The sequence below is a fragment of the Pararobbsia silviterrae genome, assembly GCF_003628125.1.
GTDB lineage: Bacteria > Pseudomonadota > Gammaproteobacteria > Burkholderiales > Burkholderiaceae > Pararobbsia > Pararobbsia silviterrae.
In genome coordinates this window covers 114198-171868 of sequence record NZ_RBZU01000001.1, presented here as the reverse complement: position 1 = coordinate 171868, position 57671 = coordinate 114198, and the positions used below count along the sequence as shown (strand labels likewise).

Sequence of the window (57671 nt, the reverse complement as noted above, 5' to 3'; positions counted from 1 at the left end):
GCGGCCATGATAACCCAACGCAAAGCCAGTAAACACGGGCGTTCGCGGGATTTTTACAAAATACAGGCATACGCGTCCAACCGAGGAACAGTTCGACACAATGCGCTGCAAGCCTTACCTACTAAGGCTTTTCGGCGCATCAACCGATTCGTTGAGGCGTAAAAACGCGGATTGACATGACACACGATCCAATGGCAATCGAGCGCTGGTCCAAATACTGGCGATCACGAGGCGTCTACACCGTGCTCGACCTGCGAAGTTCGATACGCGAGCACGTGCTGCGTCTCTGGAACGCCTGGCTTGCCGATGCGCCCGATAAGCGCTGCGCGAAACTCCAAGTCGTCGCCGTCATCGGCGAGGATGCAGACCTCCGCGCCGATCGGGGCGTTTCACGCCTGCTCGAACGCAGCATCGACGATGCGCACGCAATATTCGACGGCATCGCGCCATCCGATCCAAACGCAACACTGTCGGATACAGATCGACGCGCACGCGCACTCGACGCCGCATGGCCCGCTCGCGTAAGCGGTCTGCATCGGATCGAATTCGAGCGCGGTCAATTGACGCTCACGCTCGTACGCGAATCGATTGCCGGCGCGTTGTCGAATCTCTGGATGTGCGCGGACTGGATTGGCGTCGATCTTGAACGGATCGCGACAGTGGCGACATCGCCCGCGCATCGGGACGACGCCATCGATGCCGTGGGACTCGCAAAGGGCATCGCAAGACTCGCCGCGCATGGCGCCGTGCTTCACGTCGAAGCGTCGCACGCGGCATTTGAGAAAGCGCTGCGTCATTCGGGTTTCGAGCTCGCCGATACATCCGAAGCCCAACCCGCATGCCGACGATTTGCATTCGCGCCGAAATGGCGCGTTCGCCGGCATGAACCTCCATCGCCGGCGATCGAGCTTTTTCGTGAACACGTCCTTGAATCGGCCGAAGCAATTCGACCGATCGCGTCGACTTCATATGAAACTGACACGGTAACTTATTCGTCATTGGACTCGCCGCCCCGACACGCGACAAAGCATCGAGACCCCACGATGCACGATGTGTTGATCGTCGGCGCGGGTCTTGCGGGGTGCGCGGTCGCGGAACGTCTCGCCGCGCGCGGTTATCGTCTCGCGATCATCGACGCGGGCGAGGGTCCCGCGACCGGTGCATCGGGCAATCCGGCCGGCGTTTTTCACCCGATCGTCGCAAGTGACGACAGTCTCGCGTCGCGCGCGACACGTGCCGGATTTCTCTACGCGCTCGCATATTGGCGCGCGCTCGAACAACAGGGATTCACGTTCGACTGGCGCGCCGACGGACTCGTGCAGATCGCGACATCGCCCGAAGAAGAGACTTCGCTCAAGCACGCCGTCTCGATGCAGGATCTCCCAGACGATCTCGTTCGATATGTATCTGTTGATGATGCATATTCGATACTGGATGTCGAACCGGCTTATGGCGGTTTGTATTTCCCGCATGGCGGCATCGTCGATCCAATGTCGCTCTGTCGCGCGCAATTGCGAGCCGCGCATGCGCGAACGTCGCTGACGCAATGTTTCGGCCGCGAAGCGCATGCGCTCGAACGTCATGCCATGGGATGGCGCGTACTCGATGGCGCGGGGCGCTGTATTGCCGAGGCCGCGATCGCGATCGTCGCGAACGCGAATGACGCCACACGCCTCGCATCGCTCGACTACGCGCCGACACGACCGATTCGCGGGCAATTGTCGTGGATCGACGATGCGGGCCTCGCGACGCTTCGCCGTCCGTTGATCGGCGACGGCTACCTGTTACCGCGTCGGACTGACGCGACACACCAACTCACGGGTGCATCGTACGAACTCGATACATTCGATACCGCGCTTCGGTTATCGAGCCAGCGCGAAAACATCGATCGTCTTTCCAGACTCGTCCCATCGAGTGCACGGACGCTCGACGAATACGCGCAAGCCACGCACCTCACGGGACGTGCCGCGATCCGATGCGCGACGAGCGACCGCATGCCCATGATCGGCCAGCTCGCCGACGAGGACGCCGCGCGACGCGATGCCGCGCGGCTCGCCGGCGCATGGCCCCTCGATCTGCCGCGCGAGCAAGGCCTGTACGGCGCATACGGATACGGCTCGCGCGGACTCGTGTGGGCTGCGCTCGGCGCTGAAATCGTCGCTTCGCAGATCGCTGGCGAACCCTTGCCCGTGCCGCGTAGCCTCGCCGATGCATTCGACCCCGCGCGGTTTCTCATGCGCGCATTGCGCCAGCACGAAGTTCGCTGACGGCGTCCGGAATCGCCCGATGCCCGCCCGACGGCGCTTTGGGCGCTTATCCACACGAAGCTGTTTATAAACGGGGGATATCCCGGTCGGATTGCATGTGGATCGATTGGGTATAAGCCGGACACACCGAAAATCGTCGGCAAGGTTCTCCCGGGTTCGCCGTCGAACTCCACGATTCGCACACGCGGTTATTCGTTCTTCAAATCGCTGATAAGAAAAAGAAAAGATCGGTTATCCACAGATCGGACGGCCCTTTGTTAACTTCTACTATGTGTATACACACAAAGGCGTTAACAGAACTAAAGACCCTGTCGTCGGACCTCAATCGAGGCGGCGCGACGGCGGATTCGGGCTCTGCCCGATCCGAAATCCGAACGGCGAGCTATGGCACAATGCCCGAGCACACCCTCATGAAACGCCGGGGGCAATACCCGAACGTCCCGCTCCGACGTTCGTCCAATGGTCGGCATGCGCGCTAGATTGCTCGCGTATCCGGCATTCAGTTTTGCGATCTCGGTGTCCGGCGGATACCGCGATACGCAGCCCATGATCGAAACTGACGTCAGTCAGTGATGCATCGAACGACCAGGCATGCGGGATGCGAGTGGTGCGCATCGCGCAGATTCATGCCGGTCCGTTACCCGATAGGAGGAATGACTGCCGATGAAGTCCGCGTTCGCCTTTTTACCTGGCTGGCCATTGACCCTGGATCTTGCGTTCTGGGTCGGATTGACGCTTTTCGCAGCGGGCATTTGTGGCGAGTTGTGCTGGCGCGCTTGGCGCGTACCGAGACTCATCGGTTATGGCGTTATCGGTCTCGTGGCCGGACCCGCCGGACTCGGCGTCATCGATACCGTGCTCGCCGACGATGCGCGCTGGCTCATGGATATCGCGATCGGACTGCTGCTGTTCGAACTCGGCAGCCGTGTGAGTCTGCGATGGATTCGTCTGAATCCATGGCTCGTCGCAATGAGCGTCGGCGAAGCCGCGTTGACGTTTATCGCCGTCTGGTTCGTTCTGCATGTGCTGCACGTGCAGCCGATGACGGCCGCCGTCGCCGCGACGATTGCGATGGCGACGTCGCCCGCGATGATCATTCAACTGCGATCCGAGCTCAAAAGCGAAGGTCAGGTCACCGAACGCCTCATGACATTGAGCGCGTTGAACAGCATGTACGCGGTCGTGGTGCTCAAGCTGCTTTCCGGATGGATTCATCAGGAGTTTTACGGCAACGTCTGGGCGACGCTGATTCAACCGCCGTTTTTTATCGTGGGTTCATTGCTGCTCGCTTATGGGCTCGCGATCAGCTGCAATTTTCTGTTTCGCCGGATCAGCAGCGCCGACGAACATTCGTTTGTCGTGCTGTTTGGCCTGATTCTGCTCGCGATCGCGATTGCGCATACGCTCAAGCTGTCGACGATCATGGCCTTGCTGGCGGCGGGCATCATCTTCAAGAATCTCGATCCCCGGCCGCAGCTCTGGCCGACCCATTTCGGCACGGCCGGCTGGCTGCTGACCGTCGTGCTGTTCGGCGTGACGCTCGTCTCGTTCGAATGGAAATATATCGCGCTCGGCGGTATCGCCGCACTCGCGCTGGTCGGGGCGCGCTTCGTCGCGAAACTCGCGGGCGTACTGCTGTTCGCGCGATCCAGCGGACTGGGCTGGAAGCAGGGCGGCGCGCTCGGCGTTGCGCTGTCGCCGATGTCGGCGCTCGCGTTCTTGCTCGTCTCGGACACGTACACGCTCTATCCGAATTTCGATCCCGCACTTCGCGCGATCATCATGTGCTCGATCGCGCTGCTTCAGCTGGTCGCACCGTTGCTCATCTATCGCGCGCTTGCCGCGGTGAACGAACGCGGCCAATAAGGCCTCATGCATCGCGGTCGGTCGATGACCGACGAAAACACAGGACTCGCTCGTATGGCACTTGAAGCATTCAACCGATCCGAAGCGTTTACGTTCGGCGTCGAGCTCGAACTTCAGATCGTCAATCTGCACGATTATGATCTGACGAACGCGTCGTCCGATCTCATGAGATTGATTCGCGAGCGCAAGGTCGCCGGCGATATCAAACCCGAGATCACGGAAAGCATGATCGAGATCGCGACCGGCATTTGCACGACGTTTTCGCAGGCGCGCGATGAATTGCGGACGCTGCGCGATGCGCTGGTTTCAGCGGCCGACAAACTCAATGTCGGACTGTGCGGCGGCGGAACGCACACGTTCCAGCAATGGAACGAACGGCAGATTTTCGACGCGCCGCGCTTTCAATACCTGTCCGAACTCTACGGCTATCTCGCGAAGCAATTCACGGTATTCGGCCAGCATGTGCACATCGGGTGTCCCGAAGCGGACAGTGCGTTGTTTCTGCTTCATTCGCTGTCGCGCTATATCCCGCATTTCATTGCGTTGTCGGCGTCGTCGCCGTACGTGCAGGGTGTCGACACGGGATTTCATTCGGCACGTCTGAATTCGGTTTTTGCGTTTCCGATGTCCGGCCGCGCGCCCTACGTGCTGACCTGGGAAGGCTTCGAAGCGTATTTCTCGAAGATGATCCACACCGGCGTGATCGGCAGCATGAAGGACTTTTACTGGGATATCCGGCCCAAGCCCGAATTCGGCACGATCGAGGTTCGCGTGCTCGATACGCCGCTGTCGGTCGATCGCGCGGCTGCGCTGGCCGCCTACATTCAAACGCTCGCGCGGTACCTGTTGCTTGAACGTCCGCTGACGCTCAATGAGGACGATTATCTCGTCTACACGTTCAATCGCTTCGAAGCCTGCCGTTTCGGACTCGGCGGCACGCTTGTCGCACCCGGTACCGGCGAACGCCGGATGATCGCCGACGACGTGCTCGCGACGCTCGAACGACTGGGTCCGCATGCGGAGGCCTTGGGTTCGACCGAGGCGCTCGAGGAGATCGCGTCGATCGCGCGTAGTCAGATCAACGACGCGACGTGGTTGCGCGAGACCTATCTGCACGGCGAGTCGCTTCCCGAAGTCGTGCGTCAGCAATGCCTCCAGTGGCGCGCGTGAGGACGAATCCGATCGTCGACCGGTGACCTTGATTTTTTGTGTCAGTGGATTTCAATCGCATGCGAACTCATGCGCCGTGCGTAAGTGAGGCAGATCGGCAACCCGTTCTGATTAAGAAAAATTTCTTTTCAACGGTCGATCTGTTTGTTGGTTTAGATGTTTACGTATGTATACGTGGTAGTAGTTAACAAGCATCGGACGAAGCTGTGAGCAACACCGGTTTGCTCATTGAAATCAATGCGTTGTGTAATGGAGAACCTTAGGGATAACGACGCGGATCAGCGTGTGTAGCCGTGGAGAAATTTTCATGAAGCGGACACTGCTGTCATTTATGCAGAATCGGTACACATGGTTTACCGCTACTTATCCCGGACTTATACACAAGCATCGGTGGATAAAGTCACTGAAATGTTTTTTAGTCTCGCTTAGAATGTCGAAAAAATCAGAAGCGAGTTCGACGCGAAAATGACCAAAGCTGCGCAGACGAGTGAAGAGGCGGTAAACGGGGATCGGCCGGCGGACCGGATTACGCAGGGGTTGTTGCGCCTCAATACGGCGATGCGTAACCGGGCCTGGAACTGGGCCGAAGGCGCTGGGCTGACGCCGACGCAGGGCGAGATTCTGGTATTGCTGATGCAGCGCCGGACCGCGCTGCGTCTGAACGACATCGCACGGGAAACGGCATTGACCGCGGCGACGACGAGCGATGCGGTCAGCACGCTCGAGGAAAAAGGGCTTGTCGAAAAGCGGCGGGCCACCGACGACCGGCGCGCGCTGGCCGTCAAGCTCACGGCGCGCGGCCGTACGGCCGCCAAGCGCGCCGCGCAATGGCCGGGTTTTGTGTCGGGCGCGCTCGGTTCGCTGCGTGACGAGGAACAAACGGCGCTTTATAGCGGGTTGTTCAAGCTGATTCGCGAACTCGAGATCCAGGGCACGATGCCGGCGCACCGGATGTGCGGGACGTGCCGCTGGTTCGAAACGGGCGCCACGGCCGAAGCGGGCACGGCCCGCCGCGGCGCGCGTGCCGCGACCAAGGCCACGAAGGCGACGGCCGCGAGCCCCGCGTTCCGATGCACGACGCTGTCGCAACCGCTCGATCGCAGCTCGTTGCGTCTCGATTGCCTCGCCTACGAGGCGGCCGATGTCGCCACGCAGGCGCGTCATTGGAAGATCCTCAAGCAGGCCTGAGCATCAGGCTTGACTCTCCGGGCCGAGTATTCGGCTTGAGCACTCGGCCCGAGTATTGCGCTTGAGCTCATGCGCGATCGCGTTCAGAACGTCGCGAAACGCGCGGCATGTCGAAGCGGTCCTCCATCGGCATTCACGAATCTGGCGTGCTATTCTCGGCCGGCTCGTGAACCGGTTGCCGCTTCTGCAGCTGTTGCCTGATTGCTCTCCATGCATCGGTGCGTGCGCATGCGCATGACGATTTCGACGGTTGTCGATTTCCAAGCCGATTGAAACGGCGAGGCCACGACGGTACGATGCCGCTGCGTGTGTTCTTGCTCGGCACACCCATTCCCCATTAACGCGCTGTTTCGTAAGGATCCGTCGATGAGTTCACGCAGAGTTGTCGTGCGTCGCTCAGGTGTGCATGGCAAAGGCGTGTTTGCCGCTTCGCGCATCGCCGCTGGAGAGCAATTACTCGAATACAAGGGCGAGCGGATTTCGTGGAAGGAGGCATTGCGCCGCCATCCGCACGATCCCGATGATCCGCATCACACGTTCTATTTCGCGCTCGACAGCGGCGACGTGATCGACGGGAAATTCGGCGGCAACAGCGCGCGCTGGATCAATCACTCGTGCGCGCCGAATTGCGAGGCCGAGGAGGTCGACGGACACGTGTTCATTCACGCGCTACGTCCGATCAAGAAGGGTGAAGAACTCTTCTATGACTACGGCCTCGTCGTCAATGCGCGATATACGAAGAAGCTGCTGCGCGAATACGAATGCCGGTGCGGCGCGCCCGATTGTCGTCACACGATGCTCGCGCCCAAGGGCTGAGCCTGAGCGCGCAGGCTTGCGCTCAGGCGGCGGGCGCTGCGGCGAGCGGGAGCCGGACCACGAAGCGCGAGCCGCCGCCGGCCGAGTTCTCGTAGTGAATCGTCCCGCCGTGCAGCACGACGATATCCCGGACGATCGCGAGCCCAAGACCCGCGCCGCCTTCGAGTTCACCGTGGCCGTCGCCGCGGAAAAACCGTTTGAACAAATCCACGCGCAGGGGCGCCGGCACGCCCGGCCCGTTGTCTTCGACGACGAGTTCGGCAAGCGGCGCATCGACGGCCGTGCCGAACCGCGAGACCGAGATCGTGATGCGTCCGTCGTTGTAACGATGAGGCGGCACGTATTTGATCGCGTTGTCGATGAGGTTCGCGATCATTTCGCTGAGCAGGACCGGATTGCCGCTGACGATCAGCGGCTCGCCATGGTTGCGCTCGATCGGATCGCCATTGTCCGAGAACCCGAGGTCGACATGCCGTGCGATCGCGCGCGGCACCCATTCCGCGCCGGTTTCGAAGGCAAGCGCGGCGAGATCGACGCGCACGAAACGTTTGGTCTGCTCGCCGGGTTCCGCGCGCGCGAGCGATAACAACTGATTCGACAGACGCACGGCGCGATCGGCCGATGCGCGCAGCTCGTTGACCGCCGCGCGTTGTGCGATCTCGTCGCGGGCATGGACCGCCTGTTCGGCGTGAAGCTTGATTGCCGTCATCGGCGTGCGGAGTTGATGGGCCGCGTCGGCGATGAATTTACGCTGCGCGTCGAGCGCGAGCTTCAGCCGTTCGAGCAGGCCGTTGACCGCGCTCGTCAGCGGTCGGATTTCGACCGGCACGAAGGTTTCGTCGACTTGTTCGAGCGACGTGTGCGTTTGCTTGTTCAACGAGTCCGCGAGCGCGCCGAGCGGCCCCAACTGCTGATTCACGACGCGCCAGACGATGATCGATCCGACGAGCAGCAGGATGACCAGCGGCAGCATGATCGCCGAGAGGAATTCGGCGGCGAGCCGATAACGGCGTCCGAACCGCTGGCCGACTTCGATGACGAGCGGACGGCCGTTGACGCGCGGCGCGAGCACCTGGGCGACGCGTACGCTATTGCCTTCGAACGTGGCGTCGAACAAGGTCGCGCGATCCATGCGGCGTACGTCGATGCCTTCGAGCGGAAGATCGGGATCGCCGGCGAGTTCGATCTGACCGTCGGTCACGCGATAGACGAGTTGTTCGACGGGATCCGAGAACATCGCCTCGGCGAGCGACGGTACCGTTTCGTCGGCACGGTCGCCCGACACGTGGACTTCTTGTGCAATGGCAGTCGCGAGATCGGACAGCGAACGGTCGACGACGCGTTCGGTGTATTGAAGGGCGAGTCCGAACGCGATCAAGCCGCTCGCGATCGCGAGCAGCGAAAACGGTGCCGCGAGCCGGCGCAACAGCGACCGGCGCAGGCTCGGTGCCGCTCCCGTGCGCAACGGCATGCGGATCCTGACTTACGAAGCGGGACGGATTTCCTGGAGCAGATACCCGAAGCCGCGCACCGTGACGATTTCGACGCGGCAGTTCTCGAGCTTGCGGCGCACGCGGTGAACATAGACTTCGATCGCCGTGTCGCCGAGATCGCCGCCGAAGTGCGTGAGGTGATCCTGGAGCTGTGCCTTGCTGACGACGCGGCCATGACGCAACAGCAGCAGTTCGAGCACGGCGAATTCGCGCGGCGAGAGTTCGAGTGCCTTTTCGCCATTGAAGATCCGGCGATCGACGCCCGACAGACGCAGGCCGCCGAGCGTGACTTCGGGGCGCGGCACATCGTTGTGCGGACCGCTGCGGCGCATGACCGCACGGATCCGCGCTTCGAGTTCGGCGGGTTCGAACGGCTTGATCATGTAGTCGTCCGCGCCGACGTTGAGACCTTGGACGCGATCGTGAAGCTCGTCGCGCGCGGTCAGCACGATGACGGGCGTATGGCGGTTGCCCTGACGGAAACGCGTGAGCAAGGTCATGCCGTCGATGCCGGGCAAGCCGAGATCGAGAATCACGAGTTCATGCCGGTTCTGCGTGAGTGCCTGCTCGGCAAAAATACCGTCGTGAACCATGTCGACGGTGAATCCAGCCTGTTCGAGGCTGCTCTGGATGCCGCGTGCGATCGGGCGGTCGTCTTCAATCAGCAGGAGTCGCATGTCTTTCACTCAAGTACAATTTCCGGAATCATCCGGGGGCCCGCAGTCTCCCGATGGCGACCGCGACGACATCGCGAACGGCACATTCAGGGTATCTGCCGGACAGCGTCTGCGCGGCATTCATTTCGCGCTTGCCGGCCAAAGGCAGCGTTCTCGACATCGGACTCGCATGCCCGACATCTCCATCACCGAACTCGAAGCCGCAATCAATTTCTGGCGGAACCGCTCACCGTCGCATGGCGATGAAATGACGCTCGGTGCGGAAGCCAGCGCGCTAAGCAAACCTTATGCGCAAATGATTGTACAGCGCCGAAACTTCATTGACCTTACGGAGCTTGACAAGCAGGCACTCGATGCCTGGCAGGTGTTCATCGCCGTATCGTCGTCTCCCGAGGCGGGCAATGCAAGCTGATTCCCGCATCGGACGCCACCCGGTTAACCCGCAGGCGCGATGCCGTTAATGAATGCCGCAAGGTCGATATCACGTTGCGTGATCCCCTCGGCTTCATGCGTCGACAAGGTGATTTCGACGCGGTTATAGACGTTGAACCATTCCGGGTGGTGATTCATTTCCTGGGCTTTGATGGCGATACGCGTCATGAATCCGAACGCCGCGTTGAAATCCTCGAATCGAAAGGATTTTTGCAATGCGTCGCGACCGACCGCGGGTTCCCATCCCGGCAACGCGGACAGCTTTGATTTGCGCTCTTCCGCCGTGAGCTTCGTGATCATCTCGATGTCCTCCTGTAACTGGGTGCGCACGGACCGTTCCCGCATCGATACCGTCCGGACGGAATTGATGCACTGCAACGCAAACGAACCGTACGATATCGACTCGATTTAAGCGGAGCGGCGCCGATCGGTTCGCTATGCAAAGTGTATTCGCCGAATCGCACGAAATCGATCTGCCATGGCGCGTCCACATGGATGCCGATACCGGCTATGCGATACTGCCGCATCAAACCGGCGAACGATGCGGAGCGCAATCATGGTTGAACTCGATCATTTCGATCTGGCGTTGCTCGACGTCCTCCAGCGTTTCGGACGTGCGACGCATCAGCAGCTCGGCGAACAAGTCCCGCTTTCGGCTTCCCAGATCGGCCGTCGTTTGCAGCGCCTCGAATCGATCGGCGTCATCGACGGCTATCGCGTCGTGTTACGCCCCGAAATGCTTGGACTCAGCGTGACGGCCTTCACGAGTCTGCGACTCAAGCATCATGGCGATTCGATCATCGACCAGTTCCAGGAACAGATCGAACTGCTGCCCGAGGTGCTCGAATGTCATGCGGTGGTCGGGGATGCCGATTATCTGCTGCGCATCGTCGCGCCGGATCTCAATGCGCTGTCGGCCTTCGTCATGAAAAAGCTGATGCGCGTACCGGGCGTCGACAGCGTGCGCTCGAACATCGTGCTGACGACGTTCAAGCGCTCGGGACCGCTGCCGCTCGGGCACCTTTCCGATGGCAATCGCCTGGCCTTGCCGAAGTCCTGATTCGGCCGGCAAGACCGGATCAAGACTTCCGAACGGTTCGCGCGTTCAACGCGCGGGCGGCCAGGCGGCTTCGATCGCTTCGGCGGCGCCGTTTTCGCTCGGGCTTGGCGCGTAGTGCGGATCGAGCAGGTCGGCATACGACATCGGAACCAGATCGCGCTCGGACACGCCGAGCTTTTCGAACATCTCGCGCGCTTCGCGATAGCCCGCCTCTTCATCCTCGTCCTGCTTGAGCACGACCTCGAGTTCGAGGAACGCGCCGAGGTTGTCGACATTGTCGAGATGAATACGCGTGCGGCCGACCAGATAGACCGTCCGTTCCTTCTGGACGATCGTGCGAACCTTGAGGGCCGCCGCGAGCAGCGCGAGCATTGCGTCAGCGTCGCTGACCGGGCTCTTCTGGTAATACGACACCTTCGGGCCGTCGCGGTCGTCGCGTTGATAGAAGATCAGTTCCGCGCGCTGACCGTCGTCGAAGCGGCGCAGCTTCAGGCGTCCCGAACGGATTTCAAAAAACGTGTCTTCCTGGCGGTAATGCATCGGCGCCTGGTCGGCGAGGGCGGCCGCGCGTTCGCGCAAACCGTCGTAGTCACGGGCGTGTGCCTTGATCTCGATATTACGGGCCATGAAGTTCTCCAGTCGTCGAACAAAGAGTGTACCGACATGATTGTGACGGAACGGTGGTGCACGTCACGTTACACGAAACATGGGGCGTGTTTCAGCCGACGCGCGCTGAACAACTCCGGCAAGTCATGAGAAGCGCGCGGGCGGACAGTCGAGGCCGTGATCGACAGTCTCCGGAGAATCTCATGCCTGGTCCGTCTTCCGTATCGAAAGCCGCCGCGTCGAGTCCGCGTTCGCCTGGCGCGCACGTGCCGCGACGCTCGGCGCGCGGCGCAGACACCGTGTTGCGCGTCAGTGTCGCCGTCACGCCGTCGATAGTCAGCCTACCCGAACGCGATACCGCGGTGTCGCGCCCGCGGTGCGTATCGATGCCGCGACGTGCATTGAGCGTGCTGCCGCAACCGTCTCTGATCACGGCCCTGGACTTCTGGGGCGATGTGTTTGCCGACCCCCTCTCGAACCGCTGGCTGGTCGGCGATTCGCTCGTTCCGAATGTCGCGGCCTGCATCGCGGCCTGCATGACGATTCTGAGGCCGCCGTCCGACCTACGCGCCACCGCAACGCTTGAGCGTCTGCTCCGATCGCCATATCTGATGCAGGCCGTGATGCTCGTCATGCGTTGCGCGCGGGCGTGCGATCGGGTTTTCGCGCTCAATCTCAATACCGCATATCTGCACGTGCTGCGCGCGGCCTGTCTGGTGCGTTGCGTCGAACCGGGCTCGGTGCTCAATCTGCTGTTCGGCCGTAACGGATTTGCGCTCGAAAACGTGTATACGGTTTATGAGGTGCCGTCGTTTGCGCGACATCTCGAAACGATGGCCGAATGTCCGCGACATCTTGCGTTCGAGTTCGCGAGCGCTGCCGACGCCGCGTTGCGAGAGGGGCGCTGGCGTGTTTCCGAAGTCGAAGAACGCGCACGCAGACGCGGCGAGTTGCTCGTGGAGAAGGGGTATGGGTCGCGCGCGACGCAAAATTTCTATTCGGCGATCGCGCTCGGACGCGTTCAGAACACGGCACTCTTGCGCGCGCTCGATTTTCACGGCCTGCTTCCGACTTCCGCCGAATGCATGAGCAAGGGTTCGTATTGGCGCGGTCGAGCGCTCGATCGTGCATTGTTGCCGTGGAGAGGGACGTCGCTCCATGTCTTTTTCAATGCCGCGCGGACCGACGCGTGCGCGGTGCCGTGGACAGCGCACGACCGGGGTCGTTGGGTCGATTCGATGCTCAGAGGCCCGTTTGCGTGCGCATCGCTCGTGACGCTGCGCGAGCGGTATCGCGAGCGCGAAAGCGTGTCGGCCGACACGCGCATCGCGCACGGATTCGGATGACGATCGGCGGCGGTCGTAGAATGACCGCACAACAAGCCGATTCACGGATGCGTTGACCGATCGCGGTCATGGCGCGGCGAGTCGGTTCGAGCGCGGAGGAGACGGCCGTGGCGCATCAGGAAGGCGAGTTCGACTATGTGATCGTGGGGGCGGGCACGGCCGGATGCGTGCTCGCGAACCGATTGACCGAGGATCCGTCGGTCAGCGTGCTCTTGCTCGAAGCGGGCGGCAAGGACGACTATCACTGGATCCATATCCCCGTCGGCTATCTCTATTGCATCGACAATCCGCGCACGGACTGGCGCTACCGCACGCGCGGCGAGCCCGGACTGCACGGACGTTCGCTCGGCTATCCGCGCGGCAAGGTGCTCGGGGGATCGTCGTCGATCAACGGCATGATCTACATGCGCGGCCAGCAAGGCGACTACGACGGCTGGGCGCGCGCGACCGGCGATCCGGGATGGTCGTGGGACGCGGTTTTACCGTTGTTCAAGCGCAGCGAAGACCATCACGGCGGCGCGAACGCGTGGCATGGGGCGGGCGGCGAATGGTGCGTGAGCCGCCAACGGTTGCGCTGGAAGATTCTCGACGCGTTTGCGACGGCGGCCGTACAGGCGGGTATTCCCGCGACGCCTGATTTCAATCGGGGCGACAACTTCGGCGTCGGGTATTTCGAGGTCAATCAGAAGGGCGGCTTGCGCTGGAGCGCGGCGAAGGGGTTTCTCAGGCCCGCATCGAAGCGCCCGAATCTGACGATCATGACGGGTGCGCAGACGACGAGGTTGCTGTTCGCGCCGCGCGACGACGACGCGGCAGCAGACGCTCGCCGCGCGACGCATGGCGCCGCGCATGACCGGCCGCCCGTGCGTTGCCGTGGTGTCGAGTTTCTCGGCGGCGGCGTGTTGCGCGAAGCGCGCGCGCGGCGCGAGGTCCTGCTCGCCGCGGGTGCCGTCAATTCGCCGCAGTTGCTCGAATTGTCAGGCATCGGGCAGCCCGAGCGGCTCGCCTCCTTGGGTATTCCCGTCGTGCAGCCCTTGCGGGGCGTCGGCGAAAATCTGCAGGACCACCTGCAATTGCGCATGAGCTTCAAGGTCCGCAATGTAACGACGTTGAATACGCTTAGCGCGCGATGGTGGGGCAAACTTGCAATCGGCTTGCGCTATGCGCTCACGCGGACCGGGCCGATGTCGATGGCGCCGTCGCAGCTCGGCGCATTCGCGCATTCGGGTGAGGACCCGACGGGCCGTCCCGACCTCGAATACCATGTGCAGCCCTTGTCGCTCGATCGTTTCGGCGAGCCGCTGCATGCGTTTGGTGCATTCACGGCGTCGGTCTGTCACGTGCGGCCGACTTCGCGCGGCAGTGTGCATATCGTCTCGGCCGATCCGTTGACGCCGCCCGAGATCGCGCCGAACTATCTGAGCACCGACTACGACCGGCGCGTTGCGATGCACGCGCTGCGGCTCACGCGCCGTATCGTCGCATCCGATGCGCTGGCGCCGTTTGTGCCCGACGAATTCAAGCCGGGCTCGGTATTCGAGACCGATGCGGAACTCGTCGAGGCCGCGGGCGCGATCGGTACGACGATCTTTCATCCGGTCGGCACATGTCGGATGGGACGTGCCGACGAACCCGACACAGTGGTCGATAGCCATCTTCGCGTGATCGGCGTCGAGGGGTTGCGCGTCGTCGATGCGTCGGTCATGCCGACCATCACATCGGGCAACACGAATTCGCCGACGGTCATGATTGCCGAGCGGGCGGCCATCTTGATCCGGGCCGGTCACATTTCCACGATGTCCGATGCGCAGACGGACGCCCTCGCCGAGGTGCTCGCTTCACATTGATGCGGTCGCGCACATCGTGCGCGACGCGCAAGCGGGCGTTCGACGCGAGCCGGCCACCGGCGCGGGTAAGTGCAAATCCCGATGAGTCGGGTTGCGCGCGTGCGCGACAATCGACGGACTCGAAGGCTGGCTAACCCGGCAGGACACATGGCGCACAACGACACGATCCTGGAGACACGGGGCCTGACGAAGGAATTCCGTGGATTTACCGCCGTGAACGAGGTGAACCTGCGCGTGCGCCGCGGGAGCATTCACGCATTGATCGGCCCGAACGGCGCGGGCAAGACCACCTGCTTCAATCTGCTGACCAAGTTTCTGGTCCCGACCTCGGGGCAGATCGTATTCAACGGCGTCGACATCACGCGCGAGCGTCCCTCGCAGATCGCCTGTCGCGGGATCATCCGTTCGTTTCAGATCTCGGCGGTCTTTCCGCATTTGACCGTCCTGCAGAACGTGCGCATCGGACTTCAGCGCGCGGTCGGCACGGCGTTTCATTTCTGGCGCAGCGCGCGATCGCTCGACACGCTCGATGCGCGCGCAATCGAACTGCTCGACGAGGTCGGTCTTGCCGACTATGCGCAATGGCGCGCGGTTGAACTGCCGTATGGCCGCAAGCGTGCGCTCGAAATCGCGACGACGCTCGCGATGGATCCCGAACTCATGCTGCTCGACGAACCGACCCAGGGCATGGGGCATGAAGACGTCGATCGCGTGACCGCGCTGATCCGCAAGGTCGCCGCGGGCCGTACGATCTTGATGGTCGAGCACAACATGAACGTGATCGCCGGCATTTCGGATCGCATCACGGTTCTTCAGCGCGGCGAAGTGCTGGCCGAAGGGACGTACGACGAAGTCTCGGCGAATCCGCAGGTTGTCGAGGCTTATATGGGCAGTGCCGCCGACGGTCTGCGCGGAGCCCACGCATGAACGCGCCCGTGAAGCCCGAAACCGAGGGCGCGCTGCCCGCGCTGACGCTCGAATCGATGCCCGCGCTCGAACTCGCGGGACTCGAGGCCTGGTATGGCGAGTCGCATATTCTTCATGGCGTCGATCTGACCGTCGGACGCGGCGAAGTGGTCACGCTGCTCGGCCGCAACGGCGCGGGACGCACGACGACACTGCGCGCGATCATGGGACTCACGGGACGTCGCAGGGGATCGATCCGCATCGCGGGCGACGAAACGATCGACTTGCCGACGTATCGGATCGCATCGCTGGGCGTCGGATATTGCCCTGAGGAGCGCGGCATCTTCGCGAGCCTGTCCTGCGAGGAAAACCTGCTGCTGCCGCCCGTGCGCGTCAAGGGCGACGCGGCGCGCAATGCGATGTCGGTCGACGAGATCTACACGATGTTCCCGAATCTGCGCGAGCGGCGCGCGAGCCAGGGCACGCGCCTCTCGGGCGGCGAGCAGCAGATGCTCGCGGTCGCGCGGATTCTTCGTACGGGCGCGAATCTGCTGCTGCTCGACGAGATTTCGGAAGGGCTCGCGCCTGTGATCGTCCAGGCGCTCGCGCGGATGATTCTCGCGCTCAAGGCGCGCGGCTTCACGATCGTGATGGTCGAACAGAATTTCCGTTTCGCGGCGCCGCTCGCGGACCGGTTCTATGTCATGGAGCACGGACGCATCGTCGAGCATTTCGCCGCGCGCGAGCTCGAAGCGAAGATGCCGGTGCTCAACGCGTTGTTGGGCGTCTAGCGCGTGCGTGAGTCGTGATGCGCGCCGTGTCGGCGCGCATGTCGTGTGCCGGATGAACGCGAGGGCCGTGTGCCGCGCGTGTGGGATTTCTGCGTCGGACAACTGTTTATCGGGGGAGACATCACCATGACGAAGTTCAAGCGAGTGGCGGTTGCCGTGGGAAGCGTGATGGCGGCATGTGCGGCGCTGCCTGCGCACGCGGCGGACGATGCGGTCAAGATCGGCTTGATCACCGATATGTCGGGGCTCTATGCCGATATCGACGGGCAGGGCGGCGTCGAAGCCATCAAGATGGCGATCGCCGATTTCGGCGGCAAGGTGCTCGGCAAGCCGATCGAATTCGTGTCGGCCGATCACCAGAACAAGGCCGACATCGCGGCATCGAAAGCGCGCGAATGGTTCGATCGCGACGGCGTGACGCTGCTGGTCGGCGGCACGAACTCGGCGACGGGGCTCTCGATGAACACCGTCGCGGGCGAGAAGAAGAAGGTCTACATCAATATCGGCGCGGGCGCCGACACGTTGACCAACGAGCAATGCACGCCCTATACCGTCCACTATGCGTACGACACGATGGCGCTCGCGCGCGGCACGGGGTCGGCGGTCGTCAAGCGCGGCGGGAAATCGTGGTTCTTCCTGACGGCCGACTATGCGTTCGGCAAGTCGCTCGAGAAGAACACGGCCGATGTCGTCAAGGCGTCGGGCGGCACGGTCGTCGGTCAGGTGCTGCATCCGCTCAACGCATCGGATTTTTCATCGTTCCTGTTGCAGGCGCAGACGTCGAAGGCCCAGATCCTCGGGCTTGCGAACGCGGGCGGCGACACGGTCAACTCGATCAAGGCCGCGAAGGAGTTCGGCGTCAACAAGACGATGCAGCTCGCGGGCTTGCTCATGTTCATCTCGGACGTGCATAGCCTGGGCCTCGACGCGACGCAGGGCATGTACGTGACCGACAGCTGGTACTGGAACAAGGACGACGAGACACGCAAGTTCTCGTCGCGTTTCTTCGACAAGACGCGCAAGGAGCCGACGAGCGTGCAGGCCGCCGATTACTCGGCCGTCACGACGTATCTGAAGGCGGTCCAGGCGGTCGGCAGCACCGATGCCGACAAGGTCATGGCCGAACTCAAGAAGACGAAGATCAACGACTTCTACGCGCAAGGCGGCTATGTGCGCGAAGACGGCGTGATGGTCCACAACATGTACCTGATGCAGGTCAAGAAGCCGAGCGAGTCGAAGGAGCCGTGGGACTACTACAACGTGGTCGAGACGATTCCGGGCGAGCAGGCGTTCGGCACGAAGGCCGAGACGCGTTGCGCGCTCTGGAAGTAACCGGCACAGACGCGAGACCCACGACGCATGGATATCTTAGGCATACCGTTACCGGCGCTTCTGAGCCAGTTGCTGCTCGGGCTCGTCAACGGATCGTTCTACGCGATCCTGAGTCTCGGTCTCGCGGTCATTTTCGGGCTGCTCAACGTCATCAACTTCGCGCATGGCGCGACGTTCATGCTCGGCGCGATGTGCGCATGGATGGGGCTCGAATATGCGGGACTGCCGTACTGGGCGATGCTCGTCATCGCGCCGGTCGTCATCGGCATCGCGGGCATGGCGTTCGAGCGCCTGCTGCTGCGATGGATCTATTCGCTCGATCATCTCTACGGACTGCTGCTCACGTTCGGTCTGACGCTCGTCGTCGAAGGGATCTTTCGCGCGATCTACGGTTCGTCGGGGCAGCCCTATGACGGTCCCGCGCTGCTCGCGGGGGCGACCGATCTCGGCTTCATGGTGTTGCCGAACTATCGCGCATGGGTTGTCGTCGCGTCGCTGACGGTCTGCTTCGCGACGTGGTTCCTTATCGAGAAGACGCGTCTCGGTGCATATCTGCGCGCGGGAACCGAGAACCCGAAGCTGGTCGAGGCGTTCGGCATCAACGTGCCGTTGATGGTCACGCTGACGTACGGATTCGGCGTCGCGCTCGCGGCCTTCGCGGGCGTGCTCGCCGCGCCCGTGATCCAGGTCTCGCCGTTGATGGGGCAGCCGATGATCATCACGGTGTTCGCCGTCGTCGTCATCGGGGGCATGGGGTCGATCTTCGGCGCGATCGTGACAGGGCTCGGGCTCGGATTGATCGAAGGCCTCACGCGCGTGTTCTATCCGCAAGGATCCGCGACCGTCGTCTTCGTGATCATGGCGCTCGTGTTGCTCGTGCGGCCCGCCGGCTTGTTCGGCAAGGAACGATAGGAGACGCGATGCTCAGAAAAAGTCTGTATGCGTTGCTGCTGGTCGCGTTGATCGTCGCGCCGCTGGCGGGCGCCTATCCGCTGTTTGTCATGAAGGTGCTGTGCTTTGCGCTGTTCGCGAGCGCGTTCAATCTGCTGATCGGCTATACGGGCCTGCTTTCTTTCGGCCATGCGGCGTTTCTCGCGAGCGCGGGCTATATGACCGGGTATGCGATCAAGTCGTGGGGCGTGACGCCGGAGCTCGGCGTCCTGGCCGGCACGGTGACGGCCCTCGCGCTCGGCGCGATCACGGGCTTCTTTGCGATTCGGCGGCAGGGCATCTACTTCGCGATGATCACGCTCGCGCTCGCACAGCTCGTCTACTTCATTTTTTTGCAGGCGCCGTTTACGGGCGGCGAGGATGGTCTGCAGGGCGTGCCGCGCGGGCATCTGTTCGGCGTGCTCGATCTCGGACGGGATCTCACGCTGTACTACGTCGTGCTCGTCGTCATGGTGCTCGCGTTCGGGCTGATCGTGCGGATCGTCCATTCGCCGTTCGGCGAGGTCCTGACCGCGATTCGCGAAAACGAGTCGCGCGCGGTGTCGCTGGGCTACCAGGCCGATACGTTCAAGTGGCTCGCGTTCGTCTTGTCGGCGGGTCTCGCGGGCTTTGCCGGTGCGTTGAAGACGCTTGTGCTCGGGTTCGAGACGCTCGGCGACGCGTACTGGACGACGTCGGGGCTCGTGATCCTCATGACGCTCGTCGGTGGGATGGGGACGTTGTTCGGGCCGATTGTCGGCGCGCTCGTCATCGTGACGCTCGAGGACCGGCTCGGGGATATCGGCGCGGCGCTGGCTTCGGTGACGCACATCGAGGCGTTCGAGGGGCTCGGCGACTCGGTGACGACGGTGACGGGGGTGATTTTCATCGTCTGCGTGCTTGCGTTCCGTCGCGGCATCGTCGGCGAGATTGTCGCGCGCGCGGGGGCGCTGGGCGGTGCGAGAACACGCTCTAAGGCGGCCGAGTGAGGGTGGGGATGTCCATGTCAGGCTCAAGGTCGCGATCGGATGCTTGAGGGATTCTGAAGCGTCTGACGACGATTTGCGTCATGGTGTCGTGCTGCATGACGGTAATCGGCGGCCCGGCGTTTCGATCAGCAAGGTTTCAGCGACGTGTTTCTTGCATTCGAAATCATCGTGAAGTGAATATTTAAAGTATTACCGCGTGCGCGGAAACGCGCCAAACCGGTGCGCAGCAAGGCTCAGTGCACCACCTAGGGTAAATGCTAGGTTGCTGGCCCTGTCATGCTTGTTTAATCTTCGAGCCAGTTCGATGCACCGCATTAATTTGAGGTGGGGAACGAGGAGACAATAGGGTATTAAGCCCGCGAAAAAGCGCTGTTGGTTATCCAACAGCGCTTTTTTATTTTCTTTCGCTAAATCGCTGATTTTGAAAGATAAAGTGTCTTTTGAGTCCGTTTTTGCCGAGTCGGGCGCGCGCCCGATGTCGACGCCTCCTTCCGCACCGCGTCACGTATTTTCAGACCGCCGTTTCCCCTTCCTTCTTCGTCCGGAAAAACAATAATGCGTCTCTCTGGCAATCGCTTTAGCGCGCGGGTTCGCACGTCGGCCTTGATGGTGTTGTTGTGCTCGGCCGCGTCGATTTCTTACGCGCAGGTCAAGATCGGGGTCGTCGTTTCGGCGACGGGACCCGCGGCGTCATTGGGGATTCCCGAGAAAAACACGATCGCGCTATTGCCGACGCAGATTGCCGGCAAGTCGGTCGAGTATGTCGTGCTCGACGATGGCACCGACGCGACGAAGGCGGTGCAGGCGATGCGCAAACTTGTCAGCGAAGATCATGTCGATGCGGTCATCGGGTCGACGGTGACGCCCAATTCGCTGGCGATGCTCGATGTCGCGGCTGAGTCCCATACGCCGATGATTTCCATGGCGGCTTCGCAATCGATCATCGCGCCGATGGACGCGAAGCGCGCGTGGGCGTTCAAGACCCCGCAGAATGACAGCCTGATGGCGGATGCGATTGCGTCGCAGATGGCGAAGCAAGGCGTCAAGAGCGTCGGTTTCATCGGCTTCGCGGACGCCTATGGCGAGAATTGGCTCAAGGAGTTCACGGCGGCAGCCGGCGCGCATCAGATCAAGGTGGTTGCCGCCGAGCGGTTTCAACGTACGGATACGTCGGTGACGGGTCAGGTACTCAAGGTCATGAGCGCGCATCCGGACGCCGTGTTGATCGGCGCGTCGGGGACGCCGGCGGCGCTGCCCGAGTTGGCGCTCAAGGATCGTGGTTTTACGGGCAAGCTTTATCAGACGCACGGCGTGGCGAACAACGACTTCCTGCGTGTCTGCACGAAGGCGTGCAACGGGACGTGGCTGCCGGCGGGCCCGCTGCTCGTCGCCGATCAATTGGCCGACTCGAATCCGGTCAAACATTCGGCGCTTGAATACAAGCAAGCCTATGAGAAGGCGTACGGCGTGGGCAGCGTATCGACCTTCGGCGGCCATGCGTGGGATGCGGGTCAACTGCTGGCTCACGCGATTCCGGTCGCGGTCGCAAAGGCGGCGCCGGGCACCGATGCATTTCGGGCGGCGTTGCGTGACGCGCTTGAGAGTCAGAAGGATCTCGCAGTCTCGCAAGGCGTGTTCAATATGTCGGCCACCGACCATAACGGCTTCGATGCGCGCGCTCGCGTGATGGTCGAGATCGTCGACGGGAAATGGCAGTTGCAGGGCCAGTGAAACGGGCGGCGGGGCGGCCACCGTTTCGGTTGCTGTGAAACGATGCGATCGGGCCGGGTCGTCTCCGATTGGCGATCCGGCTCACTAAGCGCTGGATGGGTTGTCGCCAAGTTGCGACGGCCAATGTGTTTCACGTGAAACTGCCGAGGCGGATGTCGTCGCGTGACTTCGCGGGGCCGCCGATGTCCGCGATCCCCGCTATTTTGGACCCGAGCCGGTCGCAGTCGAATGTCGGCCACGCGGGCGGATTCGAGCGGGTGCGTTCGAGAGCGCTTGGGCTTCCCGTGGACTGATTCAGTGATCGGCCGAATCGCTTGCGCAGGCCGAGCGATCAATTGAGTAGGCGGCCGCCGCGGCGTGGCCGCGCGCAATGTGTTTGCCTCCATTCGGCGGGCGTCTCTCGAATGCAGAGGCGATCGAGCGACAGTTCAATCGCCAGTCCGATCGGCAATGCCATCAAACCGGCGAAAGCCCGCGGCGTGACGATGCCGCGCCGATTCATCCCGATATCGACCTTTTCGCAGAGGTGTTCCAGCGACTCTTGCGACGGCAGAGCACCTGCTCATCCGTAACGAGAGTGCGACGTTGACGCGACGGCGGAAAGGGCTCGGCGCAGCGCATTTTCATCGCTCGTTTCGAATCGTGAAGGGCGAGACGCCCGCATTGTCTCCGAGCACATCCGATCTGAGTTTTGAGGCCCATCCTTACCGCGTGCTCGTTCAATGCATGGCATCCGGAGTGCCGGCGACTTTCGCGACGGCAGAGACACGCGCTCGTCCGTAACGAGAATGCGACGCTGATGCGACGGCGGAAAGAGCTCGGCGCAGCGCATTTTCATCGCTCGTTTCGAATCGCGAAGGACGAGACGCCCGCATTGTCTCCGAGCGCGTCCGATGTGTGTCTTGAGATCCATCCTTATCACATGCTCGTTCACTGGATTGCATTCGAACCCGCGCTGGGCTTAACGATGAGGGCAGACCCACACGGTGCGCGCCAGGCATGAAGGCGTGGCCGAGGCGACGACGCTCACCGGCATAGGCCTGAACAACTCCGTCCTTCGGCGACGGCAGAATCGCGATGAAGTGCGTTATTGCATGGGTTCGGATGACTGGCCGTCAATCGAGTCAGGACACTCAGAAGCGTTGTATGGGGCCGATATTGCCGACGAGCGGAAGGGCTCAAGCCGGATCTGCGCGAGTGATAGTCACCGGCCAGTTTGCGAAGGACACGCCCCTGATGGCCTGGACGAAACGCGAGCTCGAAGTCGGGGACTTGCGCTCGACCCGTACGGTGCGCGATCGTCAAGACGATCGGGGCGATTGATCGCGTCAGCGTGGGCGTAGGGGCGTCACGACGCTTGCTTGGTTCGCACACGGTGCTCGAATGCCGCGGGCTGCCGGAGAGCCGTCGCGTGTGCCCATGTGTGTCCCACCGCAATTGCAATGGGTCAGATCGGGTTGTGATCCCCGTGCGAATGAATCGGGTACCGCGAGATAGCGTGTAGTGGGTGGGTGATCCACGGACAACCGTGACGCGTCGCTGCTTTCGGTCGCGAACGACGCGAATAGGCGAGCCGCGTTTTCGCGTGAAAGCGGCCACGCCCGGTGTCGCGGCAAGTACGAGATCTGGCTTGTCAGGTGCCGAGATCGAAGTGAATCGTGGCGTATCCGCCTCATCGTGCACGGACCACCGTGATCACGCATTTGAACGAAGCAGAGAGACTCTGGCGATCCTCCTTCGCTAACCATCGACGAGGCCGCTTCGCACTCGGGAAATGGGGCGGCTGAGGGGCCGTTGAGCGCATCTCCGTGGAAGACTTCGCACTTTGATTGAGTCGTTTCCGTTCAATCAACTTCGAATCTCGCCGCTTTGTCGCAGAGCAGGCGGGCAAGATTCAAGTGTTTCACGTGAAACAACACCTCGATCGAACAGCCATTCTTCGGACGGGCGACGCTCGCGATGTGTCGAACCGTTATAATTCGCCTACATTTTTCAGTCGGTCCGCGCGTTCTCGCGGAGCCATCATGCTTTATCCAACAGAATTTGACGTGATTGTGGTCGGCGGCGGCCACGCAGGAACCGAAGCCGCTCTTGCAGCCGCGCGTATGGGCAGCAAGACATTGCTGCTGACGCACAGTATCGAGACCTTGGGCCAAATGAGCTGCAATCCGTCGATCGGCGGCATTGGGAAAGGCCATCTGGTCAAAGAAATTGACGCGCTGGGTGGCGCGATGGCCGCCGCGACGGACGAGGCGGGCATTCAGTTTCGGATTTTGAATTCGTCAAAGGGACCGGCTGTCCGGGCGACCCGCGCTCAGGCAGATCGCGTGCTCTATCGGAAAGCGATCCGTCATCGCCTCGAAAATCAGCCCAATCTCTGGCTGTTCCAGCAGGCCGTCGACGATCTTATTGTCGAAGGCGATCGTGTCGTGGGCGCCGTGACACAGGTCGGTGTTCGCTTCCGGAGTCGTGCGGTTGTGCTGACGGCCGGCACGTTCCTCGACGGCAAGATTCACGTCGGGCTCAACAACTATACGGGCGGGCGCGCCGGCGATCCGGCAGCGGTCTCTTTGTCGGCGCGATTGAAGGAGCTCAAGCTCCCGCAGGGACGCCTCAAGACCGGTACGCCGCCGCGAATCGATGGCCGAACGATCGACTTTTCGAAGCTCGAAGAGCAACCCGGCGATCTGGATCCCGTGCCGGTGTTCTCGTTTCTCGGCCGTGTCGAGCAGCATCCTCAACAAGTGCCGTGCTGGATCACGCACACGAACGTGCGCACGCACGAGATTATCCGGGGTGGCCTCGACCGTTCGCCTATGTACACGGGTGTGATCGAAGGTGTGGGGCCGCGCTATTGCCCGTCGATCGAGGACAAGATTCACCGGTTCGCGAGCAAGGAGTCGCATCAGATCTATCTCGAGCCCGAAGGCCTGACGACGAACGAGTTCTATCCGAACGGGATCTCGACGAGTCTGCCATTCGATGTGCAACTCGATCTCGTGCACTCGATGGTCGGTCTTGAACACGCACACATCCTGCGACCCGGCTACGCGATCGAGTACGACTATTTCGATCCGCGAGGCCTCAAGGCATCGCTCGAAACGCGTGCGATCCAGGGCCTGTTTTTCGCGGGTCAGATCAATGGCACAACGGGCTATGAAGAAGCCGCTGCGCAAGGTCTGCTTGCTGGACTGAATGCCTCGCTTCATACACAGCAGCGCGAGGCGTGGGTGCCGCGTCGCGACCAGGCGTATCTTGGCGTGCTCGTTGACGATCTCGTTACGCGAGGCGTCTCGGAGCCCTATCGGATGTTCACGAGCCGGGCCGAGTATCGGCTGAGCCTGCGTGAAGACAATGCGGACATGCGTTTGACCGAGATGGGTCGCGAGCTTGGCTGTGTTGACGATGTACGCTGGGCCGCTTTCGAGGCTAAGCGCGACGCTGTTTCACGTGAAACAAAGCGTCTGCGGACCACTTGGGTCAATCCCAAGACCTTGCCGTCGGCAGACTCGGAAGCGCTGCTCGGCAAAGCCATCGAACACGAACACAATCTCGCCGATCTGCTCAAGCGACCGGGTGTCAGCTATGAAGCGTTGATGGCGCTTCGCAATGGCGAGTTTGCACCGGCAGAAGCGCTGGTCGATGATCCCGTCCTTGAATCGCAGGTCCGCGAGCAGATCGAAATCGGCATCAAGTATCAGGGTTATATCGACCGCCAGGCGGGTGAGATCGAGCGCAATGAAGCGCATGAAAACACGCGCTTGCCGAACGATCTCGACTATGCGGAAGTGCGAGGCTTGTCGTTCGAAGTTCGTCAGAAGCTGAATCAATTCAAACCCGAGACGATTGGCCAGGCCTCGCGTATCCAGGGCATGACGCCCGCCGCGATTTCGCTGTTAATGGTCCATCTGAAGAAGGGGCTCGCACGTCGCGGCGCGCTCGCCGCGAGCGAGGCGACGAGTACGACCGCCTTCGATCCGTCGCACCAAGGGCGGTCGTCGCAATGACGGGAGCCGCACATCGCGCGCACGGAGCGGCGGCAGAAACCGCACAACTGGCGGATCTTCTCGACGACGGCGTCGCCCGGCTGGGAGTCGAACTCGACGCCGAGCAGCGACGCAAACTCGTCGACTATGTCGCGCTGCTCGGTAAATGGAATGCCGTCTATAACCTGACGGCCATTCGCGACCCGCGTCAGATGATGATTCAGCACGTGCTCGACTCGCTCGCGATCGTTCCGCATCTGAGTGCGAATGGCGTCGGCGCGCGCGAGATCGACGTGCTCGACGTCGGTTCGGGCGGCGGTCTGCCGGGCAGTGTGCTCGCGATCGCGCATCCCGCGTGGCGCGTCACGTTGAACGATATCGTCCAGAAAAAGAGTGCATTCCAGACGCAGGTCAAAACGGCGCTGGCGTTGCCGAACCTCGCCGTCGTCAATGGCCGTGTCGAGCGGCTCAAGCCCGGCGTCGACGTGCCGCGGCCGTTCGAGATCATCGTCTCGCGCGCCTTCGCGGATCTTGTCGACTTCGTCGAACTTTCACGTGGCGTGCTCGCGCCTGACGGACGAATCTGGGCAATGAAGGGTGTGCGTCCCGACGACGAGATCGCGCGTTTGCCGGCTGATGCCGAAGTCCTTCAAGTGATTCGCTTGAACGTACCCGCACTCGATGCCGAGCGGCATCTGATTGAAATTCGAATTTCCTCGCATAGCTGAGCAACCGGATACGCTGAATGAAGATTTTTTGCGTTGCGAACCAGAAGGGTGGGGTCGGCAAGACCACGACGAGCGTGAATCTCGCCGCGAGCCTCGCATCGCAAGGCCAGCGCGTATTGCTGATCGATCTCGATCCGCAAGGCAACGCGACGATGGGCAGCGGCATCGACAAGAGCCAGTGTGAAACCACGGTCTACGAGGTTCTCGTCGACGGCGCGACGATCGAAGCGGCGGCCGTCAAGTCCGAAGCCGCCGGGTATGACGTGCTGCCCTCGAATCGCGAACTCGCGGGTGCCGAGATCGAACTCGTCTCGCTCGACGCGCGCGAGAAGCGGCTCAAGCAGGCGCTTGAAGCCGCCGCCGATCGGTACGATTTCGTGCTCATCGATTGCCCGCCTGCGCTTTCGCTGTTGACGCTCAACGGCCTGTGTTCGGCCAACGGCGTCATCATTCCGATGCAGTGCGAATATTTTGCGCTCGAAGGCCTGTCCGATCTGGTCAACACGATCAAGCAGGTGCACGCGAATCTGAACCGTGATCTGAAGGTCATCGGCTTGCTGCGCGTGATGTTCGATCCGCGCGTGACGCTCCAGCAGCAAGTGTCCGAACAGCTCAAGCAGCACTTCGGCGACAAGGTGTTCGACGCCGTGATCCCGCGCAATGTCCGTTTGGCCGAGGCGCCGAGTTATGGATTGCCGGGTATCGTTTTCGATCGCGCCTCACGTGGCGCGCAAGCGTATCTGCAATTCGGCAGCGAAATGATCGATCGCATTCGCACGCTCTGATCGACGTGAAAGCATTTCGTAATATCAGCCCATCGGACACACCGTCATGAACGCAGCAGCTGTAAAAAAGAAGGGGCTCGGCCGCGGGCTCGAAGCCTTGCTCGGCGGTAGCGCCGACATCACCGAGGCGGTTCGCGAGGAAGGCGTGCCGACCACGCTGCCGCTGCATCGCCTGCAGGCGGGGAAATACCAGCCGCGTACGCGGATGGACGAAGGCGCGCTGCAGGAACTCGCGGCGAGCATCCGCGCGCAAGGGCTCATGCAGCCGATTCTCGTGCGGGGCGTCGGTGGCGAGCAGTACGAGATCATCGCGGGCGAACGGCGTTTTCGCGCGGCGCGTCTTGCCGGACTCAGCGAAGTGCCGGTCCTCGTCAAGGACGTGCCCGATCAGGCCGCCGCCGCGATGGCGCTGATCGAGAACATCCAGCGCGAAGATCTGAATCCGCTTGAAGAAGCGCAAGGCATTCAGCGTTTGCTCGACGATTTCAGCTTTACCCACGAGCAGGCTGCCGAAGCGGTCGGACGCTCGCGTAGCGCGGTGTCGAACTTGTTGCGCTTGCTGAATCTTGCGGCACCCGTGCAGACGATGCTGCTGGCGGGCGACCTCGACATGGGCCATGCGCGCGCGCTGCTGTCGGTCGACGCCGCGTCGCAAATCACGCTTGCGAATCAGGTCGTCAACAAGCGCATGTCCGTCCGCGATGCGGAAAAACTCGTCGCCGAATCGCTGAAGCCGGGTCCGAATGCCGCGCGCCGCGCGAAGGCGCCCGGTGCGAATGATCGCGATGTCCAGCGTCTCGAGGAAGAACTCTCGGATTTGTTGGCCGCGGCCGTCAAGATCAAGATGGGCCGTAGGGGCAGGGGACAGGTCACGATCGAATTCGGTGATCTCGATTCGCTCGAGGGCATCCTTGGACGTCTGCGCGGCGGTGAAGCGGCGTGACATGGCATGACGCGTGCGCATCCGATCGGATGTGCGCGCGCACCGGTTGCACTTCGGGCCGGGCATTGCGCCCGATCGAAGGATGTCGAACCCCGTTCCGCCCTCGTCGTTGCCCTAACACATCGCCATGCGATCCATCGTTGCGTTCATCAAACGCGAAGCCGTTTTGATCGTTCTGCTTGTCGCGCTCATCGCGCTACAAGCCCTGCGTCCGCAATCCGCGCATGCGTTGATCGCGATGATCGACGGCGAGACCTTGCTGACGCTCGGCGGTCTGCTGGTCCTCACGAAAGCCATCGAACACACGGGCGCGATGCATTGGGCCGCGCAGCGCTTGATTCATCGCGTGCATACCGAGCGTGGCCTCGCGCTCGTGCTTGTTCTATTCGCGGCCGCGATTTCGACGGTATTGACGAACGATGTCGCGCTGTTTGCCGTCATTCCGATTGCGATCTCGATCCAGCAACTGGTCGCGCTATCGCTGCGTCGTCTCGTGATCGTCATCGCGATCGCCGTCAATGCGGGGTCGATCCTGACGCCGCTCGGCAATCCGCAGAATCTGTTTCTCTGGCACGCGAGCGGTGTTTCTTTCGGCGGCTTCGTCGTGACCCTCGCGCCGCTGACGCTGATCCTGATCGCGGGCCTCGTTGTTTTGACGTGCGCGATCTTTCACGCGCGCAGGCTCGACATACCCGACGGCGTCGATCACGTGCGCGTCGATCGCCGCGCCTTTGCGATCGCGGCCGTCACGTTCGCGGCATTCGTCGCGATCGCCGATCTTCACCATGCGGCATGGGGATGCGCGCTGGTGCTCATCGTCTTCGGCGTGTCCCGCTGGCGCACGATTCTGGAAATCGACTGGCTGCTGCTCGCGGTCTTCGCCTTGATGTTCATCGTGCTGCGCTCGGTCGCGAATCTTCCGCTGATCCACGATCTCTGTGCGCATGCGAATCTCGACGAACCCATGCGCGCCTATGTCGCGGGCGCGATAACGTCGCAGGTCATCAGCAATGTGCCGGCGGCGATTATGCTCGAATCGTTCACACAACGATGGCAGGCTCTTGCGTATGGGGTCAGCGTCGGCGGCTTCGGCTGGTGCATCGGCTCGCTCGCGAACCTGATTGCGATGCGGCTCGCGCCCGTCAAGGGATTGTTCTGGCGCTTTCATCTGTTATCGCTGCCGTTTTTCGTATTTGCCGCGATCGCCGGCGCGTATCTGATCCACGCACTTTGAGCGATGAAAAGCGGTCGCGTCGTTGGCCGATTCACACGGTTTAACGAAGGAGGCGAGTGCAAGCGACAAGGCTGAGGCGTAAGGAATCTTTCGGTTACGTAAGCCTTTCATTGGCAAGGCTTTCCCGATGTTTTTGGCGTACGTAAAGGCTTGAATTGCCTGTAAGAATCACTTACAATCGCCCGGATTTATTTGCGCGACACAGTCGAAAGCTGAGCGAAAGCTCGGTTGGTTATTGGGGACATGGATGGCCGGCGGCGAGTCGAACGGAATCAGCAGGAATGCGTTCGATGAGGACTCCGCAAAGGCGCCGGATTTCGAGTCGAGGCGTGCGACACACGCATCCTCTTCTTTGAACGGCGCCGCGTCGCATGCGCTGCACCGTTCAGCGCACGAAGCCGCGAGTTCACGGATGACCGACCCTTCCGCAGCAAACCACACCGGGCAGCAGCGATCACCGCAGCAAGGCGCCACGACGAACGACCTCCGTCAGACGACGGAAGGCTCGAACGCCGCGAGCGACTCGCCGGCCGCAGCTCACGACGACTGGGATGTCGAGCAAACAGACAACAATATCGTTCCGCTCACACGTGCCGAAGCCGAGCAGTTGTTTGGCGCCAAGGTGAGTCGTCCATCGCGCGTTACGCCGTTCAAAGTCGTGGCTGCGCAAATGGTTGTGTCCCTGGTTGCAGCCCTGATTTGCTGGCAGTTCCTGAGCCGGCCGGGGGATGCCGCGCGATCGGCGCTATTGGGTGGAGCGATTTGCTGGGTACCGGGCGCGTTGTTCGCGTTACGCCTGAGGGGGTTTGGCAGTCAGCAGTCGGTCGTCGGCCTGATGGTCGGCGAGGCGATCAAGATGGGGGTGACCGTGGCCATGTTCGTGGTCATTGCAGAGTTCGTCCCCGATGTTCGCTGGTTGCCGTTGCTGTTAACCTACCTCGTTGCGCTGAAGACCTACTGGGTCGCGCTGGCGTTGCGCTGAGACATCCCCGGAGCGCCCTGCGCGCGGGATCGACAATTTTTTATTTGGGGTGTTTGACAGACATGGCCGCAGCCGAACCGCACTTGATGGATCCGTCCGAGTACATCTCGCACCACTTGACCAATTTCGCGAGCAAGCATCAGACGAGCATCGTCGACTTCTCGGTCTGGAATTGGGACACGCTGTTCTGGTCGGTGCTCATGGGCATCGCGACGATCGTCATCCTCTACGCGGCGGCCCGCAAGGCATCGCCTGGCGTGCCGGGTCGCTTCCAGTGCGCGATCGAAATGCTCGTCGAGATGGTCGAAGACCAATCGAAGGCCATGATTCACGGCAATCGCCGTTTCATCGCCCCGCTCGCGCTGACCGTGTTCGTCTGGGTCGCGCTGATGAACTCGCTCGACTTCTTGCCGGTTGACCTTGCAGGCCGCGTGCTCGGCTGGGTCGGCCTGTCCGGCACCATCGACCATATGCGCATCGTGCCGACCGCCGACCTCAACGGCACGCTCGGTATCGCGCTGGGCGTGTTCGTGCTGATGATCTACTACAACTTCAAGATCAAGGGCGCGGGCGGCTTCATTCACGAACTGCTGTCGGCGCCGTTCGGTGCGCATCCGCTGCTGTGGCTGCCGAACCTGCTGCTCAACATCATCGAATTCCTCGCCAAGACCATCTCTCTGGGGATGCGGCTGTTCGGCAACATGTATGCCGGTGAACTGCTGTTCCTGCTGATCGCGCTGCTCGGCTCGATCTGGAGCTTTGGCGCGGATACGTCGGTGCTCGGTTTTGTCGGTCACGTGATTGCGGGTAGCGTGTGGGCGATCTTCCACATTCTGATCGTGCTGCTGCAAGCCTTCATTTTCATGATGCTGACGCTCGTGTACCTCGGTCAGGCGCACGACGCGCACTAAGCAGTGACAGTCATCGAAACAGTTTCAAGCTTCATCCGTTTTTGATTTTCTGTTCTTCAAGTTCTTAAGACTTTTCACAAAGGAGTGATCATGCAAGCTTTCATCGCCAACATCCAAGGTCTGACCGCCATCGGTATCGGCATCATCATCGGCCTGGGTGCAATTGGCGCCTGTATCGGTATCGGTCTGATGGGCGGCAAGTACATCGAAGCATGCGCACGCCAGCCTGAACTGATGAACCCGCTGCAAACGAAGATGTTCCTGCTGGCAGGTCTGATCGACGCGGCATTCCTGATCGGTGTCGGTGTGGCAATGCTGTTCGCGTTCGCGAACCCGCTGCTGTCGAAGCTCGCAGGCTGAGCGGACTCGGAAGTCCTCGCCCCGCTCTAAACCGAACGGGGACGGCGAAGTAGGAAAACGCGCGGGACACCGTGTTCGCGAATGCGCCGAACCGGCCCGCGCTTTCCTTTGAGCCACCCATCCGACCAAGACACAGTAAGGAAACACCGTGAATCTCAACGCTACCCTGCTCGCGCAAATGGTCGTGTTCCTGATCCTCGCGTGGTTCACGATGAAATTCGTGTGGCCGCCGCTGATCAAGGCACTCGACGAGCGTTCGCAGAAGATCGCCGATGGGCTCGCCGCCGCTGAAAAGGGCAAGGCCGAGCTCGATGCCGCGAACAAGCGCGTCGACCAGGAACTCTCGCAGGCACGCAACGAAGGCCAGGCGCGTATCGCCGACGCCGAGAAGCGTGCGCAAGTCGTCGCCGACGAGATCAAGCGCAATGCGCAGGCGGAAGCCGCGCGCATCGTCGCCGCTGCGAAGGCCGATGCCGACCAGCAGATCATCAAGGCGCGCGAATCGTTGCGTGGTGAAGTCGCCGCACTGGCCGTGCGTGGTGCCGAGCAGATCCTCAAGCGCGAGATCGATGCCAATGCTCACGCCCAGCTGCTGAACCAACTCAAAGCCGAGCTCTGATCATGGCCGAACTTGCCACCATCGCCCGCCCGTACGCCGAAGCGCTGTTCGATGTCGCCAAGACCGGCGATCTGTCGCAATGGTCCGACTTCGTCAACGAGCTCGCCGCGTTCGCTGCACAGCCCGAGCTGTTGTCGGTCGCCGGCAACCCGAAGATCGGCCGCGATCAGCTGTACACGCTGATCCTGTCGCTCTCGAAGTCGCCGCTCGCCGCGAGCGAGCCGCGCGCGCAGAACTTCCTGCGCGCGATCCTCGACAACCATCGTCTCGATGTGCTGTCGCAGGTCGCCGAACAGTTCGACGCGCTCAAGAACGCGCAGGAAGGCGCCGCGGATGTGATCATCGACAGCGCATTTCCGCTCGACGGTCAGCCGCTCGCCGAGCTCGTCGCGACGCTGGAACGCAAGTTCGGCCGCAAGCTGAAGCCCCATGTGAACGTCGATCCGTCGCTGATCGGCGGCGTGAAGGTGACGGTTGGCGACGAAGTGCTGGATACGTCGGTCCGTGCGCGCCTTGCCCAGATGCAGGTCGCGCTGGCCGCCTGACGCGAAGAATCTTTGGCCGCGAGAAGTCTCGCGCCGCGCGCTCCGTGCATACCGTACGGGCCCCGCGACCAGGCGACCCGTGCGAAGCCGCAGGCACGCAACAGAATTGAACATTAGGAGCGAACATGCAACTCAATCCCTCTGAAATCAGCGAGCTGATCAAGAGCCGGATTCAAGGTCTCGAATCCGGCGCAGACGTTCGCAATCAGGGAACGGTCATCTCGGTGACCGACGGTATCTGCCGTATCCACGGCCTGTCGGACGTGATGCAGGGCGAAATGCTCGAGTTCCCGGGCAACACGTTCGGCCTCGCGCTGAACCTCGAGCGCGACTCGGTCGGCGCCGTGATTCTCGGTGAGTACGAACACATCTCGGAAGGCGATACCGTCAAGTGCACGGGCCGCATTCTCGAAGTGCCGATCGGCCCCGAACTCGTCGGCCGCGTGGTCGATGCGCTCGGCAACCCGATCGACGGCAAGGGCCCGATCAACGCGAAGCAAACCGATGCGATCGAAAAGATCGCACCGGGCGTCATTTGGCGTAAGGGCGTGTCGGAGCCGGTTCAGACGGGTCTGAAGTCGATCGACGCGATGGTGCCGATCGGCCGCGGTCAGCGCGAGCTGATCATCGGCGACCGTCAGACGGGCAAGACCGCCGTCGCCGTCGACGCGATCATCAATCAGAAGGGCAAGAACCTCTTCTGTATCTACGTCGCGATCGGCCAGAAGGCATCGTCGATCATGAACGTCGTGCGCAAGCTCGAAGAAAGCGGCGCGATGGAATACACGGTGGTCGTCGCCGCGTCGGCGTCGGAATCGGCCGCGATGCAATACATCGCACCGTATGCCGGCTGCACGATGGGCGAATACTTCCGCGACCGCGGTCAAGACGCGCTGATCATTTATGACGATTTGACCAAGCAAGCTTGGGCATACCGTCAGATCTCGCTGCTGCTGCGCCGTCCGCCGGGCCGCGAAGCGTACCCGGGTGACGTGTTCTATCTGCACTCGCGTCTGCTCGAGCGCGCGGCGCGCGTGTCGGAAGACTACGTCGAGAAGTTCACGAACGGTGAAGTCAAGGGCAAGAGCGGTTCGCTGACGGCGCTGCCCGTCATTGAAACGCAGGCCGGCGACGTGACCGCGTTCGTTCCGACGAACGTGATCTCGATTACCGACGGTCAGATCTTCCTGGAAACCGACTTGTTCAACGCCGGTATCCGTCCCGCGATCAACGCCGGTATTTCGGTGTCGCGCGTCGGTGGCGCTGCGCAGACGAAGGTCATCAAGAAGCTGTCGGGCGGTATCCGTACCGACCTCGCGCAGTACCGCGAGCTCGCCGCGTTCGCGCAATTCGCGTCGGACCTCGACGCCGCGACGCGCAAGCAGCTCGAACGCGGCCGCCGCGTGACGGAACTGCTCAAGCAGCCGCAATACCAACCGCTCCAAGTGTGGGAACTGGCTGTCTCGCTGTTCGCCGCGAATAACGGTTACCTCGACGATCTCGAAGTCAACAAGGTGCTCGACTTCGAAAAGGGCCTGCGCGATGTGCTCAAGAGCAAGCACGCGGACCTGATCGGCCGTATCGAGGACAAGAAGGAACTCACGAAGGAAGACGAGCCGCTGCTGGCAGCTGCGATCGGCGACTTCAAGAAATCCGGCGCCTACTGATCGAACAGCGAACTGATCATGATCCTGCAAGGTGCGCGGCGTGCCGCGCACCGAGCGAACAAGGAGTAGGCAATGGCCGGAATGAAGGAAATCCGCGGCAAGATCAAGAGCGTGCAAAACACGCGAAAGATCACGAAGGCGATGGAGATGGTCGCCGCATCGAAGATGCGCCGCGCGCAGGAGCGCATGCGTCACGCGCGTCCGTATGCCGACAAGGTCCGCGACATCGCCGCGCATATGGCGCAGGCGAACCCCGAGTACAAGCACCCGTTCATGGTCAAGCATGCGGGCGCGAAGCACGTGGGCGTCGTGCTCGTCACGACGGACAAGGGCCTGTGCGGCGGCATGAACACCAACGTGATGCGCGCCGCGCTGAACAAGTTCAAGGAACTTGAACAGCAAGGTCTGCGGATCGAAGCGACGGCCATCGGCGGCAAGGGTCTCGGTTTTCTGTCGCGACTCAATGCGAAGGTGGTTTCGCAGGTCGTTCAGCTCGGCGACACGCCTCACCTCGAAAAGCTCATCGGCGCAGTCAAGGTGCAGCTCGACGCGTATGCGGCAGGCCAACTCGACGCGGTCTATATCGGTTACACGCGCTTCGTCAACACGATGAAGCAGGAAGCGGTGATCGAACAGCTGCTGCCGCTCGACGAACGCTTCGGCGAGCGCGAGGGTGCGGGCGGTGCGGGCCCGTCGTCGGGTGTCGGCGGCGCGCAGAAGCATTCGTGGGATTACCTCTACGAACCCGATGCGCAGACGGTCGTCGACGATTTGCTCGTGCGGTACGTCGAAGCACTCGTTTATCAGGCGGTGGCTGAAAACATGGCGTCCGAGCAATCGGCGCGCATGGTCGCGATGAAGGCAGCGTCCGACAACGCGAAGACGGTCATCCACGAATTGCAGCTGGTCTACAACAAGAGCCGCCAGGCAGCGATCACGAAAGAGCTTTCGGAGATCGTCGGCGGCGCCGCTGCGGTTTAACGCTTCGCTGCGCGGCGGTGCCGTGCGCGACATATGAATCAAGTATCGAAAGGAAAAGCGATGACTACTGCTACTGGTTTGGTAGAAGGCAAGATCGTTCAGTGTATCGGCGCCGTGATCGACGTGGAGTTTCCGCGTACGAACATGCCGAAGATCTATGACGCGCTCATTCTCGAAGGCTCGGAACTGACGCTCGAAGTCCAGCAACAGCTCGGCGACGGCGTCGTGCGCACGATCTGTCTGGGTTCGGCGGACGGTCTGCGCCGCGGTCTGACGGTCAAGAATCTCGGCCACGGCATTCAGGTGCCGGTCGGCACGCCGACGCTGGGCCGCATCATGGACGTGCTCGGTCGTCCGATCGACGAAGCCGGCGAGATCAGCCAGGAAAACGTACGCGCGATTCACCAGAAAGCGCCGAAGTTCGACGAGCTCTCGCCGTCGACGGAACTGCTCGAAACGGGTATCAAGGTGATCGACTTGGTCTGCCCGTTCGCGAAGGGCGGTAAGGTCGGTCTGTTCGGCGGTGCCGGTGTCGGCAAGACCGTCAACATGATGGAACTGATCAACAACATCGCGAAGGAGCACGGCGGTTACTCCGTGTTCGCGGGCGTGGGCGAGCGTACCCGTGAGGGCAACGACTTCTACCACGAAATGAAGGACTCGAACGTTCTCGACAAGGTCGCGCTGGTCTACGGCCAGATGAACGAGCCGCCGGGCAACCGTCTGCGCGTGGCGCTGACGGGTCTGACGATGGCCGAGCACTTCCGCGACGAAGGTCGTGACGTGCTGTTCTTCGTCGACAACATCTACCGTTTCACGCTCGCCGGTACGGAAGTGTCGGCACTGCTCGGCCGTATGCCGTCGGCAGTGGGCTATCAGCCGACGCTGGCTGAAGAAATGGGCCGTCTGCAAGAGCGTATTACGTCGACCAAGCAAGGCTCGATTACGTCGGTTCAGGCCGTGTACGTCCCTGCGGATGACTTGACCGACCCGTCGCCCGCGACGACCTTCGGTCACTTGGACGCGACCGTCGTGCTTTCGCGTGACATCGCATCGCTCGGTATCTATCCGGCGGTTGACCCGCTCGATTCGACCTCGCGTCAGATCGATCCGAACGTCATCGGCGAAGAGCACTACACGGTCACGCGCCGTGTGCAGGTCACGCTGCAGCGCTACAAGGAACTGCGCGACATCATCGCGATTCTGGGCATGGACGAACTGTCGCCGGAAGACAAGCTGAGCGTCGCGCGTGCGCGGAAGATTCAGCGTTTCCTGTCGCAGCCGTTCCACGTCGCGGAAGTGTTCACGGGCGCGCCGGGCAAGTACGTTCCGCTCAAGGAAACGATCCGCGGCTTCAAGATGATCGTTGACGGCGAGTGCGACCACCTGCCCGAGCAAGCGTTCTACATGGTCGGCACGATCGACGAAGCGTTCGAGAAGGCCAAGAAGATCCAGTAACGGCCGCGGCCTGACGCAGTGCGGATCGTGTCTTCGCAAGGGGACGCGATGCACTGCGCGGGCAGCAAGCAGGAGTCGATATGGCAAGCATCAAAGTAGACGTCGTCAGCGCGGAAGAGCAGATCTTCTCGGGCCAGGCGAAGTTCGTCAGCCTGCCCGGCGAAGCGGGCGAGCTGGGTATTCTGCCGGGGCATGCGCCGCTGATCACGCGCATTCGTCCGGGCACGGTCGAGATCGAGACCGAGAACGGCCAGACCGAATTGGTGTTCGTGGCGGGCGGGATTCTCGAAGTGCAGCCGACCAACGTGACCGTGCTGGCCGACACCGCGATTCGCGGCAAGGACCTGGACGAAGCGAAGGCCGAGCAGGCACGCCGTGCGGCCGAAGAAGCGTTGCAAAACACGGGCGCGAACCTCGAATACGCGACGGCGCAAGCCGAGCTCGCGTATGCGACGGCTCAGCTCGCTGCGATTCAACGCATGCGTCGTCGTCGCGGTCAGCAGTAATCGGTATCACGCGCGTCGGCCTGTGTGCCGATGCGCGATGTTTCAAAGCCAAAGGGGCAGTCCATCGGACTGCCCCTTTGGCTTTTGCACGGACGTAAATTGCGCGACAGGATGTGCGCGAACGGACGTCAGTCACGATGTCGCTTGATCTCGACGTCGAAGTGGCGGCGGGAACAGATCCGTCACCTGAACACGCGAAGCGACTTGGCGTACGGGTCTAGGGCTCGCTGATCGCTGATCGCTGAACGCGATGTCGAGTGTCGAGCGCATCGCGATTGACCAAGATCTTGGGGCCGGTGCAAAGCGTCAACGTTGGCTACGCCGGCTGCGTCGATCGTCAAGATCGCGGCGTCAAAGCATGCGCCCCTGGCGAAGCAGGGGCGCATGGGCGGCTTTCGAACAGCGAAGCCGCATTGCCGATTTTCCGTTGGATCAGCCGTGCTGGTCGTCGTGTCCGCGATTGCCTTGCGGTTCCTGACGGCCCTGCTGCGGTGCCGGATGAGGCTGCTCACGCTGCGGTTGCGGAGCCTGTGCACGACGCTGCGCTTCCGCGGCCTGCTGACGTTGCTGAGCCTGTGCCTGTGCAGCACGTTGCTGTTGTTCCGCTTGTTGATGCTGTGCGGCCGCGCGTTGCTGCTCCTGCTGCGCACGCTGTTGCTGAGCGCGTTGCTGCTCCTGCTGTGCCTGCATCTGCTGGCTGCGTTGTTGCTCTTGCTGCGCACGCTGTTGCTGAGCGCGTTGCTGCTCCTGTTGGGCCTGCGCCTGCTGATTGCGTTGCTGCTCCTGCTGGGCCTGCGCCTGCTGAGCGCGTTGCTGTTCCTGCTGGGCTTGCGCCTGCTGACTGCGTTGCTGCTCCTGCTGGGCCTGCGCCTGCTGATTGCGTTGCTGTTCCTGCTGAGCTTGCATCTGCTGCGCGCGCTGCGATTCCTGCTGCGCTTGCCCGCGCGGTTCTTGACCGTTCGGCTCGGCGCCCGGACGGCCGCCTTGCTGTTGCATCGCGCTGGGCGGACGCGGCACGCCGTTATCACGCGAGGCCGCCGATCCTTGCTCGGGACGCTGCGCCTCGGAAGGGCCACGCGCGCCGCCAGGCTGCGCCGTCGGCGGCTGTCCGGGGCGAGCGGATTCCGTCATCGCGTTCGGTGTGCGCGCGGGCTGGCCCGCTTCCGGCGTCGGCGCCCGATGCTCGGCCTGGACCACGCGGAAGCCCGGTTGTCCGCCCGCGTGTGCTTGCGCCTGTGCCGGCGACGGTGCGCCCGGACGCGCGGGCGTGTTCGCCGCACCTGCGGCATGCAGATAACTTGCCGGCGGCGACGTGCGCACGACAGGCTGGCCTGCGCCCGGCACCGTGCCGCCCGACTTCGCGAAGTGCTGGGCGAGCGTATCGCGATAGGCGAATGGCGTCGGCGGCGTGCGCGTCGCGATCACATCGCGTTGCGCGACGGCTTGAGGGGGGCGAACGTTCGAGGGCCGCAATGCGCCGCCGAAGCTCTCGCGCACCGGCGCGATCGACGGCGCGCCCGCGCCGAACGTCGCGCGCTGGACTTGCGTGGCCGCGAGCGGTTGACCGTATCGACGCGTATCCTGCCCACGCACGAACTGATTGGCCGGCATGCCCATGACCGCGCCCGGCGCGCCACGGTTCATATAGGTAATGCGATTGTTGATCACCGTATTGTTGACGACGGTGATGTGCGTGTCGTTCACGCGATTGTAGTAACCGGGACTGTAGTGATACGCGGGCCGCCAGGGTTCACCCGGGCCCAGCGCCAGCCATGCGACGCCGGCCGCCGCTGTCGCGCCGATCGCCAGCGAGACGTTCCAGCCGCCATTGTCGCCGCCGACGAACGCGACGAGCGCCGGTGAATAGCACGGCGGAGCGGTCGCGACGACGGGACCCGGCACCCACGCCCACTGGTTGTGCCAATACGCCCAGCGACCGTAGTGGAAAGGCGCGAAGCCCCAGGGCGCATCGTCGACCCACGTCCAACCCCACGGTGCGACCCATGCCCAATGACCTTGATGGTAGGGCGCCCATCCCGCGGCGACGCGCGGCACCCAGACCGCGCCGTAGTCGGGCGCCTGTTCCCACGAACCGTTCTGATCGAGGTCTTCGTAACCCGGCACGTCGCGCGAGACATAACGCGCCGACGGCGAGTTGTCTTCGGCGCGATCCCGCGTGTAGGCCCAGTCGTCAAATGCGTCGAGCGCCGGCGCCGAGCCGTTCGCCGTCTGTTGAAGATTCGTACCGCTGAACGTGATCTGCTGCCCCGCGCCGAGTTGGACCGAGCCCGTATCGCCATACGCGGTCATCGTGCCGTCGCGGACCGTGACCGTCGTCGTGCTGCCGTCGGGCGCCGCGTCGACGCGGTAGATGCCCGGCCCGTTCGCCTGCAACGCGACGTTCGGCGTGTCGACTTCGTAATTCTGTCCCGCGGGCAGTTCGCGCACGCGCGATTCAAGCGTGCCTTGCGCGAGCTTGATCTGCGCGTTCTGATCATCAAGATTGACGATGCTGACCGCAGTCTGCGAGCCGAGACGCAGCGCCGTCGAACCGATATGCAATTCCGAGCGGCCGCCGTTGTCGACCCAGAGCTGATCGCCGGTCGTCATCGGCCGGTTGAGTTCGGCATAGGCCCAGTCGCTGCCGCCCGCCGGCTCGAAAGTCACGGACCCATCGAAATAGTTGAGCCGCGCGACACGTCCGGGCGGATCCGCGGCCGGCGTGCCGGCATCGAGCTGCGTGGGCTCCGGGGCGTCTTGCGCGATCGCCGCGCTACCGAGGCTTGCCAGCACGAATGTCAGCGAAACGGCGCGTGCGATGCGCCACGAGATGGGCTTGTTCATTGTTTCTCCGGTCGTCCTATTCGAGATGTCGGACGTAATCAGGGTAACGCGGCAAGATCATTTCACGCTGACGCGCTTTGTAACGCAAATACGCGCCGTTGTAACAAGGTATGAAGTGAATTAGCCCCTTCCTTCGTTCACGCACATACGATTCCAGCGATCGCGACATCATGGGGAAGCCGCACGACGCTTTGCGATCCCGACGTGCTGACTCGCGCAAGATTCGGTCCCATCCGGTCGTGATCGCGGATGCGGCCGACTTCGAAAAAGCAGGGTTTGAAGCAATACCAGCATGCGGGGCGTCTGGCGAAAATCGATGCGACCGGCGGCGACAGGGCTACCGGCGTCCAGCGTTTATTGCGGAGACACGAGGATGAACGAAGCCGCTCAGGCCGACGACGCCATCATTGCACCGCGCGATGGCGTGTCCTATGTGCGTGGCACGACGCATATCGCGCTGCTCGATTCGACGGTCAGCCGCGTGCTTCGCGATACGGTTCGCCGGTTTCCCGGCCGAGACGCGGTCGTGTTCAGCGACCAGCATATTCGCTGGACTTGGAAAGCGTTCGACGAACAGGTCGATGCGCTTGCGCTCGGTTTGCTCGAACTCGGCGTCAAAAAGGGCGACCGCGTTGCCATTTGGTCGCCGAATCGCGCGGAGTGGCTCGTGACGCAGTTCGCGACCGCGCGGATCGGCGCGATTCTCGTGAATATCAATCCGGCGTACCGGTTGCACGAGCTCGAATACGCGCTCAATAAAGTCGGCTGTACGGTGCTGATCTCGGCCGTGCGTTTCAAGACCTCCGACTATCTCGACATGCTGCGCACGCTTGCGCCCGAGCTCGACGCGGGGCACGCGCGCCTGTCGAGCGCGCGTCTGCCGCATCTGACCTATGTCGTGCAAATGGGCGAAGCGGCCGTGGCGGGCATGCTCCGCTATGCGGATGTCGTGCACTCGGGCATGCAGGCGCGGCAATGCGCGGGCGCGACGCGACTCGCGGCCGGCGAGGCGACGCTTCACTGCGACGAGCCCATCAACATACAGTTCACGAGCGGCACGACGGGCAACCCGAAGGGTGCGACGCTCACGCATCGGAATATCGTCAACAACGGACGCTTTATCGGCATGGCGATGAAGCTCGACGAACGCGATGCGCTGTGCATTCCCGTGCCGTTCTATCACTGCTTCGGCATGGTGCTCGGGGTCCTTGCGTGTGTCTCGTCGGGCGCGAAGATGGTGTTCCCGTGCGAAGGCTTCGATGCCGGCGCGACATTGCGGGCGGTCTCGATCGAACGGTGTACGGGCCTGCATGGCGTGCCGACGATGTTCATCGCCGAGCTCGATCACCCCGAGTTCGAATCGTTCGACTTGCGTAGCTTGCGCACGGGCATCATGGCCGGTTCGCCGTGCCCGATCGAAACGATGAAGAAGGTCGTCTCGCGCATGCACATGGCCGAGGTCACGATCGCGTACGGCATGACAGAAACGAGCCCCGTGTCGTTCCAGAGTTCGACGGAGGATCCGCTCGACAAACGCGTGACGACGGTCGGCCGGATTCAGCCCCATCTCGAAGTCCGCATCGTCGGCCCTGACGGCGATACCGTTCCCGTCGGCGTCAAGGGCGAACTCTGGACGCGCGGGTATTCGGTCATGGTCGGCTACTGGGATGACGACGATAAAACGCGTGAAGCCATCGTCGACGGATGGATGCGGACCGGCGACCTCGCCACGCTCGACGAGGACGGATATTGCAACATCGTGGGCCGCGTCAAAGACATGCTGATCCGCGGCGGTGAAAACGTTTATCCGCGCGAAATCGAGGAGTTTCTGTTTCAACATCCCGACGTTCAAAGCGTTCAGGTGTTCGGTGTGCCCGATGCGAAATACGGCGAGGAAATCTGCGCGTGGATTGTGCCGAAGCCGGGGCGCACGCTGACCGACGTGGATATTCGGCAATTCTGCGAAGGCCAGATCGCCCACTTCAAGATTCCGCGCTATATCCGCTTTGTCGACGCGATCCCGATGACGGTAACCGGCAAGGCGCAGAAATTCGTGATGCGGGACCGCATGATCGAGGAATTGGGCTTGAAGACGGCGAAAACGGCCTGAATGCGCCGCGCCGGCGCGATCTGCCGCATGGGCCATATCTGCGGGGGCGAAACCCTGCAGTATTGAAAGCTAGAAAAGCGGGACGAAAAAAAGCGGGCCTTAGGGCCCGCTAAAAACCACACGCTACGGGGTTAGCGCGAGGAGACCAATGTTGGGTACCGTTGAATAACAGGCCATGCAGCAGGTGGAACACTAGACTTGCTGCAAGCCGGGCATCGAGCGTCAGGTAGAACTCCAGACTTGCCGCCGATCCACAAGCACGACGAGTAGAACACTAGACTTGTCGTGAACGGCCCCTGCAAGGATGCCCCTCATCGAGGGCTTCGGCGAACCGACCGACCACTGAATCCGACGTCCGCTCACGTCATATCCAGCGGTGCACATCCGTGCAGATACCGTTGAAGGGCATTGTGGGTCAATTCATATCCGGTTGGCGTAACAAAGTGTTTCAGGTTGTAACCCGCGCCCAGCAAGGGTTTCAGCCATTTCGAACGCGATTTCAAACGCAATTTCGACCGATTTTAGCGTCATGTTTAGTCGCTGTCGGTCGATCGGCCGCACGGTATTCGAAATGTAAAAAATACCGAGATCAGTCGTTTGATCGATCTCCGTCGCATTTCGGATATCTCTTTTTGGCTCGACGTGTCGTCTCGCATGCATCTGAATAGAATGCTCTGCGAACTCGAAATTGCGAACGCGGACGTGCGCGGATCGCAGACATTGGAGTCGTGTTACGCGACCGCATGCGCTCAAACGAGGACTGGCTCTTGAACATTGATCCCCAACTCAATGCCTACTATTCGCAGGTTTCCGCCGCGTTTCCCCCGATCGCGGACGCCGATGCGTTGACCCGGCGCACCCGCAACAAGCAGGTCGCCGAGCGCTTCGCGCCACCCGCGCCGCGGGGCGTGCATATCGACGCGATCGACGTGCCGCTCGAAGGCCGCACGCTCCGCGCGCGCTTGTACCGGCCGTCGCATCTCGACGACGCGCTGCCGCTCGTCGTCTACTACCACGGCGGCGGCTGGGTGCTCGGTGATCTCGATACGCATGAACAGGTCGCGGTCGGGCTCGCGCTCGATGCGGGCGTCGCGGTCGCGTCGATCGACTACCGGCTCGCGCCCGAGCATCCGTTTCCCGCTGCGAACGACGACGCGCTCGACGCGCTGTTCTGGTTCGCCGAGCAGCGGCCGCGATTCGGCCTGTCCGTTCGGCCGATCGGCGTGGCGGGCGACAGCGCGGGCGCATTCCTCGCGACCTATGCGGCGCGTCAGGCCAACGAGATCGTGCCGGGCCTCGTCAAGGCGCAGTTGCTGTTGTACCCGGTCGTGCACCCCGGGATCGATACGCCGAGCTATGAGCGTTTCACGAACGGGCCGGGTCTCACGCGCGGCGAGATGCTCTGGTTCTGGACGACCTTTCTCGACGCGCCCGTCATGGCCGACGGCGCAGGCGAGCGCTGGATGGCCGATCCGCGCGTCAATCTCGTCGCGTCGATTCCCGAGCATGCGCCTGCTGACGCGATCGTCATGGTCGCAGGCGTCGATCCGCTGCGCGACGAAGGCGTCGATTACGCGCGCTTCCTCGAACAGCATGGCGGCGACGTCGAATTGATCGAGGCAAAGGACATGACACACGGCTTTGCCCGTCTCCAGCACATGTCGAACGCCGCGCGCGACTGGATGCGGCAAGCCGGGGTCGCGCTGCGCGAAATGCTCTGACCTCGCGCGGCGCTACTTGAGCCAGGCGTCGACGATGGGCTGGAACGCGCCCGTCGCGCGCAGCAAATGCAGCCATTGATCGACATACTGCTGGAACACGACATCGCCGCGCGGCAGCATGAAGGCCTTCTCTCCGAATTGCAGCGGCGTGTCGGGATTGACCGAGCACAGCGACGGATTGAGCTTGTGCTGCAGCATCGTCTCCGACGCATCGGTGATCATCACGTCGGCCTTTCCGTCGGCGATCTGCCGAAAGATCGTGACGTTGTCCGGGTAGACCTCGAGATGCGCATGCGACAGATGCTCGCGCGCGAACTTCTCGTTCGTGCCGCCCGGATTCACGATCACGCGCACGCTCGGCTGGTCGATCTGCGCAAGCGTCTGGAACCGGCTCACATCGGCGCAGCGCGCGATCGGCGTCTTGCCGTCGACGAGGTAGGGCGTCGAGAACGCCGCGCGTTTCTGGCGCTCGAGCGTCGTCGAGACCCCGCCGATCGCGATATCGCATCGGCCGATGAAATCGTCGGTGAGTTTCGGCCAGGTCGTCGCGACGTACTCGATCTCGGCGCCGAGCGACCGCGCGAGCGACGCGGCGAGATCGATGTCGATGCCCTCGTAACGGCCATCGGGGCGCAGGAATGCATACGGCTTGTAGTCTCCGGTCGTGCAGACGCGGAGTCGATGCGATGCGAGCACCGTGTCGAGCCGCGATCCGGCCGCGCCCGGCGTGGCGCTTGAGGAGGTCGAGGCGGTCGAGGGGGACGGCGAACCCGCATGCGGGTTCGTTGATCCGGCCGTGCTGGACGCGTTGGGGGCGGCCGATTCCACCGCGATCGGCGAGGACTGCACTTGTGCCGTCGCGGTGGTGGAGACGATCGCGATCGACGTCGCGCACGCGAGCGCGAGGCAACGCCCCGCGACAAACGCTCCCCATCGGAGCGGCGAGCCGAATCCACGGAGGCCGTTGGATCCGCGGGCGCCACGCGCATGGCGTCCGGTCGTGAGCGGGGTCGCGTCTCGGGTGGTGTTGCGTGTCGCGTCTGCTATGAGTCCTGCTCGCATCGGAAGCCCTCGAATCAAATGTCGCGTTGGCGTGGTGTCGGCGTCGTGCCTCGACGCGTGCACGCATGATAAGGACGGATGCGCGAACTGCCCACCTAGCCGGATGGCCAATCCTCACGTCGTGCGACCCGAGGCGCCCGCGCACCAAGTCGCGCCCGCTCGGTACTGACCCGATACCGATACCGATACCGATACCGATACCGATACCGATACCGATACCGATACCGATACCGATACCGATACCGATACCGATACCGATACCGATACCGACCCTGGCGCCGACCGGATCGGCACTCAATGCTGCGCCGATACTCGACCAATGCCCCCCACCTTTGGCCGGCCCTCTCGACCCGCTCCGGTAGAATGCGCGTTTGCCCCCCGCCCGAGCACGCCGTGGTCACGACGCTTTCCAACGATACGTTCCTGCGCGCGCTGCGCCGCGAGCCCACCGAATACACGCCCGTCTGGCTCATGCGCCAGGCAGGCCGCTACCTGCCCGAATACCAGGCGACGCGCGCCAAAGCCGGCAGCTTCATGGATCTCGCGCAAAACCCCGATTTCGCGACCGAGGTCACGCTGCAACCGCTCGATCGTTTCCCGCTCGACGCGGCGATCTTGTTCTCGGACATCCTGACGATTCCCGACGCGATGGGCCTCGGCCTGTCGTTCGAGGCCGGCGAAGGGCCGCGTTTCGCACGTCCCGTGCGCACCGAGGACGATGTCGCGCGGCTGGCCGTGCCCGATATCGACCGCTCGCTCAAATATGTGACCGACGCGGTTTCACAGATCCGTCGTGCGCTCGTCGGCTCCGATGGACGCCAGCGTGTGCCGTTGATCGGCTTCTCCGGTAGCCCGTGGACGCTCGCGACCTATATGGTCGAAGGCGCGGGATCGTCGGATTTCCGGCTCGTCAAATCGATGCTCTACGGCCGTCCCGACCTGCTGCACCGGATACTCGACATCAATGCGCGGTCGGTTGCCGCCTATCTGAATGCGCAGATCGACGCCGGCGCGCAAGCCGTGATGATCTTCGATTCATGGGGGGGCGCACTCGCCGACGGGGCGTTCCAGACGTTCTCGCTCGCATACATGAAGCAGGTCATTCGCCTGCTCAAGCGCGAGCGCGACGGCGTGTCGGTGCCCGTCATCGCGTTCACGAAGGGCGGCGGCCTCTGGCTCGACGAACTCGCGGAGATCGGCGCGGACGCGCTCGGCCTCGACTGGACCGTTCATCTCGGCCGCGCGCGCGAGCGCATCGGCGATCGCGTCGCGCTCCAGGGCAATCTCGATCCGTCGGCGCTGTTCGCTCCGCCCGACGCCGTGCGCGCCCAGGTCCGCGCGGCGCTCGACGCCTACGGCCCCCATCCGGGACACGTATTCAACCTCGGACACGGCATCAATCAATTCGCGCCGATCGACAGCGTGACGGCGCTTGTCGACGAGGTGCATACCTATAGTCGGACGATTCGCCAGTAAACCGTTCGGCCGTTAAGGGTTGTTGCATCGCGACTCATGGATCTGACACGGCGGTTCGGATGGTCCGCCGGAAGCACCGTCTACGCTGCGTTCCGCGAAAGTCAATACCTCACTTATACACACATGAGGCATTGCGCCGCGTCAAACATCACGAGATCGGGAATGCATTCCTCGAAATCTGAGGTTAATCGTTCAAGCTTTTGATTTATAAGAGTTTTTAATGGCGCTTGGCGCGCGCGAGAGCGCGTGTGGAAAACCGTGCCAGAGCCCGCGCGACGCGGCGTAGGCGGGCTTTTCAACAAAGTTATCCACAGGTTTGCGCGAGCCTCGCAAAATCTTCGTCGAATCCGAAACTTAGCGACAAAGTTGATGTTTTACATGAGGTTCTTCGAATCGCGGCGCCATTCCGTCTTCGAGGCGGTCGATGCCGGGCGAGGTCTGACGTGAACGGCGAGATCATCGTCCGGGTCGCGCTCGACCATCCGCTCGCCGCGTTGTACGACTATCGCTGGCACGCGGCGCAGCGGCCGTGTGTCGGACAACTCGTCCGCGTTCCGTTCGGACGGCGCAGCGCGGTGGGCCTGATCTTCGAAGTCGCCGAGACGAGCGACGTGCCGGCCGAGCGGCTCAAACCCGTCGAGCAGGCTTGCGAGGCGATGCCGCCGGTGTCGGCGCACTGGCTCGAACTCGTCGCGTTCGCGGCGAGTTATTACCAGCGCGCGCTCGGCGAAGTCGCGTTGCCCGCGCTCCCGGCGCCGTTGCGCGAAGCCGAACGATGGGAACGGCTGTTCGCGCGCGAACCGCGCTTCGCGCCGACCGATGCGGGCCGCCGCGCCTTGCCCGATGCGCTGCCCGCGCGCGCGACCGCGCTGCGCCGGCTCGCAGGCGCATTGATCGACGAAGGCGTGCTCGGCGCGAGCCAGGCGCGTGCGTTTCACGCGAAGGCGATACAGACGCTCGAAGCGTGGTCGGCGCAAGGATGGGTCGTCGAGGCCGGATCGGATCGCGTCGGTAGCGGCGTCGAGGATGCGCGCGCCGACGTCGCCGTCGATGCCCAGCGTGTCGCGCTCTCTCCGCAAGCCACGCCGGACCAGGCTGCCGCGCTCGATGCGATCGCGCAGGCGTCCGGTTTCGAGTCGTTCCTGCTCTATGGCGTGACGGGCAGCGGCAAGACCGAGGTCTACTTGCGCGCGCTCGAACGGCTGCTGCTCGTGCGTCCTGATGCGCAAGCGCTCGTGCTCGTGCCCGAGATCAATCTGACGCCGCAGTTCGAACGGACCTTCCGGGCGCGCTTCGCGCACCTTGCGTCCGATGCGATCGTGAGTCTGCATAGCGGTCTCGCCGAAGGCGCGCGCACGCAGAACTGGCTGGCCGCGCATGAAGGCCGGGCGCGGATCGTGCTCGGCACGCGTCTCGCGGTTCTCGCGTCGCTGCCGAGACTGGCGACGATTGTCGTCGACGAGGAGCACGAGCCGGCCTACAAGCAGCAGGAAGGACTCCGGTATTCGGCGCGCGATCTCGCGGTCTGGCGCGCGAAGCAACTCGATATTCCGATCGTGCTCGGTTCCGCGACGCCTTCGCTCGAAAGCTGGCATCAGGCCGAACAGGGCCGCTACCGGCGCCTGACGCTCGCGACGCGCGCGATTGCCGACGCCGTGTTGCCGACGGTGCGGCTCATCGATCAGGACCTTGAAAAGAAGCGCGGCGTGAACACGATCGAGGGCATGTCGCCGACGTTGATCGCGGCGATGCGCGCGCGTCTCGAACGCGGCGAGCAAAGCCTGATCTTCGTCAACCGACGCGGGTATGCGCCCGCGCTCGCCTGCGATGCGTGCGGATGGGTCGCGGGGTGTCCGCGCTGCAGCGCGTATGCGGTGCTTCATAAGGCGGACCGCACGCTGCGGTGTCACCACTGCGGATGGGAGTCGCGGATTCCGCGTGCGTGTCCGGAGTGCGGCAATGTCGATATCGCGCCGCTCGGCCGCGGCACGCAACGCGTCGAGGAGGCAATCGGCGGTGTCGTGCCGGGTGCGCGCGTCCTGCGGATCGATGCCGACAGCACGCGTCGCAAAGGCAGTGCCGAAATCCTGTTCGACAACGTTCACGCGGGGGATGTCGACGTGCTCGTCGGCACGCAGATGATCGCGAAGGGACACGACTTCCAGCGCGTGACGCTCGTCGGCGTGCTCAATGCGGACTCGGCGCTGTTTTCGCACGACTTCCGGGCGAGCGAGCGGCTGTTCGCGCAGCTCATGCAGGTCAGCGGGCGAGCGGGGCGCGCCGGGCTGCCGGGCGAAGTCATGATCCAGACGCGCTATGCGAGCCATCCGCTCTACGCGTCGCTCATGCGGCACGACTACGAAGGGTTTGCGCGTGCCGCGCTGACCGAGCGGCGCGAGGCGCGGCTTCCGCCGTTCGCATTCCAGGCGCTGCTGCGCGCCGACGCGCGCACGCTCGAAGCGGCGCTCGCGTTTCTCGACGAGGCCGCGGCGTCGCTCGACGGACTGCCGGGCGCCGAACATGTGACGCGCTACGACGCGGTGCCGCTGACGATCGTCAAGGTCATGAACGTCCATCGCGCGCAGCTGCTGCTCGAAAGCGGTTCGCGCGCGGCGCTCCAGGCCGCGTTGCGCGCCTGGCAGCCGCGGCTGCGCGAGATCAAGGGCGGCGAAACGCGCGGCTTGCTCCGCTGGGTGATCGAAGTCGATCCGCTCGATATCTGATCGACGGCGAACCTCGGGGAGCCCCGGTCTCAAGTCCTTGCGACGCGTCGTCCGGGAGCGGCGCCGATGTCGCGCAGCACGCGCGTCGGATCTCACGCCGAGCCCTGAGCCGAACTCGTGCTGGCCCCGCGCCGAACCCGCGCCGAACCCACGCCGCCCCCGCGCCGCCCCCGCGCCGCCCCCGCGCCGGACCGTGCGCATATGAATATAACGATTGCTTCGTTTTGCCTTACAGACGCGCCGCCGATAATCGGGGCACGCCTGACGCCGGCGTGCACTGTACGTGCGCCGATGACTATTCAAAAAGGCGTCTTTCCGGGGCACTGTCCATCAACGGGGGACCACATGAGCGACACCCAATCCACGATCGCCGCGCGTGCGCAAGGCGGCGACCTCAAACCCGGCTTCTGGCGCGATCTCGTCGCGAAGGAAGACTGGTGGGCGATCTGGATCGCACTCGCGATCATCGTCGTTTCGTATGGCCTGTTCGCATCGGGCAGCAGCATCAAATGGCTCGCCGTCGCGCCGACCAAATGGACGACGCTCGGCGAAGCCGCCGCGGATCTCGGCAAGAAATTGCCCCAATACGCGTCGCTGTTCGTCGTCTGGGCGGTGCTGTTCGGCGTGAGCCTCGCGATCATCGGACACCGCGTGTCGCGGTTCCTCGTCTCGTTCCTCGTGCTGTTCGTCGTGTCGACGCTGATCTTCGAACTCGGCGCCTGGGCCAATGCCTCGAAATACAATCTCGAACCGCCGCTCGTCGCGCTCGTGCTCGGTCTGCTGATCTCGAATGTCGTGCGTCTGCCCGACTGGCTGTCGGCCGGGTTTCGCGTCGAGTTCTACATCAAGGTCGGCATCATCCTGCTCGGCGCGACGCTGCCGTTCACGCTGCTCGTCTGGGCCGGCCCGGTCGCCGTCGTGCAGGCCAGCATCGTGTCGCTCGTGACGTTCGGCGTGATCTTCGCGGCCGGCCGCGCACTCGGGCTCGACAAGCGCTTTGCCGCCGTGCTCGGCGTGGGCGGCGCGGTCTGCGGCGTCTCGGCGTCGATTGCGATTGCGGGCGCGGTCCGCGCCAAGCGCGAACATGCATCGGTGTCGATCACGCTCGTGATCCTCTGGGCGATCGTCATGATCTTCGTGCTGCCGTTCGTCGCGCGCGCCCTCGGTTTGCCGACCGGCATCGCAGGCGCGTGGATCGGTACGTCAGAATTCGCCGATGCCGCCGGGATCGCGGCCGCTCAGGCGTATGGCGATCTCGCGAAGCACGGCGACGCCGCGATCGCGGGCTCGCCCGAAGCGGCGCTGCAGGCCTTCACGCTGATGAAGGTCGTGGGCCGTGACATCTGGATCGGCATCTGGGCGTTCGTGCTCGCGATCGTCGCGACGACGCGCTGGGAGCGTGAACCCGAAGCCGACGCGGTCGCTCAGGGCGGCGCCGCATCGACGGCGTTCCGGGCGCGTGTCGGCGCCGGCGAGATCTGGGCGCGGTTTCCGAAGTTCGTGATCGGCTTCGTGCTCGCGTCGGCGCTCGTGACGTGGGTCGCGAGTCACTATTCACTCGCGGAATACCGCAGCGTCGTGACGCCGGGTCTCGTCGCACCGATTACAGCCTTGCGGACCTGGGCGTTTATTTTCTGCTTCTTCAGCATCGGGCTCACGACGCGCTTCGGCACGCTCGCCAAGACGGGCGTCAAGCCCTTCCTCGCGTTCACGATCGGTGTCGCCGTCAATATCGTGCTCGGCTACGTGCTGTCGGTTCACGTGTTCGGCACGTATTGGACAGGACTTGGACAGTGAGCGAACGCCACACGCGTGTTTCAGGGACGGCAGACCGCACGTTTGCGATCCGTCCCGTTGAACCGGCGCCCGGACGGTGCGGCGACTGCGCCCACCGTTCGGCGAATCGCGCCGATCTCGAAGCGTTGATTCCGGGGCTCGCGAGCCTCGGGTCCGGTTTCGGCGCGAGCGTCGCCGAGAGTCGCCTCTGTATGCTGCACGATCGGCTCGTCTCGCCGAACGATGCGTGCGGCCGATTCAGCCGCGCGTGATACGCAACGATCGGTAGCCCGATCGTTGCGCCGATTCATGATGCGATGCGCGAGCGGATCAGCCGAGCGATCTCGGCAGCGAACGCCGCGACGCGTGAACCGCGCGCGCGACGGGCGCGGGCGTGCGTCGCGCACGATATTCCGCGTAGTCTTCCTCGATTTCCGCACTGCGTGCGTTGGCCAGACCCGCGCCGCGCATGAACAGCAGCGCGCAACACGCGCACGCGGCCCAGATGCCGCCGCAGATCAGCCAATTTGAGAGTCCCATATCGCCCTCGCTCGAACCCCGATGTCGTTATCGGCGGGCGCTGCGGCGTTTGCAAATCGCGCGCTCGAATGGCCGCGAACCGCCTTCTTATCCCCACCATGCCTCGTATAACGACACGCGTTGCACAGGCTTGAACGGTAAAAACCCGAGTCCGCGCGAAACGACCGGTCAATCTTGCCGGGCGTAGGCGCAACCCCTTATATTGATCGGGTTGCACCCGTCTTCTGGCGGGCGTACGATGCCCCCGACCCTCACAGATCGCCGGCCGTTCGTGCCGGCGTTGGATGCATCGAATACCATGGCCAGCACCACCCTCGGCGTCAAAGTCGACGAACCCTTGCGCGCTCGCCTGCGCGATGCCGCCCAGCGCATCGAGCGCACCCCGCATTGGCTGATCAAGCAAGCCATCTTCGCGTATCTCGAAAAGATCGAAGGCGGTCAACTTCCCCCCGAACTGAGCAGCGCGCTCAACGGTGCAACCGGCCTCGCGGGGATCGGCGGCGGCGCCGACGACACCGTCCCGGCGAACGGCTCGCAAGAAGAACCCCCGCATCCGTTTCTCGACTTCGCGCAAGGCGTCCAGCCGCAATCGGTCCTGCGTTCGGCGATCACGGCCGCGTTTCGGCGGCCCGAACCCGAATGCCTGCCCTTGCTGATCGGACAGGCGCGGCTGCCGGCCGCTCAGGCCGAGGCGGCGCACGCGCTCGCGAAACGGCTCGTCGCGACCTTGCGCGGCAAGCGCACGGGCGGCGGTGTCGAAGGGCTGATCCACGAGTTTTCGCTGTCCAGCCAGGAAGGCGTGGCGCTCATGTGCCTCGCCGAGGCGCTGCTGCGGATTCCGGACCGCGCGACGCGCGACGCGCTGATCCGCGACAAGATCAGCAAGGGCGACTGGAAATCCCATGTCGGCAATGCGCCGTCGATGTTCGTCAATGCGGCGACGTGGGGGCTCATGATCACGGGCAAGCTCGTCACGACCAATAGCGAGACGGGGCTGTCGTCGGCGCTCACGCGTCTGATCGGCCGGGGCGGGGAGCCGCTGATCCGCAAGGGCGTCGATATGGCGATGCGCCTGATGGGCGAGCAGTTCGTGACGGGCGAGACGATTTCCGAAGCGCTCGCGAACAGCCGCAAGTTCGAGGCGCGCGGGTTTCGCTATTCGTACGACATGCTCGGCGAGGCCGCGACGACCGAAGCCGACGCGCAACGCTATTACGCATCGTACGAGCAGGCGATCCACGCGATCGGCAAGGCCGCGGGCCGCCGCGGCATCTACGAGGGTCCGGGGATCTCGATCAAGCTGTCGGCGCTGCACGCGCGCTATTCGCGCGCGCAGCAGGAACGCGTGATGAACGAGCTGCTCCCGCGCGTGCGCGCGCTCGCGATCCTCGCGCGCGGCTACGACATCGGCCTCAATATCGACGCCGAAGAAGCCGATCGCCTCGAACTGTCGCTCGACGTGCTCGAAGCCCTGTGCTTCGACGCGGACCTCGCGGGCTGGAACGGCATCGGCTTCGTCGTGCAGGCGTATCAGAAGCGCTGTCCGTTCGTGATCGACTATCTCGGCGACCTCGCGCGACGCAGCCGCCATCGGCTCATGATCCGGCTCGTCAAAGGCGCGTACTGGGACAGCGAGATCAAGCGCGCGCAAGTCGACGGTCTCGAAGGCTATCCGGTCTACACGCGCAAGATCTACACGGACGTTTCGTATCTCGCCTGCGCGAAGAAGCTGCTCGGCGCGCCCGATGCGTTCTATCCGCAGTTCGCGACGCACAACGCGCATACGCTCGCGGCGATCTACCATCTCGCGGGCCAGAACTACTACCCCGGGCAATACGAATTCCAGTGCCTGCATGGCATGGGCGAGCCGCTCTACGAGGAAGTCACGGGGCGCGACAAGCTCAATCGGCCATGCCGCGTCTATGCGCCCGTCGGCACGCATGAAACGCTGCTCGCCTACCTCGTGCGCCGTTTGCTCGAAAACGGCGCGAACACGTCGTTCGTGAATCAGATCGGCGACGAAGGCATCGAGATCGACGCGCTGGTCGCCGACCCCGTCGATCAGGCGTCGGCCGTCGTGCCCGTCGGCGCGCCGCATCCGAAGATCCCGTTGCCGCGCGAACTCTACGGACAGGAGCGCGCGAATTCGATGGGGCTCGATCTCGCGAACGAGCACCGTCTGGCCTCGCTGTCGTCGGCGCTGCTCGCGAGCGGCAACCAGAACTGGCATGCGGCGCCGATGCTCGTCGAGGCCGATGCCGCACCGGGTACGCCGCGCGAGGTCCGCAATCCGGCGGACCTGCGCGACATCGTCGGCACGACGATCGACGCGAGCGCCGCACAGGTCGCGACGGCGATGTCGAACGCGGTCGGCGCCGCGCCGATCTGGGCCGCGACGCCTGTCGATGCGCGCGCCGATTGTCTCGATCGCGCGGCCGATCTGCTCGAAGCGAGCATGCCGACGCTCATGGGCCTGATCGTGCGCGAAGCCGGCAAGTCGTTGCCGAACGCGATCGCCGAAGTCCGCGAGGCCGTCGATTTCCTCCGCTACTACGCGGCGCAGATTCGCCAGGCGTTCTCGAACGATACGCATCGCCCATTGGGTCCCATCGTCTGTATCAGTCCGTGGAATTTTCCGCTCGCGATCTTCATGGGGCAGGTGTCGGCCGCGCTTGCCGCGGGCAATCCGGTCGTCGCGAAGCCGGCCGAGCAGACGCCGCTGATCGCCGCCCAAGCCGTGCGGATTCTGCGCGAGGCGGGCGTGCCGCACGGTGCCGTGCAACTCGTGCCCGGCGACGGCGGTACGGTCGGCGCGGCGCTCGTCGCCGATGCGCGTACGCGCGGCGTGATGTTCACGGGCTCGACCGAGGTCGCGCGCCTGATCGCGACGTCGCTCGCCGAACGGCTCGACCCCGATGGCAAGCCGATCCCGCTGATCGCCGAAACGGGGGGCCAGAACGCGATGATCGTCGACTCGTCGGCGCTTGCCGAGCAGGTCGTGTTCGATGTGCTGCAGTCGGCGTTCGATTCGGCCGGGCAACGCTGTTCGGCGCTGCGCGTGCTGTGTCTGCAGGAAGACATCGCCGGGCGCGTGCTCACGATGCTCAAGGGCGCGATCAATGAACTCTCGGTTGGCAATCCCGATCGACTGTCGACCGACGTGGGCCCGCTCATCGACGCCGAGGCGAAGCGCACGATCGACAGCCATATCGAAGCCATGCGCGCGAAGGGCCATGCGGTCCATCAGTTCGATCCGGGCGATGCGACGCGTGCGGGCACCTTCGTGCCGCCGACGTTGATCGAGATCGACACGCTCGCCGAACTCGAACGCGAAGTGTTCGGTCCCGTGCTGCACGTGTTGCGTTTCGAGCGCAGCAAGATCAACGCGCTGCTCGACGCGATCAAGGCGACCGGATACGGACTCACGCTCGGCATCCATACGCGGATCGACGAGACGATCGCTCATGTGATCGACCAGGCGCATGTCGGCAATATCTATGTGAACCGCAACGTGATCGGGGCGGTCGTCGGCGTGCAGCCGTTCGGCGGCGAAGGGCTGTCGGGTACCGGTCCGAAGGCCGGCGGTCCGCTCTACCTGCCGCGCCTGCTGTCGACGCGCCCGCCGGAGCTGCCCGCGTCGCTCGCTCAGGCGTTGAGCGTCGATCTGCCATCGGCATCGGTACCGTCGTCGCATGCATCCGCGGGCGCCGCCCATGGCGCGGCCGGCGCGTCGGCATCGGCGAGCGAGGCGCTGCGCGCGTATCGCGACTGGCTCGATGCGCAACACGACGCGACGAACGTCGCGCGATGCGATCGCTATCTCGCGCGACCGCTCGCGGGCGCGAGCGCGACGCTGCCGGGCCCGACGGGCGAGCGCAATACGTATGCATTGCGCCCGCGCGGCACGGTGCTCTGCGTGCCGTCGACGCTCGGCGGAGCGCGCGCTCAGCTTGCGTGCGCGCTCGCGACGGGTAATCGCGCGTTGTTCGTGCCCGGCATCGGCGGACAACTCGCCGCGAACGTCCCGGCATCGCTCAAGGCCCGGATCGAGGTCCAGGCCGCCGACGACGACAGCGTGCATTACGACGCCGTGCTGTTCGAAGGCGACAGCGACGAATTGCACGCGCTGATCCGGCGGGTCGCGCGGCGGCCGGGTCCGATCGTGACGGTGCAGGGCGTGGCGTCGGGTGCGCTCGAAAGCGGACACGACGACTACGCGGTCGAGCGTCTGCTCAGCGAGCGGTCGGTCAGCGTGAACACGGCCGCGGCAGGCGGCAATGCAAACTTGATGACGATCGGCTGACCGGCGATCCCGGTGGCGCGACGGTAAGCAAGAGTGGGGCGATCGGAACGCGTGTCCGATTTTTGACAACAGGCATCAGGGAGGGAAAAGCGAATGAAATTGACGATCAAACATTGCGCTGCCGCGGCAGCCGCGTATGTGGCCCTGGCCGGCATGGCTTCGGCACAGACGGTCGAGGACGTGAAGGTCGGTTTTGCGGCGCCGATGACGGGGGCGCAGGCGCACTACGGACAAGACTTCCTCAATGGCGTCACGCTCGCTGTCGAGGATTTCAACGCGACCAAGCCCGTGATCGACGGCAAGCCTGTGCGCATCGTGCTCGATACGGCTGACGATCAGGCCGATCCGCGCGTCGGGACGACGGTCGCGCAGAAGCTCGTCGACGACGGCATCAAGGGCATGATCGGCCACTTCAATTCGGGCACGACGATTCCGGCCTCGCGTATCTACGCGGCCGCGGGGATCCCGCAGGTCGCGATGGCGACCGCACCCGAATACACGCAGCAAGGCTACAAGACGACGTTCCGGATGATGACGTCGGATACGCAGCAGGGCTCGGTTGTCGGGACCTACGCGGTCAAGGGGCTCGGCTTCAAGAAGATCGCGATCATCGACGACCGCACGGCATACGGCCAGGGTCTGGCCGACCAGTTCGAGAAGGCCGCGAAGGCCGCCGGCGCGACGATCGTCGATCGCGAATACACGAACGACAAGGCGGTCGACTTCAAGGCCGTGCTCACGAAGATCAAGTCGAAGAGTCCGGACGGCGTGTTCTATGGCGGCGCGGACGCGCAGGCCGCGCCGATGGCCAAGCAGATGAAGGAACTCAGCATCAAGTCGACGCTGATGGGCGGCGAAATGGTCAAGTCCGATACGTTCCTCAAGATCGCGGGCCCCGCGGCGGACGGTGTCGTGGCCTCGCTGGCCGGTCTGCCGATGGAGAACATGCCGGGCGGACAGAAGTATCTCGATGCGTATCGCAAGCGCTTCGGCAAGGATCCGGAAACGTACTCGCCGTACGGCTATGACGGCGCGATGGCGCTGTTCCTCGCAATGAAGGCCGCGAATTCGACCGATCCGGCGAAATATCTGCCTTTCCTCGCGAAGACGGACATGCCGTCGGTCACGTCGACCGACCTCGGCTACGACGCGAAGGGCGATCTCAAGAACGGCGGCATCACGCTGTACAAGGTCGTCGACGGCAAGTGGACGACGTTGCAGACGGTCGGCGGCAAGTAGTTTTCAGGTGTAATGATCGCGAATTGGGCCCGAATCGGGCTCCAGTTCGCGGATTCGCCGTCCGCGAATCTCACCGATACTCGATATTGGGATAAAAGCGGATGGCAGGCGATGCAAGCGAACATCTTTCAGATTTATTACGACGAGCGAACGCGTTCGCAGGCCGATCCGGGATTCATTCCGCTCGATAACATCGCCAATACGCGCCCCGATTGGCGCGAATACTGGGCGATCCGCAATTATTTCCTCAATACGACGCTCGACGCGAATGCGCTGTATGGGTTTTTCTCGCCGGCGTTTAGGAACAAGACGCACCTCAGCGCGCAAGACGTGCATGCGTTTATCGAGGCGAATCCCGGGCATGACGTTTATACGTTTTCGCCGTTCATCCAGGATGCCGCCTGCTATCTGAACGTCTTCGAGCAGGGCAATCTCAATCATCCGGGGCATCTCGAAGTCGCGCAGCAGTATTTGCAGACCATCGGTCTCGATGTGGACATCGAGAAGCTCGTGATGACGCTGCGCTCGGCCGTCTATTGCAATTACTTCGTCGCGAAGCCGAGTTTCTGGAAAATGTGGTTCGGACTGACCGAACGGCTCTTCGAGATGTGCGAGGCGAATCAGACCGAGCTTGCCACGTTGCTCAACTCGAACACGATTTATCGGCTGCCCGTCGGCATGAAGGTCTTTCTGCTCGAGCGCATCGCGTCGCTCGTGCTCGCCCT

General features: G+C 63.1%; 45 protein-coding genes (1 of these 45 only partly in view). 38 read left to right on the top strand and 7 right to left on the bottom strand.

The window, feature by feature from the left end; genetic code table 11:
• Positions 1-176: 176 nt before the first annotated feature.
• From mnmC1 to D7S86_RS00670, 5 genes are all read left to right on the top strand, one after another.
• Positions 177-2267, top strand: coding sequence for an FAD-dependent 5-carboxymethylaminomethyl-2-thiouridine(34) oxidoreductase MnmC1 (gene mnmC1 / locus D7S86_RS00690; protein ID WP_121082151.1), 2091 nt, complete (start codon positions 177-179; stop codon positions 2265-2267).
• Positions 2268-2930: 663 nt separating this feature from the next.
• Entirely contained in the window at positions 2931-4133 is a 1203-nt protein-coding gene (locus tag D7S86_RS00685; RefSeq protein WP_121082148.1) for a cation:proton antiporter, read from the top strand.
• Positions 4134-4187: 54 nt separating this feature from the next.
• Complete coding sequence (locus tag D7S86_RS00680) at positions 4188-5303, top strand: YbdK family carboxylate-amine ligase (protein ID WP_121082145.1); 1116 nt, start codon at positions 4188-4190, stop codon at positions 5301-5303.
• 465 nt (positions 5304-5768) lie between these two features.
• Positions 5769-6491: a MarR family winged helix-turn-helix transcriptional regulator gene (locus D7S86_RS00675; protein WP_121082141.1), complete on the top strand. Its 723-nt coding sequence runs from the start codon at positions 5769-5771 to the stop codon at positions 6489-6491.
• A 366-nt stretch (positions 6492-6857) separates the two neighbouring features.
• Complete coding sequence (locus D7S86_RS00670) at positions 6858-7307, top strand: SET domain-containing protein (protein WP_121082140.1); 450 nt, start codon at positions 6858-6860, stop codon at positions 7305-7307.
• 22 nt (positions 7308-7329) lie between these two features.
• Here D7S86_RS00670 and D7S86_RS00665 read toward each other — a convergent pair whose 3' ends face one another.
• Positions 7330-8778 carry a sensor histidine kinase gene (locus tag D7S86_RS00665; protein WP_121082137.1) on the bottom strand — a complete coding sequence of 483 codons (1449 nt, stop codon included), beginning with the start codon at positions 8776-8778 and terminating at the stop codon, positions 7330-7332.
• A gap of 12 nt (positions 8779-8790) precedes the next feature.
• Positions 8791-9477, bottom strand: coding sequence for a response regulator (locus D7S86_RS00660; RefSeq protein WP_121082134.1), 687 nt, complete (start codon positions 9475-9477; stop codon positions 8791-8793).
• Positions 9478-9646: 169 nt separating this feature from the next.
• On the opposite strand from D7S86_RS00660, the gene D7S86_RS00655 reads away from it, so the two are divergent.
• On the top strand, positions 9647-9889 hold the full coding sequence (locus D7S86_RS00655) for a DUF3717 domain-containing protein (RefSeq protein ID WP_121082131.1): 243 nt from the start codon (positions 9647-9649) through the stop codon (positions 9887-9889).
• Positions 9890-9912: 23 nt separating this feature from the next.
• Here D7S86_RS00655 and D7S86_RS00650 read toward each other — a convergent pair whose 3' ends face one another.
• Complete coding sequence (locus tag D7S86_RS00650) at positions 9913-10239, bottom strand: 4a-hydroxytetrahydrobiopterin dehydratase (RefSeq protein ID WP_276313244.1); 327 nt, start codon at positions 10237-10239, stop codon at positions 9913-9915.
• A 226-nt stretch (positions 10240-10465) separates the two neighbouring features.
• On the opposite strand from D7S86_RS00650, the gene D7S86_RS00645 reads away from it, so the two are divergent.
• Positions 10466-10969, top strand: a complete 504-nt coding sequence (locus tag D7S86_RS00645) for an Lrp/AsnC family transcriptional regulator (RefSeq protein WP_166444081.1) — start codon at positions 10466-10468, stop codon at positions 10967-10969.
• A gap of 45 nt (positions 10970-11014) precedes the next feature.
• On the opposite strand, the gene D7S86_RS00640 is transcribed toward D7S86_RS00645, so the two are convergent.
• Positions 11015-11596: a class IV adenylate cyclase gene (locus D7S86_RS00640; protein WP_121082127.1), complete on the bottom strand. Its 582-nt coding sequence runs from the start codon at positions 11594-11596 to the stop codon at positions 11015-11017.
• 182 nt (positions 11597-11778) lie between these two features.
• Between D7S86_RS00640 and D7S86_RS00635 the strand changes: the two genes are divergently transcribed.
• The 22 genes from D7S86_RS00635 (at position 11779) to D7S86_RS00530 (ending at position 37152) form a co-directional block, all read left to right on the top strand.
• Positions 11779-12921: a hypothetical protein gene (locus D7S86_RS00635; protein ID WP_121082125.1), complete on the top strand. Its 1143-nt coding sequence runs from the start codon at positions 11779-11781 to the stop codon at positions 12919-12921.
• Between the two features lie 68 nt (positions 12922-12989).
• Complete coding sequence (locus tag D7S86_RS00630) at positions 12990-14768, top strand: GMC family oxidoreductase (RefSeq protein WP_121082123.1); 1779 nt, start codon at positions 12990-12992, stop codon at positions 14766-14768.
• Positions 14769-14915: 147 nt separating this feature from the next.
• The gene (locus D7S86_RS00625) at positions 14916-15695 is read left to right on the top strand and encodes an ABC transporter ATP-binding protein (protein WP_121082121.1); all 780 of its coding nucleotides are present in this window, start codon (positions 14916-14918) and stop codon (positions 15693-15695) included.
• A 56-nt stretch (positions 15696-15751) separates the two neighbouring features.
• The gene (locus D7S86_RS00620) at positions 15752-16465 is read left to right on the top strand and encodes an ABC transporter ATP-binding protein (protein WP_240647988.1); all 714 of its coding nucleotides are present in this window, start codon (positions 15752-15754) and stop codon (positions 16463-16465) included.
• A 126-nt stretch (positions 16466-16591) separates the two neighbouring features.
• Positions 16592-17797: an ABC transporter substrate-binding protein gene (locus D7S86_RS00615; protein ID WP_121082118.1), complete on the top strand. Its 1206-nt coding sequence runs from the start codon at positions 16592-16594 to the stop codon at positions 17795-17797.
• Between the two features lie 27 nt (positions 17798-17824).
• A complete protein-coding gene (locus D7S86_RS00610) occupies positions 17825-18709 on the top strand; it encodes a branched-chain amino acid ABC transporter permease (protein WP_121082116.1) in 885 nt (294 codons plus the stop codon).
• An 8-nt stretch (positions 18710-18717) separates the two neighbouring features.
• Positions 18718-19716 (top strand): branched-chain amino acid ABC transporter permease, encoded by a 999-nt coding sequence (locus D7S86_RS00605; RefSeq protein WP_121082114.1) that lies wholly within the window; start codon positions 18718-18720, stop codon positions 19714-19716.
• 555 nt (positions 19717-20271) lie between these two features.
• Positions 20272-21447 (top strand): ABC transporter substrate-binding protein, encoded by a 1176-nt coding sequence (locus D7S86_RS00600; RefSeq protein ID WP_121082112.1) that lies wholly within the window; start codon positions 20272-20274, stop codon positions 21445-21447.
• Between the two features lie 2024 nt (positions 21448-23471).
• On the top strand, positions 23472-25454 hold the full coding sequence (gene mnmG, locus D7S86_RS00595) for a tRNA uridine-5-carboxymethylaminomethyl(34) synthesis enzyme MnmG (RefSeq protein WP_121082110.1): 1983 nt from the start codon (positions 23472-23474) through the stop codon (positions 25452-25454).
• Positions 25451-26161, top strand: a complete 711-nt coding sequence (rsmG, locus tag D7S86_RS00590) for a 16S rRNA (guanine(527)-N(7))-methyltransferase RsmG (RefSeq protein WP_121082108.1) — start codon at positions 25451-25453, stop codon at positions 26159-26161. The genes mnmG and rsmG overlap by 4 nt, the downstream gene beginning before the upstream one ends.
• A 17-nt stretch (positions 26162-26178) precedes the next feature.
• Positions 26179-26946: a ParA family protein gene (locus tag D7S86_RS00585; RefSeq protein WP_121082106.1), complete on the top strand. Its 768-nt coding sequence runs from the start codon at positions 26179-26181 to the stop codon at positions 26944-26946.
• Between the two features lie 46 nt (positions 26947-26992).
• Positions 26993-27889 carry a ParB/RepB/Spo0J family partition protein gene (locus D7S86_RS00580; protein ID WP_121082104.1) on the top strand — a complete coding sequence of 299 codons (897 nt, stop codon included), beginning with the start codon at positions 26993-26995 and terminating at the stop codon, positions 27887-27889.
• Between the two features lie 127 nt (positions 27890-28016).
• Positions 28017-29123 (top strand): SLC13 family permease, encoded by a 1107-nt coding sequence (locus D7S86_RS00575; protein WP_121082102.1) that lies wholly within the window; start codon positions 28017-28019, stop codon positions 29121-29123.
• Between the two features lie 412 nt (positions 29124-29535).
• Positions 29536-30105, top strand: a complete 570-nt coding sequence (locus tag D7S86_RS00570) for an ATP synthase subunit I (RefSeq protein ID WP_121084131.1) — start codon at positions 29536-29538, stop codon at positions 30103-30105.
• 62 nt (positions 30106-30167) lie between these two features.
• On the top strand, positions 30168-31016 hold the full coding sequence (gene atpB, locus D7S86_RS00565; RefSeq protein ID WP_121082100.1) for a F0F1 ATP synthase subunit A: 849 nt from the start codon (positions 30168-30170) through the stop codon (positions 31014-31016).
• Between the two features lie 90 nt (positions 31017-31106).
• Positions 31107-31376 (top strand): F0F1 ATP synthase subunit C, encoded by a 270-nt coding sequence (atpE, locus tag D7S86_RS00560; RefSeq protein ID WP_007180033.1) that lies wholly within the window; start codon positions 31107-31109, stop codon positions 31374-31376.
• Positions 31377-31524: 148 nt separating this feature from the next.
• Positions 31525-31995 carry a F0F1 ATP synthase subunit B gene (locus tag D7S86_RS00555; RefSeq protein ID WP_121082098.1) on the top strand — a complete coding sequence of 157 codons (471 nt, stop codon included), beginning with the start codon at positions 31525-31527 and terminating at the stop codon, positions 31993-31995.
• Between the two features lie 2 nt (positions 31996-31997).
• Positions 31998-32540, top strand: coding sequence for a F0F1 ATP synthase subunit delta (locus D7S86_RS00550; RefSeq protein ID WP_121082096.1), 543 nt, complete (start codon positions 31998-32000; stop codon positions 32538-32540).
• A 125-nt stretch (positions 32541-32665) separates the two neighbouring features.
• A complete protein-coding gene (gene atpA / locus D7S86_RS00545; protein ID WP_121082094.1) occupies positions 32666-34207 on the top strand; it encodes a F0F1 ATP synthase subunit alpha in 1542 nt (513 codons plus the stop codon).
• Positions 34208-34279: 72 nt separating this feature from the next.
• Complete coding sequence (gene atpG, locus D7S86_RS00540) at positions 34280-35188, top strand: F0F1 ATP synthase subunit gamma (RefSeq protein ID WP_121082092.1); 909 nt, start codon at positions 34280-34282, stop codon at positions 35186-35188.
• Positions 35189-35248: 60 nt separating this feature from the next.
• Positions 35249-36646: a F0F1 ATP synthase subunit beta gene (gene atpD / locus D7S86_RS00535; protein ID WP_121084129.1), complete on the top strand. Its 1398-nt coding sequence runs from the start codon at positions 35249-35251 to the stop codon at positions 36644-36646.
• Between the two features lie 80 nt (positions 36647-36726).
• Entirely contained in the window at positions 36727-37152 is a 426-nt protein-coding gene (locus D7S86_RS00530) for a F0F1 ATP synthase subunit epsilon (protein WP_121082090.1), read from the top strand.
• Positions 37153-37584: 432 nt separating this feature from the next.
• Here the strand turns inward: D7S86_RS00530 and D7S86_RS00525 are convergent, their stop codons facing one another.
• Complete coding sequence (locus D7S86_RS00525) at positions 37585-39996, bottom strand: DUF6600 domain-containing protein (protein ID WP_121082088.1); 2412 nt, start codon at positions 39994-39996, stop codon at positions 37585-37587.
• A gap of 373 nt (positions 39997-40369) precedes the next feature.
• Here D7S86_RS00525 and D7S86_RS00520 point away from each other — a divergent pair, with 373 nt between their 5' ends.
• Together D7S86_RS00520 and D7S86_RS00515 are read left to right on the top strand one after the other, a co-directional pair.
• Positions 40370-42106, top strand: a complete 1737-nt coding sequence (locus D7S86_RS00520) for an AMP-binding protein (RefSeq protein WP_121082086.1) — start codon at positions 40370-40372, stop codon at positions 42104-42106.
• A 767-nt stretch (positions 42107-42873) separates the two neighbouring features.
• Positions 42874-43827, top strand: a complete 954-nt coding sequence (locus D7S86_RS00515) for an alpha/beta hydrolase (protein ID WP_121084127.1) — start codon at positions 42874-42876, stop codon at positions 43825-43827.
• Between the two features lie 12 nt (positions 43828-43839).
• On the opposite strand, the gene D7S86_RS00510 is transcribed toward D7S86_RS00515, so the two are convergent.
• Entirely contained in the window at positions 43840-44655 is an 816-nt protein-coding gene (locus D7S86_RS00510) for a transporter substrate-binding domain-containing protein (protein WP_240647939.1), read from the bottom strand.
• Between the two features lie 627 nt (positions 44656-45282).
• Here D7S86_RS00510 and hemE point away from each other — a divergent pair.
• The 4 genes from hemE (at position 45283) to D7S86_RS00490 (ending at position 51136) form a co-directional block, all read left to right on the top strand.
• Positions 45283-46365 carry a uroporphyrinogen decarboxylase gene (gene hemE, locus D7S86_RS00505; protein WP_121082082.1) on the top strand — a complete coding sequence of 361 codons (1083 nt, stop codon included), beginning with the start codon at positions 45283-45285 and terminating at the stop codon, positions 46363-46365.
• A 455-nt stretch (positions 46366-46820) separates the two neighbouring features.
• Entirely contained in the window at positions 46821-49088 is a 2268-nt protein-coding gene (locus D7S86_RS00500; RefSeq protein ID WP_121084125.1) for a primosomal protein N', read from the top strand.
• Positions 49089-49433: 345 nt separating this feature from the next.
• A complete protein-coding gene (locus D7S86_RS00495) occupies positions 49434-50885 on the top strand; it encodes a YeiH family protein (RefSeq protein ID WP_121082080.1) in 1452 nt (483 codons plus the stop codon).
• Positions 50882-51136, top strand: a complete 255-nt coding sequence (locus D7S86_RS00490) for a hypothetical protein (RefSeq protein WP_240647938.1) — start codon at positions 50882-50884, stop codon at positions 51134-51136. Before D7S86_RS00495 ends, D7S86_RS00490 begins: the two co-directional genes overlap by 4 nt.
• 58 nt (positions 51137-51194) lie before the next feature.
• Here D7S86_RS00490 and D7S86_RS00485 read toward each other — a convergent pair whose 3' ends face one another.
• Positions 51195-51404 (bottom strand): hypothetical protein, encoded by a 210-nt coding sequence (locus D7S86_RS00485; RefSeq protein ID WP_121082078.1) that lies wholly within the window; start codon positions 51402-51404, stop codon positions 51195-51197.
• Positions 51405-51702: 298 nt separating this feature from the next.
• Here D7S86_RS00485 and putA point away from each other — a divergent pair, with 298 nt between their 5' ends.
• The 3 genes from putA to D7S86_RS29875 form a co-directional block, all read left to right on the top strand.
• Entirely contained in the window at positions 51703-55707 is a 4005-nt protein-coding gene (gene putA, locus D7S86_RS00480) for a trifunctional transcriptional regulator/proline dehydrogenase/L-glutamate gamma-semialdehyde dehydrogenase (RefSeq protein ID WP_121082076.1), read from the top strand.
• Between the two features lie 93 nt (positions 55708-55800).
• A complete protein-coding gene (locus tag D7S86_RS00475; RefSeq protein WP_121082074.1) occupies positions 55801-56946 on the top strand; it encodes a branched-chain amino acid ABC transporter substrate-binding protein in 1146 nt (381 codons plus the stop codon).
• A 111-nt stretch (positions 56947-57057) separates the two neighbouring features.
• Positions 57058-57671 carry the 5' end (the start) of a hypothetical protein gene (locus D7S86_RS29875; RefSeq protein ID WP_205962723.1) on the top strand. Its footprint extends 991 nt past the window's final position, so only the first 614 of its 1605 coding nucleotides appear in the window; the start codon lies at positions 57058-57060; its stop codon lies beyond the right edge, outside the window.

Bases quoted from the DNA above. Each gene is read 5' to 3' on its own strand.
- atpE (WP_007180033.1), top strand. From the start codon at position 31,107: ATGCAAGCTTTCATCGCCAACATCCAAGGTCTGACCGCCATCGGTATC.
- mnmG (WP_121082110.1), top strand. From the start codon at position 23,472: ATGCTTTATCCAACAGAATTTGACGTGATTGTGGTCGGCGGCGGCCAC.
- D7S86_RS00580 (WP_121082104.1), top strand. From the start codon at position 26,993: ATGAACGCAGCAGCTGTAAAAAAGAAGGGGCTCGGCCGCGGGCTCGAA.
- D7S86_RS00525 (WP_121082088.1), bottom strand. From the start codon at position 39,996: ATGAACAAGCCCATCTCGTGGCGCATCGCACGCGCCGTTTCGCTGACA.
- D7S86_RS00670 (WP_121082140.1), top strand. From the start codon at position 6,858: ATGAGTTCACGCAGAGTTGTCGTGCGTCGCTCAGGTGTGCATGGCAAA.
- D7S86_RS00660 (WP_121082134.1), bottom strand. From the start codon at position 9,477: ATGCGACTCCTGCTGATTGAAGACGACCGCCCGATCGCACGCGGCATC.
- D7S86_RS00685 (WP_121082148.1), top strand. From the start codon at position 2,931: ATGAAGTCCGCGTTCGCCTTTTTACCTGGCTGGCCATTGACCCTGGAT.
- D7S86_RS00475 (WP_121082074.1), top strand. From the start codon at position 55,801: ATGAAATTGACGATCAAACATTGCGCTGCCGCGGCAGCCGCGTATGTG.
- D7S86_RS00495 (WP_121082080.1), top strand. From the start codon at position 49,434: ATGAGCGACACCCAATCCACGATCGCCGCGCGTGCGCAAGGCGGCGAC.
- D7S86_RS00610 (WP_121082116.1), top strand. From the start codon at position 17,825: ATGGATATCTTAGGCATACCGTTACCGGCGCTTCTGAGCCAGTTGCTG.
- D7S86_RS00550 (WP_121082096.1), top strand. From the start codon at position 31,998: ATGGCCGAACTTGCCACCATCGCCCGCCCGTACGCCGAAGCGCTGTTC.
- D7S86_RS00655 (WP_121082131.1), top strand. From the start codon at position 9,647: ATGCCCGACATCTCCATCACCGAACTCGAAGCCGCAATCAATTTCTGG.
- putA (WP_121082076.1), top strand. From the start codon at position 51,703: ATGGCCAGCACCACCCTCGGCGTCAAAGTCGACGAACCCTTGCGCGCT.
- rsmG (WP_121082108.1), top strand. From the start codon at position 25,451: ATGACGGGAGCCGCACATCGCGCGCACGGAGCGGCGGCAGAAACCGCA.
- D7S86_RS00635 (WP_121082125.1), top strand. From the start codon at position 11,779: ATGCCTGGTCCGTCTTCCGTATCGAAAGCCGCCGCGTCGAGTCCGCGT.
- D7S86_RS00665 (WP_121082137.1), bottom strand. From the start codon at position 8,778: ATGCCGTTGCGCACGGGAGCGGCACCGAGCCTGCGCCGGTCGCTGTTG.
- D7S86_RS00600 (WP_121082112.1), top strand. From the start codon at position 20,272: ATGCGTCTCTCTGGCAATCGCTTTAGCGCGCGGGTTCGCACGTCGGCC.
- D7S86_RS00675 (WP_121082141.1), top strand. From the start codon at position 5,769: ATGACCAAAGCTGCGCAGACGAGTGAAGAGGCGGTAAACGGGGATCGG.
- D7S86_RS00605 (WP_121082114.1), top strand. From the start codon at position 18,718: ATGCTCAGAAAAAGTCTGTATGCGTTGCTGCTGGTCGCGTTGATCGTC.
- D7S86_RS00620 (WP_240647988.1), top strand. From the start codon at position 15,752: ATGCCCGCGCTCGAACTCGCGGGACTCGAGGCCTGGTATGGCGAGTCG.
- D7S86_RS00485 (WP_121082078.1), bottom strand. From the start codon at position 51,404: ATGGGACTCTCAAATTGGCTGATCTGCGGCGGCATCTGGGCCGCGTGC.
- D7S86_RS00530 (WP_121082090.1), top strand. From the start codon at position 36,727: ATGGCAAGCATCAAAGTAGACGTCGTCAGCGCGGAAGAGCAGATCTTC.
- D7S86_RS00570 (WP_121084131.1), top strand. From the start codon at position 29,536: ATGACCGACCCTTCCGCAGCAAACCACACCGGGCAGCAGCGATCACCG.
- D7S86_RS00520 (WP_121082086.1), top strand. From the start codon at position 40,370: ATGAACGAAGCCGCTCAGGCCGACGACGCCATCATTGCACCGCGCGAT.
- D7S86_RS00615 (WP_121082118.1), top strand. From the start codon at position 16,592: ATGACGAAGTTCAAGCGAGTGGCGGTTGCCGTGGGAAGCGTGATGGCG.
- D7S86_RS00640 (WP_121082127.1), bottom strand. From the start codon at position 11,596: ATGGCCCGTAATATCGAGATCAAGGCACACGCCCGTGACTACGACGGT.
- atpA (WP_121082094.1), top strand. From the start codon at position 32,666: ATGCAACTCAATCCCTCTGAAATCAGCGAGCTGATCAAGAGCCGGATT.
- atpG (WP_121082092.1), top strand. From the start codon at position 34,280: ATGGCCGGAATGAAGGAAATCCGCGGCAAGATCAAGAGCGTGCAAAAC.
- D7S86_RS00585 (WP_121082106.1), top strand. From the start codon at position 26,179: ATGAAGATTTTTTGCGTTGCGAACCAGAAGGGTGGGGTCGGCAAGACC.
- D7S86_RS00625 (WP_121082121.1), top strand. From the start codon at position 14,916: ATGGCGCACAACGACACGATCCTGGAGACACGGGGCCTGACGAAGGAA.
- D7S86_RS00680 (WP_121082145.1), top strand. From the start codon at position 4,188: ATGGCACTTGAAGCATTCAACCGATCCGAAGCGTTTACGTTCGGCGTC.
- mnmC1 (WP_121082151.1), top strand. From the start codon at position 177: ATGACACACGATCCAATGGCAATCGAGCGCTGGTCCAAATACTGGCGA.
- D7S86_RS00645 (WP_166444081.1), top strand. From the start codon at position 10,466: ATGGTTGAACTCGATCATTTCGATCTGGCGTTGCTCGACGTCCTCCAG.
- atpD (WP_121084129.1), top strand. From the start codon at position 35,249: ATGACTACTGCTACTGGTTTGGTAGAAGGCAAGATCGTTCAGTGTATC.
- D7S86_RS00630 (WP_121082123.1), top strand. From the start codon at position 12,990: ATGGCGCGGCGAGTCGGTTCGAGCGCGGAGGAGACGGCCGTGGCGCAT.
- atpB (WP_121082100.1), top strand. From the start codon at position 30,168: ATGGCCGCAGCCGAACCGCACTTGATGGATCCGTCCGAGTACATCTCG.
- D7S86_RS00575 (WP_121082102.1), top strand. From the start codon at position 28,017: ATGCGATCCATCGTTGCGTTCATCAAACGCGAAGCCGTTTTGATCGTT.